Source organism: Cellulophaga geojensis KL-A, from assembly GCF_000568425.1.
Classification (GTDB): domain Bacteria; phylum Bacteroidota; class Bacteroidia; order Flavobacteriales; family Flavobacteriaceae; genus Cellulophaga; species Cellulophaga lytica.
Genome location: NZ_ARZX01000011.1, coordinates 57672 through 115342, shown reverse-complemented (window position 1 = coordinate 115342; position 57671 = coordinate 57672). Strand labels below are relative to the sequence as shown.

The 57671-nt window shown below is 31.4% G+C and carries 46 protein-coding genes and 1 tRNA gene (2 of these 47 cut by a window edge); 33 read left to right on the top strand and 14 right to left on the bottom strand.

What is annotated here, in order from left to right:
• Positions 1-286, top strand: part of the annotated coding region (locus KLA_RS18090; RefSeq protein ID WP_034645488.1) for a hypothetical protein (this coding region is incomplete at its 5' end). The annotated region extends 40 nt beyond the left edge of the window; 286 of its 326 annotated nt are in view.
• Positions 287-400: 114 nt separating this feature from the next.
• Here the strand turns inward: KLA_RS18090 and KLA_RS17600 are convergent.
• From KLA_RS17600 to KLA_RS17595, 3 genes are read right to left on the bottom strand one after another with little or no spacing between them, the layout of a single operon-like run.
• Positions 401-3139 carry a right-handed parallel beta-helix repeat-containing protein gene (locus tag KLA_RS17600; protein WP_051456086.1) on the bottom strand — a complete coding sequence of 913 codons (2739 nt, stop codon included), beginning with the start codon at positions 3137-3139 and terminating at the stop codon, positions 401-403.
• Positions 3140-3192: 53 nt separating this feature from the next.
• A complete protein-coding gene (locus KLA_RS09960; protein ID WP_152536841.1) occupies positions 3193-5130 on the bottom strand; it encodes a T9SS type A sorting domain-containing protein in 1938 nt (645 codons plus the stop codon).
• A gap of 58 nt (positions 5131-5188) precedes the next feature.
• A complete protein-coding gene (locus KLA_RS17595; protein ID WP_161633462.1) occupies positions 5189-8791 on the bottom strand; it encodes a carbohydrate-binding protein in 3603 nt (1200 codons plus the stop codon).
• 969 nt (positions 8792-9760) lie between these two features.
• On the opposite strand from KLA_RS17595, the gene KLA_RS17590 reads away from it, so the two are divergent.
• The 5 genes from KLA_RS17590 (at position 9761) to KLA_RS09930 (ending at position 16741) form a co-directional block, all read left to right on the top strand.
• On the top strand, positions 9761-11320 hold the full coding sequence (locus KLA_RS17590; protein WP_013622675.1) for a sensor histidine kinase: 1560 nt from the start codon (positions 9761-9763) through the stop codon (positions 11318-11320).
• Between the two features lie 3 nt (positions 11321-11323).
• Positions 11324-11704, top strand: a complete 381-nt coding sequence (locus KLA_RS09945) for a response regulator (RefSeq protein WP_013622676.1) — start codon at positions 11324-11326, stop codon at positions 11702-11704.
• Positions 11705-11842: 138 nt separating this feature from the next.
• Complete coding sequence (locus KLA_RS09940) at positions 11843-13060, top strand: PD40 domain-containing protein (protein ID WP_013622677.1); 1218 nt, start codon at positions 11843-11845, stop codon at positions 13058-13060.
• 109 nt (positions 13061-13169) lie between these two features.
• Positions 13170-15230: a PorP/SprF family type IX secretion system membrane protein gene (locus tag KLA_RS09935; RefSeq protein WP_034645483.1), complete on the top strand. Its 2061-nt coding sequence runs from the start codon at positions 13170-13172 to the stop codon at positions 15228-15230.
• Positions 15231-16111: 881 nt separating this feature from the next.
• Positions 16112-16741, top strand: coding sequence for a response regulator (locus KLA_RS09930; protein WP_013622679.1), 630 nt, complete (start codon positions 16112-16114; stop codon positions 16739-16741).
• A gap of 146 nt (positions 16742-16887) precedes the next feature.
• Here the strand turns inward: KLA_RS09930 and KLA_RS09925 are convergent, their stop codons facing one another.
• Genes KLA_RS09925 through KLA_RS09915 form a run of 3 tightly spaced genes read right to left on the bottom strand, consistent with a single transcriptional unit; the run spans position 16888 to position 18952 of the window.
• Positions 16888-17628 (bottom strand): hypothetical protein, encoded by a 741-nt coding sequence (locus KLA_RS09925; protein WP_013622680.1) that lies wholly within the window; start codon positions 17626-17628, stop codon positions 16888-16890.
• 11 nt (positions 17629-17639) lie between these two features.
• The gene (locus KLA_RS09920; RefSeq protein ID WP_034645480.1) at positions 17640-18356 is read right to left on the bottom strand and encodes a DUF3307 domain-containing protein; all 717 of its coding nucleotides are present in this window, start codon (positions 18354-18356) and stop codon (positions 17640-17642) included.
• On the bottom strand, positions 18350-18952 hold the full coding sequence (locus KLA_RS09915; RefSeq protein WP_013622682.1) for a SatD family protein: 603 nt from the start codon (positions 18950-18952) through the stop codon (positions 18350-18352). The genes KLA_RS09920 and KLA_RS09915 overlap by 7 nt, the downstream gene beginning before the upstream one ends.
• A 245-nt stretch (positions 18953-19197) precedes the next feature.
• On the opposite strand from KLA_RS09915, the gene KLA_RS09910 reads away from it, so the two are divergent.
• The gene (locus tag KLA_RS09910) at positions 19198-20754 is read left to right on the top strand and encodes an NAD(P)/FAD-dependent oxidoreductase (RefSeq protein ID WP_034645478.1); all 1557 of its coding nucleotides are present in this window, start codon (positions 19198-19200) and stop codon (positions 20752-20754) included.
• Between the two features lie 120 nt (positions 20755-20874).
• Here KLA_RS09910 and KLA_RS18245 read toward each other — a convergent pair whose 3' ends face one another.
• Positions 20875-21024 carry a hypothetical protein gene (locus tag KLA_RS18245; RefSeq protein WP_013622684.1) on the bottom strand — a complete coding sequence of 50 codons (150 nt, stop codon included), beginning with the start codon at positions 21022-21024 and terminating at the stop codon, positions 20875-20877.
• 188 nt (positions 21025-21212) lie between these two features.
• On the opposite strand from KLA_RS18245, the gene KLA_RS09905 reads away from it, so the two are divergent.
• From KLA_RS09905 to KLA_RS09845, 13 genes are all read left to right on the top strand, one after another.
• Complete coding sequence (locus KLA_RS09905; protein WP_034645476.1) at positions 21213-21647, top strand: hypothetical protein; 435 nt, start codon at positions 21213-21215, stop codon at positions 21645-21647.
• 167 nt (positions 21648-21814) lie between these two features.
• On the top strand, positions 21815-24046 hold the full coding sequence (locus KLA_RS09900) for a TonB-dependent receptor (protein ID WP_034645474.1): 2232 nt from the start codon (positions 21815-21817) through the stop codon (positions 24044-24046).
• A 111-nt stretch (positions 24047-24157) separates the two neighbouring features.
• Positions 24158-24583: a 3D domain-containing protein gene (locus KLA_RS09895; RefSeq protein ID WP_034645472.1), complete on the top strand. Its 426-nt coding sequence runs from the start codon at positions 24158-24160 to the stop codon at positions 24581-24583.
• Between the two features lie 162 nt (positions 24584-24745).
• On the top strand, positions 24746-25213 hold the full coding sequence (gene msrB / locus KLA_RS09890) for a peptide-methionine (R)-S-oxide reductase MsrB (RefSeq protein ID WP_034645470.1): 468 nt from the start codon (positions 24746-24748) through the stop codon (positions 25211-25213).
• Entirely contained in the window at positions 25203-25754 is a 552-nt protein-coding gene (msrA, locus tag KLA_RS09885; protein ID WP_013622689.1) for a peptide-methionine (S)-S-oxide reductase MsrA, read from the top strand. Before msrB ends, msrA begins: the two co-directional genes overlap by 11 nt.
• A 59-nt stretch (positions 25755-25813) precedes the next feature.
• Positions 25814-26089, top strand: coding sequence for a GNAT family N-acetyltransferase (locus KLA_RS09880; RefSeq protein WP_013622690.1), 276 nt, complete (start codon positions 25814-25816; stop codon positions 26087-26089).
• A 3-nt stretch (positions 26090-26092) separates the two neighbouring features.
• A complete protein-coding gene (locus tag KLA_RS09875) occupies positions 26093-27655 on the top strand; it encodes a protein adenylyltransferase SelO (protein ID WP_034645468.1) in 1563 nt (520 codons plus the stop codon).
• A 27-nt stretch (positions 27656-27682) separates the two neighbouring features.
• Positions 27683-28417 carry a flavodoxin family protein gene (locus KLA_RS09870; RefSeq protein WP_034645466.1) on the top strand — a complete coding sequence of 245 codons (735 nt, stop codon included), beginning with the start codon at positions 27683-27685 and terminating at the stop codon, positions 28415-28417.
• Between the two features lie 108 nt (positions 28418-28525).
• A complete protein-coding gene (locus tag KLA_RS09865) occupies positions 28526-28807 on the top strand; it encodes a DUF427 domain-containing protein (protein ID WP_013622693.1) in 282 nt (93 codons plus the stop codon).
• A 528-nt stretch (positions 28808-29335) separates the two neighbouring features.
• Positions 29336-30556: a bifunctional alpha/beta hydrolase/OsmC family protein gene (locus tag KLA_RS09860; protein ID WP_034645464.1), complete on the top strand. Its 1221-nt coding sequence runs from the start codon at positions 29336-29338 to the stop codon at positions 30554-30556.
• Positions 30549-31697 carry an ergothioneine biosynthesis protein EgtB gene (egtB, locus tag KLA_RS09855; RefSeq protein WP_034645462.1) on the top strand — a complete coding sequence of 383 codons (1149 nt, stop codon included), beginning with the start codon at positions 30549-30551 and terminating at the stop codon, positions 31695-31697. The genes KLA_RS09860 and egtB overlap by 8 nt, the downstream gene beginning before the upstream one ends.
• A 1-nt stretch (position 31698) precedes the next feature.
• The gene (locus KLA_RS09850; RefSeq protein WP_034645460.1) at positions 31699-32637 is read left to right on the top strand and encodes an L-histidine N(alpha)-methyltransferase; all 939 of its coding nucleotides are present in this window, start codon (positions 31699-31701) and stop codon (positions 32635-32637) included.
• A 13-nt stretch (positions 32638-32650) separates the two neighbouring features.
• Positions 32651-33604: an aldo/keto reductase gene (locus KLA_RS09845; RefSeq protein ID WP_034645458.1), complete on the top strand. Its 954-nt coding sequence runs from the start codon at positions 32651-32653 to the stop codon at positions 33602-33604.
• On the opposite strand, the gene KLA_RS09840 is transcribed toward KLA_RS09845, so the two are convergent.
• Positions 33601-34485 carry a sterol desaturase family protein gene (locus KLA_RS09840; protein ID WP_034645456.1) on the bottom strand — a complete coding sequence of 295 codons (885 nt, stop codon included), beginning with the start codon at positions 34483-34485 and terminating at the stop codon, positions 33601-33603. The two genes, KLA_RS09845 and KLA_RS09840, sit on opposite strands and share 4 nt — an antisense overlap.
• Positions 34486-34634: 149 nt before the next feature.
• Between KLA_RS09840 and KLA_RS09835 the strand changes: the two genes are divergently transcribed.
• Positions 34635-35774 (top strand): sodium:calcium antiporter, encoded by a 1140-nt coding sequence (locus KLA_RS09835; RefSeq protein ID WP_013622699.1) that lies wholly within the window; start codon positions 34635-34637, stop codon positions 35772-35774.
• A gap of 76 nt (positions 35775-35850) precedes the next feature.
• On the opposite strand, the gene KLA_RS09830 is transcribed toward KLA_RS09835, so the two are convergent.
• Complete coding sequence (locus tag KLA_RS09830) at positions 35851-37788, bottom strand: CASTOR/POLLUX-related putative ion channel (RefSeq protein WP_013622700.1); 1938 nt, start codon at positions 37786-37788, stop codon at positions 35851-35853.
• Positions 37789-38442: 654 nt separating this feature from the next.
• Between KLA_RS09830 and KLA_RS09825 the strand changes: the two genes are divergently transcribed.
• Positions 38443-40005 carry a M28 family peptidase gene (locus KLA_RS09825; protein WP_034645454.1) on the top strand — a complete coding sequence of 521 codons (1563 nt, stop codon included), beginning with the start codon at positions 38443-38445 and terminating at the stop codon, positions 40003-40005.
• Between the two features lie 118 nt (positions 40006-40123).
• On the opposite strand, the gene KLA_RS09820 is transcribed toward KLA_RS09825, so the two are convergent.
• Positions 40124-40199 (bottom strand) — tRNA-His (locus tag KLA_RS09820).
• A 275-nt stretch (positions 40200-40474) separates the two neighbouring features.
• Here KLA_RS09820 and KLA_RS09815 point away from each other — a divergent pair.
• Positions 40475-42541: an ATP-binding protein gene (locus KLA_RS09815; protein ID WP_051456084.1), complete on the top strand. Its 2067-nt coding sequence runs from the start codon at positions 40475-40477 to the stop codon at positions 42539-42541.
• 135 nt (positions 42542-42676) lie between these two features.
• Entirely contained in the window at positions 42677-44731 is a 2055-nt protein-coding gene (locus KLA_RS09810) for an ATP-binding protein (protein WP_034645451.1), read from the top strand.
• 3 nt (positions 44732-44734) lie between these two features.
• On the opposite strand, the gene bshB1 is transcribed toward KLA_RS09810, so the two are convergent.
• Positions 44735-45451 carry a bacillithiol biosynthesis deacetylase BshB1 gene (gene bshB1 / locus KLA_RS09805; protein WP_013622704.1) on the bottom strand — a complete coding sequence of 239 codons (717 nt, stop codon included), beginning with the start codon at positions 45449-45451 and terminating at the stop codon, positions 44735-44737.
• A 13-nt stretch (positions 45452-45464) separates the two neighbouring features.
• Positions 45465-46616: a trans-sulfuration enzyme family protein gene (locus KLA_RS09800; protein ID WP_034645450.1), complete on the bottom strand. Its 1152-nt coding sequence runs from the start codon at positions 46614-46616 to the stop codon at positions 45465-45467.
• 138 nt (positions 46617-46754) lie between these two features.
• Here KLA_RS09800 and KLA_RS09795 point away from each other — a divergent pair, with 138 nt between their 5' ends.
• The gene (locus KLA_RS09795) at positions 46755-47555 is read left to right on the top strand and encodes a hypothetical protein (RefSeq protein WP_013622706.1); all 801 of its coding nucleotides are present in this window, start codon (positions 46755-46757) and stop codon (positions 47553-47555) included.
• A 1-nt stretch (position 47556) separates the two neighbouring features.
• Here KLA_RS09795 and ccsA read toward each other — a convergent pair whose 3' ends face one another.
• Positions 47557-50754 (bottom strand): cytochrome c biogenesis protein CcsA, encoded by a 3198-nt coding sequence (gene ccsA, locus KLA_RS09790; RefSeq protein WP_034645447.1) that lies wholly within the window; start codon positions 50752-50754, stop codon positions 47557-47559.
• Positions 50755-50861: 107 nt separating this feature from the next.
• Positions 50862-51263, bottom strand: a complete 402-nt coding sequence (locus KLA_RS09785; protein WP_034645444.1) for a group III truncated hemoglobin — start codon at positions 51261-51263, stop codon at positions 50862-50864.
• Positions 51264-51360: 97 nt separating this feature from the next.
• Between KLA_RS09785 and KLA_RS09780 the strand changes: the two genes are divergently transcribed.
• The 8 genes from KLA_RS09780 to KLA_RS09745 all read left to right on the top strand — a co-directional run.
• Entirely contained in the window at positions 51361-51735 is a 375-nt protein-coding gene (locus KLA_RS09780; RefSeq protein WP_013622709.1) for a hypothetical protein, read from the top strand.
• A gap of 34 nt (positions 51736-51769) precedes the next feature.
• Positions 51770-52534, top strand: coding sequence for a Rossmann-like and DUF2520 domain-containing protein (locus tag KLA_RS09775; RefSeq protein WP_034645441.1), 765 nt, complete (start codon positions 51770-51772; stop codon positions 52532-52534).
• Positions 52518-53045 (top strand): KdsC family phosphatase, encoded by a 528-nt coding sequence (locus KLA_RS09770; protein WP_013622711.1) that lies wholly within the window; start codon positions 52518-52520, stop codon positions 53043-53045. The genes KLA_RS09775 and KLA_RS09770 overlap by 17 nt, the downstream gene beginning before the upstream one ends.
• Positions 53046-53636: a Maf-like protein gene (locus KLA_RS09765; RefSeq protein WP_034645438.1), complete on the top strand. Its 591-nt coding sequence runs from the start codon at positions 53046-53048 to the stop codon at positions 53634-53636.
• Positions 53637-53670: 34 nt separating this feature from the next.
• On the top strand, positions 53671-54606 hold the full coding sequence (locus tag KLA_RS09760; RefSeq protein WP_034645436.1) for a hypothetical protein: 936 nt from the start codon (positions 53671-53673) through the stop codon (positions 54604-54606).
• Entirely contained in the window at positions 54603-55145 is a 543-nt protein-coding gene (locus KLA_RS09755) for a mechanosensitive ion channel domain-containing protein (RefSeq protein ID WP_013622714.1), read from the top strand. The genes KLA_RS09760 and KLA_RS09755 overlap by 4 nt, the downstream gene beginning before the upstream one ends.
• 11 nt (positions 55146-55156) lie before the next feature.
• Positions 55157-56200: a magnesium and cobalt transport protein CorA gene (locus KLA_RS09750; RefSeq protein ID WP_051456083.1), complete on the top strand. Its 1044-nt coding sequence runs from the start codon at positions 55157-55159 to the stop codon at positions 56198-56200.
• Between the two features lie 121 nt (positions 56201-56321).
• Positions 56322-57671 carry the 5' portion of a PIG-L family deacetylase gene (locus tag KLA_RS09745; protein WP_034645432.1) on the top strand. It continues 1149 nt past the right edge of the window, so only the first 1350 of its 2499 coding nucleotides appear in the window; the start codon lies at positions 56322-56324; its stop codon lies off the right edge, out of view.

The window sequence follows — 57671 nt, the reverse complement described above, 5'->3', positions numbered from 1 at the left end:
TTATATTCTACCGTTTTTTGAAAAGTTTCCTAATGCCAAGTCTGTAAATGATGAAATATTTGAGAAGCTAGATTTTGAAGAATTCCCGAATTACATACCAGGTAACTGTACTCTTAAAACATTGATAATAATGAAAATGTATAATAACTCTAGGTATAAAGAATATAAAAATAAAAAAGATGAAGAATATAAATTCTATATAAATCAAAACTCTTCAATGTGGCAATCATCTTATGATAGCTTTCTTGCTTTAACATCATACTTAGATGAAAAATTTATTACATAATCCCTCGCTAGCGCAAGCATCTTGCTTGTTCCGTAAAGAGTAAGCAGAGCAACAGAAAATTAAAAAACCACCCAAATGTTACATTCAGGTGGCATTTTACTAATTTTTAAAGTATTACTGTTTATAAAACTGTTTACTTTCTGTTCCTGGTATAGAAATAATATACATTCCAGTTTTTAAATTATCTAAAATAATAACTGCTTCTTCTGCTGTTGCATTCATTTCTTTTACAACAACACCATTCATATTCCTAACTACAAGCTTATCTCCTACTTTTACTCCTGCTACTTTTATTAATTCACTTGCAGGATTAGGATATACTGTTAAAACAGCTTCACTGCTTCTTAAACTAGCTGTTGTTGGTACTATTTTCCATTTTTGGTTGCCATTTCCTTTTTCATAAGTATAAGTTATTGCATTGGTATTAAGTGTTCCGTTATTACGGTCTAAACCTTGTGTTTGGCAGTGGTTAGGCAATAAGCCGTATACATTAGTTCCGTTTTCTATAACTTTCCATTGTTGGTGTTTACCAGCAGCACTTGTATAAGTTGCTACTTGAATTCCGTTTTCACATTTAGCATAAGGCACTTCTAAAAATCTATTGTTTGCTTTGTTTTTTATAGTATATACATTATCACCTAAATGCGTAAAAATCCATTTTTGATCATCATAATTACCCGGATTTACCATTTTAGCGTTAAATGTCTCTAAGGCTCTAGACAATAATCTTTGGTTAGAAGTTACAGACTCTATAGTATACATTCCATTATCTATTAACTGAGAGGTTACTGGCGAACCTGCATCTGCTTTTCCTTTTAACAATACAATAGCAGAATAAGGAGCTACAGTTATATTTCCTGTGTAATTATTATGCTTTGCATCTACATAATCTGTAGATCCCAAACTTACAGATTTTGCCACACCTGTTGTATTTACTACAAATTTTATAAAAGTATTTGGATTTGCTGTTGCTGCAAAAGTAACCGGAGCACTCTTTCCTTTTTTCTCGTAATTAGGATATTTTGATTTAAATTCATTTAAGTTGTACTCTGTGTTTTGTCTGCCAGCTCTTATACTAATTTGTTTACTTCCATTAAAGGGCATACAATAATAATTACTATTTATATCTCCTAAAAAAGTATTAAAACCAGCATCTGTAATTTGGTTGGTATACCTTGCAGAAAACTGGTTTGGTTTTTTACAAAACAATATATTATTAGTAACTGTATTATTTGTTGATTTTGCTACACTACCACCAGCACCAAAACTATTATTATAGGTAGATAGTACTAACCCATTATCACAATTATAAACCGTATTGTCTTTAATTGTATTTTTACTAGACAGGTTTGCCATTAACCCCCAGCCTACAATGTTATATACCGTATTTTCATAAATTAACTGGTTTTGAGAGTCATTATCTATGTAAATACCAGCTGTTTTAACACCTCTTCCGGCAGGTATACCTCTAATGGCACCAGGAGAATCATGTACCATATTGTTATAAATACTGTTATTTCCGTTTTTATTACCTACAGAATATATACCTCCACCATCATCTTTGGTATAGCAATAATTACTAATATTGTTATACCTAATTTTTAAGTTACCACCACCAAAATTTAATGCATGATAGCCTATATCTTTAATTGTATTTTTTTCTATAATGTTAGTAGAAGATCCAGATTTACTAATAAACCTAACTCCTGTATACCCAATAAAACCTGGCGCACCCATACCAGTACGCATACCTATATTTTGCACCTTATTATTTGTAAAAGTTAGTCCATTTATACCCTCCCAACGTATAGCAACGTTATTACTTTCTTCAAAAACAGTATTTGTTACTTTTATATTGCTTAAGGTAAAACCTAAAGACAAGTAATTATTTCCATTGTAAAAATTACAGTTTGTAATAGTTAAGTTAGAAGCACCGCTTATAGCTAGAGTCTGACTTAAACCTCCTTCTACTCTTAAATCCTGAATTTTAATATAATTGGTATTATTTAAAGCCAATGTCTCATCCCCTGCTGGTATTTCTACATTTAAATTGTTAGGGTTGCTATTGCTATACAAATACAAAACACCAGCGTTTGTATCATGTGCCCACTCACCATTTTGGTCTAGTGTATTAACGTGATTCTGAAAAAAGTATCCAAAATTGTTTTCGATATTGTTTTCAAAACCTGCACTAGGGTCTGATAAACTAAAATTTACCGTTGTACCTCCATGAGATGTCACAGTTTCTACCTTAACATTATCATCTGTAGTTCTAATGGTAATTTCACCACCTTTAAACCTATTTGATGCATAAGGTAAACTTGATGCTTCTGAAATAGATTTATTATTTCCTGCATGAGATTTTATTGTTCTGTAACCACCATTTGCAGCACTAATATTTGGCTCTCTACCTATTTGTTGTGCTTGGTTGTTTAAAAATAACGATGGTATTCTGCCATTATTAACCTTAGCTAAATTTGTTTTCCAAATGTTGCCATTATGGCGTGTCCAGTTATTTATTTTTTTTGCTGCCCTAAGTATTGGTTTATTACCAGAACCATATGCTTTTAAAACTATTGCTTTACCAGACGAGCCTTTTTTACCCTTTAAATCTAAAGAGCCATAAAACACATCTCCTTTATTAAAATTAATAACATCACCAGCATTAATTTTGCTTTTTTGACTGTTTACTTTGTTTATAGTTTTCCAGGGCGTAGCGGCAGATATACCGTTATTAGAGTCGTTACCAGAGGCACTTACATAGTAGTTTTTTTGTGCTACTAAGGAGAGTCCGCTTAAAAGTAAAAAAGCGCACAGAATGTATGTATGTATTTTTTGTTTAGTAAATATCATAATAAGATGTTTAAAAAGCCGCCAAACTATAGTAGTCAGGCGGCATATGGTTGTTATTTTTTTATAAATTTATGACTGCTTTTTCCTTGAATTGAAATAATGTAATTCCCCTTCTTTAAATTTGAAATATTTATAGTTTCATTATTATTTTTAGCCGCTTTTTTTAATATTATTTTACCTGAAAAATTATACACAATAAGCTCATCACCTTTACTTATATTAGAAACAGTTATGTAATTTTGTGCAGGATTAGGGTATGCTACAATACTTGACTTGTTCTCCGCAATCAATAACCTTTGTATTGTAGTTGGTTCTACTCCGCTACAATCTAAACTTAGGGTTAGTTTTGGTGGATTTGTACCTTCTTTAGACCAAAAGGACACATCATTACCATTAATTTGATTCACTAATAATGTTATAGTTTCTCCTGCTTTTACATCTCTAAGTGTCCATGTATAGGTTTTACCCACAACAAATGAGCTTATCTGTGTCCCTATAATACTAGATACTTGCGGCTTATTAGTATCAGACAAGTTATCTTCTGTCCAGTTATTAGAAGTTCCTTTGTTAATATCTACACGCCCATTACCACTATCTGTAGAAACAGTTAAGCTTAATGTAGCACTTTTAATTGCTGGCAAATTAGATGGTATGCCAAACTTAAGATAAGTAACTCTTTTACCAGTTTCCACCCTTAACTGACTAGTGTTGTACGTTTGTGATCCTTGTATGTATGCATCTTCAGACAATAATACAATTTCCTCTTCACTACAATTAGTTGCTCCACCCGTGTTTTCTCCTAAAATAATAGGATACAGTGTTCCTCCCTTTGGAGTTAAACTTGTTGCTAATGCCGGAAAATTTGTGGCAGGATTAGATGGTTTAACTTGCCTAGGACCTTTGTATAGTAAATTTTGATTAGACCAAGGTGTTGCATTATTATGGTTTTGCTCCAAACACTGATTTTTAAATATAAAATTTGGATTTTTAGAGTTTTGATGCTGACTAGACCAAGGTCCCATTATTGCATAATAATTAGGTTCTTTATTACTATTATAAACCGCATTAGGCGTATCTGCCTTAGAGTTAGGCATATCAAAAGGCAATGTAATTCTGTTATTTTCTATTAAGTTGTTGCCCTTATCTCCACTATGAAAACTTACTTCTTGCTTAAAGTCATTATCATAAACCACATTATACTCAACTTTACTACCCTGTAAAGATATATGCCTTAAATGTGTAACCTTACAACCAGTAATTAAGTTATATGCTCCTTGAATAAAAAAGTATCCCTGCGCACCACCTGCTTTTTTATGAGCACCATCTACACGCAAATCTCTTAACGTAATATGGTTTGCTGGTACCCTAACAGGATCTTTTGCAGAGTTTATAATATTTACTTTATCTAACCAACAATCTTCAGAATCATTAAATTTAACAGATATGTTATCGTTGTTTTTCAATTCATCATTTGCATCTAAACTATAATTCCAATCGTATTTAGGTTTTCCCCAACTACCTTGTATGGTTAATGTGTAAATACCACTTTTACGAACCTTATAAAAACTAAACGCATCACTACTTGTCATACTAATAATGCATTTTACACCATCTCTAGTCTCTCCAATTAATGAGACATTAGACTTCATTACAATTCGTTTATTAATATTGTAAGTACCGTTTTTTAGTAACACTGCTACCAATCCGCTACTTTTAGATGCATCTTTAATAGCATTATTAATAGCATCACTATTGGCGCCACTTGTAAGAGTTTTAACAACTTTTACATCTTTTAAAAACGGAATACCGCCTCTAACGCCAGCTTTTTGCCATTCTTTCATTTGCGGGTACCTACTGTCATACTTATTAGAATTAAAACGTACACCTGGGTCTCCTACCTTTAATTGTGCCCTTACTTTTAAACCTATACATAATAGAAAAATAAGACTGCAAACAATTACTTTTTTATATTTAAAAAGATTAAAATTCATAGCATTTAAAATTAAAAGGCTACTTGGAATATAATATTCCAAATAGCCCTTAGATTTGTTATTTTTTTATAAAATGAATACCTTTTTCTCCTTCTACACCAATAATATATTTACCAGCTTTTAAACCAGATACAATTAGTGTTTCTGAATCATTTGTTGCTCTTTTTTTAAGAATTACATTCCCTGAAAAATCATACAAAATAATTTGCTTACCTACACTAACACCAGATACTGTTACGTATTCTTGTGCCGGATTAGGAAAAACAACAACTTTACTTTCATTGATTTTTAAAGCCACACTTGCGCTTTCAGAATTAGAACAACCCTCTAATACTTCTTCTGGTCCAGATCCTACAGGTTTAGTGTACGTCTTAGAAAGTACAAACTTATCCATCTCAAATCCATCCTCTCTCATTGAAAAAGAAATTGTATGCACTCCTGCTGTTGGTACATCAATAAAGATTTTTTGCGCTTCGCCACAATGATTTGCATTTGTACGTTGCTTACTCTCCCAAGTCCATTGTTGCTTACCAGTACACCATTGCATTTTTTGCCCAGAAGCTGGCCAAGTTCCATTAATACCAACGTGTACACCGTTATCTTCAGATCCTGTAGAATGTGCTCTTACCCAAACAAAATATTTTCCTGGACTAGTAAACTTAACTTTATAATTTACTATTGCTATTTTTCCTGGTTCATTAGAAAAATTTTGAGCATTAAGAGGGTCGCTATGAGTTACTCTTGTATCTGGTAAAATTTCTAAATACCCATTACCACTTGCTTCGCTATAGTGATTTGAATCTGGATCTGGAGTTGGAGTACCTGTTGTGGTTTCATTAAAAGTATACCATTTTCTATCGTCATCTTTAGATTGACTGAAAAAATGTTCTGCTTCTACAGCTACTACTCCATTTTTTTCTACAGCAATACAATCATTACCAGGTTCTTCAGTAGTAACATCTTCTTCAAAAATTAGTTTGTTTACATTAAATAAATAACCAGAATCACCTGTAAAGTTCAATTGAAGTGTTTGCTTCCCCGCTTCTAAATTAACAGTTGCAGTTACCGTTTTCCAAGTTTGCCAACCTCCAGTATTTACTACAGTAAGTTCACCAATATTAGTACCATCTGCATCAATTTTAATTGTACCTCCTGTTGTATTTGTTGCTACTTTTGCCTGTATTTTGTAAGTACCTGCTTGCGCTACATTTACTTTATAATTGGTATAATCTCCATCTTCTATATAGCCTATGTTTTTTCCTCCACCAACATCAGATGTGTTTTCTACTTGTGTACCCAATTGATCTGTAAAGTTTTCTGCTTCTAAAGTTCCAGGCAATAAAATATTGTTATTTACTGCTCCGTTAGCTTCATCGCATTCAACCTCTAAAATTAATTTAGGAGATGTAGCCCCTTCTTTTGATGAAAAAGACACATCATTACCCGCAGTTTGCTTTAGTATTAAAGTAATGGTTTCCCCAGGTGTTACATCAGTTAAGTTCCAATCATAAGTACTACCTACACTATAAGTAGTGTTTAATTGCCCTAATTTTGTGCCTTCTGCAGGTTTGTTTGTGTTAGACAAATTAGCCTCTGTCCAGTTAGTAGAGCTTCCTTTAAAAACCTCTATTAAACCATTGCCAGAATCACTAGAAACTGTAAGTTGTAACTTTACACTTGTAACTGTTTTAGAGGTTGTAGGTACTGTAAACTTTAGGTAAGCTAGTCTTCTACCACTTTCTACTCTTAATTCTGCGTTGTTAAACCTAGTTGTTCCTTGCAAATAAGCATCGTTTGTTAAGGTAGATGTTAATACATTATCACAAACAGTATTGCCATCATCATTTTTACTTGTAATTAACGCAACCCAGTCATTAGTATCTGGTGCTACCAAATTATTACCTAAGGTTGTTTTTGCTGATAAATTACCTCCTGCTCTAGGGTTAAACCACTGTACATTATACTTGTTATTACCACTTGGCAAACTTAAAGATGTACTACCGCCATTGGGTCTGTAAATAGCATATATTTTACCTTCTTTAGTAAATACATAGTCATTATTATCTGCCGTAACATTATCTGCAGAAATCATTTCTGTTAAGTATGGCTGTAAATGTGTATTAAAAAAAGAGAGCGCATAACTACCTTCTTTATACTTAGCACCTCTTTTTCTATGGTCTTGGCCATTAAGGTCACCATCATTACTAGTATAACCACTGTAATATTCTACACCGGCACCACCAGCTAAAAAAGTTGCCCAAAGTACTTTTTCTCTAACTTGTTTGTCCGAGACCATTATACCTTGTGATGCAGTACCTTGCTCATCATTTGCTACCACCCATTTTTTACCTGTATTTCTTGAGTTTATTACCCATCTACGTATATCTTTATGTACATTATTTTGACTTGTTTGTACAGACACACCTGTTAAGTTAGACTTGTTACCTATTAATGGGTTATACCTTTGGTCTTGCTGACCTGGGTATGTATGTAAAACAATATGGTTGTTATATGCATCTAAATTTTTAATATAATTTATAGTAGATTTTACCACATCATCTTTAATGGTAGATTCTTCAGATAGGTTCCAGTTTAATGCTAAATGGTGTGCAAACCTGGCAATTAACTCGCGGTAGTATAACTTACGTTCCCTACCAAAAGTATGACCATCCATTTTTTCACAATTTTCTGTTTCCATTGTTTTAAAATGTAAGTACATACCTTTTTTATCTGCATACTCCATTACTTTCTCCCATTGGGCAAGTTTAGATACATCAAACCTATCTTTATGTAGCTTATTCCACTGTTCAGATTTGCTTGCGCTAGAGTAATCTGATGATGACCCTTTTAATATGTGTGGAAAAACAGCACCATCATCACCACCAGCTGCCCATGTTAAAAAAGAGATTACGTTGGCACCTTGCCCGTGCAAATAGTTTATAGATCCTAAAATACCTTTACCTTTACCACTGTTCCAAGTATACGCACTTGCATCTGTAGCATTATAGTCTGTAACATGTGCTTGCCAGGTTTTACTTTTATTACCACCAGCTGTATTGCCAGGTGTACCATCAAAATCTACATAATGGAAACGGTTTTCAGGAGAATCTGCCCCAACTTTTAAAAACCAAGCTCCGTTAGGGTTATTTGGGTTTGTACCAGTATGCTTAAGATAGTGTTCTCCCACATATTGTAGTCTACCCAAATCTTTATTTCTAAAGTCTCTGCCTGTTTTATTAGATTCACTAATGGTAAAACTACCTGTTGTACCATCCATAAAACCACCACTGCTACCGCCACTATTAATTGCAACGTTAGTACCAGATTTAAAAACTGCTGTCCAGTTCCAAAGTCCTATATCATCTGGTGTAAAATGTACTCTCCATTTATTACCAGAATTACAACCCGTATTTTCTGCGTTACCACAAGCTGCATAGTACCCAGGTACAGTAAAACTTCTGTTGCTGTTTTTGTGTGTAAAAGTTACGTCTAATCTGTAATCTGAAAAAGGATTAGGATTAGCGGTTTCTGATGTACTTGGTCCGTTAAAAGTTATTGATAATTTGTGCCACCGTTTTAGCTCTCCTTCTGGAGTTTGAGCACTTAAAAACATACCAAAAAGTATGAATACCGTTAATAGATGAGGTTTAAAAAATTTCATAGTAGTAAAATTTAAATTAAGAATTAAACAATTAGTAACAAACGACTTATGACTGTAAAAAAAGTTTAAGACTTTGTTTTTTACATTACTAAAAGACATATAAATAATAGCTTAGCTATGGCTTAAGTGTACAAACAACTATGCATAAGAAATTATTTAAGGCTTATGTAGTTTTGTTAAAAAACTGAACAGTAGAGTCACAAGATTCATTATTTTTTTATGTATCAACAAAAAGAATATTCAGTTAAAACATAGGTTATCCGTTATGTAGCTAATAGTATTAGCCCATTTTGCGCATTTAGCCTTATGAACAGACTAAATAGATACGCCCTATATTTTACCAAACAGTACTTTTTTAACTAGTACTAAAAGATGAAAAATGATAAAATGTTAAATAATGAGTGATTAAAGAATAACAAGCCCAAAGCTCGTTTTTAGCAATGTAGTAGAACTTAAGTACAATTGTTTTCATTTTGTAAATAATTAAGTTGATAAAAAAATTCTTTGGGGATACAGCAAAGGTAAGTTATTTCTTACTTAATAATAAAAAATAATTCATATAAATAAAAAAAATTAACAATAATTCAGAATTATAGAAATACAGTAGCTTAATAAATAATTAAATTGGGATTTAACCACTAATTTAACAAGAATTAACTTCTTTTTTACGTGTGCTTTTAGAGCTTAAAATAGTGTGCTAAAACTAACTTTAAAATTAACAATTGTACACTAAATAGTTAATTTACAAAATATTAACATTTTTAAGTCATAACTTTTAATGTACTGTAAGCTACCATCTATACAATAAATACTACTAATTACCATTAAATCTCTGCTTTTTATACTATTATAACAAAGTTTACAGTTTTCTGTACTTAATAAATCTTATTATAATTAGAAGTATTTTCGTAAATTCATGAGTACCATTTACCTTAGTTACATACTAACCCCTTTTTTTAACCTTACTTTATGGGAAAAAAACTAATTATAGTTTCCGTAATATTATTCTTACTAATAACAGTAATTATATGGAATGTTTCATATAATCAAGTACAAACGTACACTAATAACATAATATTAGTAGAAAACATAAAATCTAACAATAAACTAGTAGAAACAGAGTCTAAATTAAATGAGCTCTATAGTATTAGTAAAAAAAATGTGCTTTATATAAGTAAACTAATACAGTTAGATTTAAAAAGTAATACTTCTGCTGTAGAAATAGAAAAAAAGCTAAAAACTTTTATAGATATAGATCCCAATTACTTTCAGGCAAGGCTAATAAATAAAGAAGGTATAGAGGTTATACGCGTAGATATAGATTCTTTAGCTTCTTCTAATAAATACCAAGACAAGTCTAATAGGTATTATTTTAAAGAATCTATTAAAGCTAAAAAAAATGAAGTATACATTTCTCATTTAGATCTTAATATAGAGAAACAAAAGATAGAAAAACCTTACAGACCAACAATTCGCTTTTTTACTCCTGTATATGTAGATAATAAATTACAAGGAATTGTTGGGTTAAACTTGAATGCTAAAAATTGGTTTAAAAATTTAGACACTTACAACTTAACATTACTAAACTCTAAAGGAGAAGTTTTTTATGGTGACCATAACAATTTATACAAGCCCTCTAAGGTAGACTTAACAACAAAAGACGCTAAAGGAAACAATATATATATGTCTAAAACTGTAAGTTTAGAGGGCAACCACCCTTGGACTATATATACCAGTACTAAATTAGAAGATACAGAAAAAAACTTGGCTAGATTTAAATTTGAGACCTATAAAAATGCAGGATTACTAAATTTAGGATTACTCATTTTTTTAATTATTGTATATTCTTTATATATTAAGAATGAAAATATATCTAACCTTAACCAAACTGTAGAAAACAGATTATCTGAAAGAGATACACTACTTAAAGAAATACACCACAGAGTTAAAAACAACTTACAAGTAATTACAAGCCTACTAAGTTTACAGTCTAGCTTTATTAAAGATGAAGAAACAAAAGCTCTTTTTAGGTACAGCCAGTATAGAATAAACTCTATGGCCATAATTCATGAAATGCTTTACAGGTCTAATGACTTAAGCAGAATTAATTATGGAGAGTATATGGAGCAATTAGCAAATACTATGCTAATATCTATGAAAGGTAATGATACTAACATTAAACTAGATATTAAAGCTACAGATTTGTATTTAAACTTAGACACCTCTGTACCATTGGGTTTAATGATTAACGAGATAATTACAAACTCCTTAAAGTATGGATTTAAAGATGAAGAAGGAGGAACTTTAAGCATTGAGATTAAAAAATTAGTGTATCCTAATTTTTTATTACTAATAGGAGATAACGGAATAGGATTTCCTAAAAGCATCAATTTTAGAAACACTAAATCACTAGGATTAAAATTGATACACAAACTAGCCCTACAACTTAGAGGTAATATTGAAAAAGATAACTCTAAGAAAGGAACAAATTACATCATCACATTTCAAGAAATTGAACAAACATCATAAATTATGGCATTAAAAGTACTCATTGTAGAAGATAATATGATTATACAAATGTTTATAGAGAGCATAATAGAATCTATAGACGAAAATATTGTAAGAACCGCAAGCAATAGTAACGAAGCTATTTCTGCTTTGCGTTTTTTTTCACCAGACATTATATTATTAGATATAGGTTTAAGCGGAGATAAAGATGGTATTGAAGTTGCAGAGATAATAAATAAGGATTATAAGATACCTTTTGTATTTATAACAGGCAATTCTGATGCTTCTACTATAAAACGTGCAGAAAAAACAAAACCAATGCACATAATTCGTAAACCAATAGATGAAAATCAGCTTAAAGCAGAGTTTGAAATTATATGCAGTAAATTGACCGAAAAACCATAGAAAAGTGCATTTCAACTCAAAAAAGCGTTATTTAATCGATGAAATGACCTTTTTTAGCAAAAACCTATGAATATTTACTAGTACAGGTAACGGGTTAATTCTAGATCTTTGATGTAGTGATAATTTAACCCCTATCTTATGAAAAATTTTATAACCCACAAAGCAGCTATAGTATGTATTTCTACATTCTTCTGCTATTCGTTATCTGCACAAAATACAGTTGCAAGTAACGCTTCTAAAACAACTACTGTTGAAGTAAAAAAGAGAGTAGACAACTACAAAAAACTTAAAAGTTTAGGTTACACAGACAAAGAAATTTACGAAGATCTAGGTAATGCTAACTTTTTAGTAAAAAAGTATGAAACTGCCGCTTTTTGGTACAAAAAGCTAAAAGATGTTAGTAAAGACAAAATGCTAAACAAAAGCTACCAAGAGCGTTACCAATTTGCACTAAAAAAAGTTGGTGTTAGTACAACTAAAGATGCTCACAACACCAATAAAGATTGGATGGCTGCTGTAGCTAATGATTACAAAACTACTAAGCAAAAAAACAATACTACTTATACGGGTAAGTATGGTGAGTATAGTTTTAACCCAAAAGGAAACTCTTCTTTAGAGACTGTAACACAGCAAAACAATTATTTAGAAGAAATTACAGACAAGCACAACGCTTATAAAACACCTGTAGCAGTTACTGCAGATGGTAAAACAGCTTACTTTAGTAAAGGTGTTTATGTAAAGCCAGCAACTGGCATTTTCTCTAAAAAAGAATTGGTACATAAAATATATAGAGCAGAAAATGTAAACGGACAATGGAAAAACGTTAAAGAAATTGCTTTAGCTCCAAAAAATTACTCTGCAATGCACCCAACAGTTTCTGCAGACGGAAAACGTTTATTTTTTGCATCTAATATGCCTGGTACTTTTGGTAAGTTTGATATTTATGTTGCTTCAATTAAAGCAAACGGTGACTTTGGAGTTGCAAAAAACTTAGGTCAAAAAGTAAACACAGAAAAAAACGATTTATATCCTAAAATTGTAAACGGAAACTCATTATTTTTTGCTTCAAACGGTCACAAAGGCTACGGAGGATTAGATATTTACATGGTAGAAGTTGGTCAGCGTAAAGTTGGTATTGCTGCAAATTTAGGTAGCAGAATTAATAGTGATAAAGACGATTTCTCTTTGGATTTACAATCTAAAAACGGAATGGGCTACGTAATGTCTAACCGTGGACAAGGAAATGTAGAAAGAGTAGCATTTACATACACTAACAAAAACAGAGATTTTAACTCTCTAGAAGCTGTTAATGATGAATCTTCAATAAACTATTCAACATCTGTTTTTGAAGATTAAGACCCAAGTTATATAAACAACCTACCCCCTTAGTTTATATTTCTTTACTGTACTTAGGCAAAAAAGTACTTACATTTTTCACCCCAAAATAACCGTAATTTTTACTACTATGAAAAGTCAAGTTTCATTTACTCACAAAATCTGTTTACTAGTTTTAGTATCTATTTTACTAAGCATACAAACATTAACAGCACAAGAGGCTACAGTTTCAGAAAATAGTTCAAACAATTCTTATCACAATCAATTGTTTTTTAATAGATTTTTAATAAATCCTACCTTTTCTTTGGTAAGAGAAAACAAATCTTACTTAAACATTTTACACAGAAACCAGTACGCTACTTTTGATGATAATGTACAAAACTATTTTGTAGGTTTTAGTAGTAAAATTAATGACAATGCCGCTTTTGGTATTGGTATTTACAGCCAGTGGGCTGGTGTTGTACAAGAGTTTGGTTTTAATGCAAACTATGCTACAGCAGTACAGTTAAGTGAAAAAAGTAAACTTACTTTTGGTGCTAACGTAACTTACTTTAACGAAGGTTTAGATAAAAACAGAGTTATTGCAGATGATAACGATTTACAGTTAATAGATGCAAAAAAGGAAAGTAAATTAGCTATACAACCAGCTATTACACTATCTGTTGGTAGGTTTGATGTTGGTATCTACGCTAAAGATTTGGTAAAATACAACCAAACAACAAATGCTTTTTCTATTAATTTTAATGACAGAAGTGTTAAAGCATCATTACAGTACACACAACCGTTTAGCGCTACTAGAGGTTTATTTGCAGAAGGTAGGTTTATGCCACTTGTACAGGTTGGTAAAAATGAAAACGGAGGAATATCTTATGTAGGTTCTATGTTATTGGATTTACCTAAGTACGGATGGTTACAATCTACTATAGATAATGAGCACGGTATTTCTATGGGACTTGGTTTTAACTTAAACAACAAAATGTCTTTAGGTTATTTGTTAGAAAAAGATGTAATGAACAAGGAAACAGACTTAGGCTGGAACCACGAGTTATCTTTAGCATATACATTTAAAAATAACGGTCCTGCTTTTGCTACAAATGATAAGCAAGAGTCTTATGATAGTAAAGTAGATAATATTATTAAAAACTATGAGGAGCAAATTTTAGCCCTTATGGAAGATCAAAAAAGAGATAAAGAAAGAATTGTTGCTTTAGAAAGCGGAAAAGATGCTACTAAAATGGCTATTTCTAACAAAAAAAGAGAAAATGAGATTTTAGCACTAATTACAAAACAAAATAGTTTAAAAAGAAATAAAAAAAATACACCAGAAGCTAAAAACACAACTAGTACAGTTAATAACAGTACACCTACAACAAAAAGCACGCAAAATGCATATGCTGGTACTGTAAAAACTGTTGGTCCTAAAAACGCAGTGCAAGACAAGTTTAACACAATGGTTAAAAACTTTGAGTCTCAAAGCGTAACATTAAACAGTAAAAAAAGAAAAAACAACCGTAAAAACAAAAAAGCTGCTAAATCTAAAGCTGTTACAGAAACAACAGTACAAGAAGATGAAAACTCTTTAGCTTACCAAAACAGATTAATATTAGATGAGCTTATTTTAAGACAAGATTCTATTGAAAATGCACGTAGCGCAGAATTAGAAAAAAAGTTTGAAACTATTGTACGTATTTTAAGAAACGATATTAAGCAAAACATACAAACTACAGCACAACAGGTTAATACTATACCAAACAATGCTGTAGCTGCTAAAACAACTAAAAAGGTTACTTATAAGTTAGATGCAGATAAAACAACTACAACTAACACAGTTGCTGCTAAAACTGATAACAAAAAATTTAAAGAAATTCCTTTAAAAGTAGTAAACCAGTCTGATATGGATGGTGTTAAGTCTGGATACTACGTAATTGCAAATGTTTACAAAACTAAAAAGTATTTAGATGCTTTTATGACAAAACTTAAAAAGCAAAACATTGATGCAAAACAATTTTACAATAAAGAAAATGATCTTTACTATGTATACATAGCAGATTACAACTATATGGAAGAAGCAGAAGACGCTTACGCATCTAACCTTAACGGTAAATACCAAGATGAAAAATGGATTTTAAAAGTAGACAAACCTACTTATTCTGCATCTACAGCAACAGCTGCAAATATATATGAAGATTAATACAATATAAGTTGACTCTCCCTAGAGTATAAATTGGGTTATTTTATAAGTGAAAATTACGCATCGGGGGTTGCGGGTAGTCCTAAAAGACAAAGTATATAACGTTCTTATACTTGTCTTTTGGACTATTTTTTTTTACAAAAAAGTGTAGTTCATCTAAAAAATTACTTTAGAACCATTCTAAATAATAAGTTAAAATTTTAACACTTTATCGATTAGGCCTTTTATAATATACGGTTAAAAGCATTAAAGTAACGACGAAATGCACACTAACCCATTTTAAACCAGAAATTACCTACTTTTTAAATTTTGTCAAATAACGCAAAAGTCATATCTTTAGTATAGAGAAACAAATAAATAGTATAGAACCTATTTAATTACGTAAATCTTTTCTATTAAAATGAACGTTAAGAAAAGAGTTACATTTTTAAAATATAGTATTTATTTACTCTAAAAAATAGATTTTAGAAACTTGTAAAAAGGTTTCTTTCACCCCCAAAAACCCAAATTATATGAAGCTTTTTTACATTACAAAAAGTAACCAAAAACAAACCTACAAAACCTGCGATCAGCAGTCATTTTTTCACCTACAAAAAAATGATAATCTACGCTGTAAACGGTATAATAATCTCTGTATTTAATTTTTTGATAGTACTAGAAAGCTATAGTTTATAGTAGGTATTATAACTAAAATTAAAATAAAGAGTACCCCTACCCTTTTAATTTTAATTATAATTTCTGACTAATAAATTGCACTTAATTATTGTAAAAAATAAGTTAAGACTGGATTTCTATTTTCTATTTTAAAATTAAATACAACCCCAAATTTCACTTATAAACTTAACCTGTATGCTATTATAGTATGCAAAAACCCCCAACTTATGCAAACAAAAAATTTAAATGTTATTGTAATAGATAACGATCCGCTGTTTAAAAAAACGTACAAACATTATTTTAGTCTATACTCAGACTACAACTTAATTGGTATTTATGGTTCTGCAAAAGAAGCCCTAAGGTCTTCTACTACAGTAGCACCAGATATTATTATCACAGATATTCCAGAAGAAGAATTTGGTGGTATAGATGTATTAATTAAATTTAAAAAGAAAGCTGTAAACGCAAAAATTATTATTGTTAGTGAACAAAATGATTTTACACTAATTAAAAAAGCATTTAAAAACGGTGCAAACGGTTATTTAACCAAACCTTTAACAGAAATGAGACTGTATGATGCACTAAACTCTATTAAAATTGATGGTGCAGCAATTAGTAATGATATTGCTAAGCAAGTTATATCAATGTTTCAAAGAAAGTCTTTTAATGAGTTTTCTAAAAGAGAAAATGAAATTATTGATCTTTTATTTGAAGGAGAAACCTACAAAACTATTGCAGAAAAACTATTTGTTACTGCAAGTGCTGTTAACTTTCATATACAAAATATATATTTAAAACTTAACGTAAACTCTAAGTCTGAAGCACTGGACAAGCTTAGACAGTTAGATTGTGCTTAAAGCAAAACAGTATAGCAAAAACAAACAAAACCTACTTATGCTTTTGCTTATACTAAAATTTAAATAGTGCAAACTATTTATGTAGATTGTCCATATTTTACCATAAGACCCTTGAAATTGTTGATTTTTTCAGGGGTTTTATATTTTTAGTCTGTAAAAATTGTTTCTCCTTTTACCAACCAGGCAATTCCAAAGCACTCTATTGCTATGGTTTCCATCCAAAAGGTAATGTGGTTTTGGTAATATACATCTTCTGGTATTACTTTTAGTAAGCCAAGCATTATTACAAGCAAAGCACAAAACATAATTGCACCTGTTATTTTATAAATTGTATTTCGCTGTTTTTTTTCTTTTGTTCGTTCTGCTTTTGGCTTATCTGACCTTGTAAAAACAAAAAGCGACATATAATTTAGGCTCAATAAAAATATAGCAGCAGCTATGTAATGAAAACGTACCCGCCAAGTATTATCTTGTATATAAGTTACACTATAGGCTGCATCTGCATCACAACAGGTAATAGCTATATTATCTGTAGGGAATAATAATAGTAGAATAGCAAAAACACCTGCAACAAAAGAAATGTAAAAATCTATAGGCTCTCTGCCCTTATACACCATTAAAAATATTGCCATTATACTCACAACTATAATAAATATGGGGTTTGCGCGTGTGTAGTAATAATGGCTAATAGACTCTAAAGTACTTGTGTGTTCTGCTGTTACCCATAAAAAAGCAAACAATAAAATAGGCAAAGCTATACCTAAAACTCCTATTAATCTTCGCAGAGTTTGCGTGTTTGTTAACCAAATATCATCATCTCTCCTATAATCTAAATGTAACATTTTCTGCATTTTAGAAGTAGACTCTTGCTTGTTTTTTTGCTTCATAACAAATTTAATTATGGCAATTGTTGTAACATAAACTTATAGCCTAAGGCTATTAAAATGGCTAAACCAAAACTTATTAAGGTACCAATAAGTATGTATTCTGTTAATTTACGGTCGTTTGCTTTAGATAAATCTCCAAACCTAAAAACAGATTTTGCTGTTAATAAAAAGCCAATACCACTCCACTGCCCTAGTACTATAAACATAAAAATAAACAAGCGCTCTAAAACACCTATATATGCACCTGCGTTTTTAAGTGATTTTTTAGATTCGTCTTCTAATTTCCATTTAGATATTATTACTTTCATAAGAATAGCAGATACATTTGTTAGTAAAAAAATTGCTATTAAAAATAATATTACATTAGGAGCTGTTAGGTAAGCTAAGTTTAAACTATAATCTGTATAAGTAGTAGCTACAATTACTAACACTAATAAATGTAGCAATTGATCTAGAAAAAATAAGACTCTAGCATTACCATCATTTTGCAATATTAATTTTGCTAAGTCTATTAAATAATGTGTAATTACAATAGTAGCAATACCAATAAAGTAATTTGTATTAAATTCTAAAACTACCATTAAGGCTAGTAAGTGTATAACTATATGCCAGTACAAGTAAGCCGACTTTTGTTTTTTCTCTAGCTTGTCTTTTATCCATTTATTTGGTTGCAACACAAAATCACCCAAAATATGAGCTAAAAGCAACTTTAATGTAAGTACTAACATAGTTTTTTTATTTGTGTGTTATAGTAATCTAATATTTTTAAAATTTCATCAAAACCAGCTTTTTTTAAACTAGTACTAATATTGCTTTGCTTTTTGTCTAACCTATCTGCTAACTCTTTTTGCGTTACACTGGTATCTTTTAAGCTTTCTTTTATTAAAAGTGCATAATTAGGTGTCCAATTATTTATAGTAAGCTCCAATACATCTAACACTAAATTTAAAACGATATTAAACTCTTGCCAAGGTGTTTTAATTGCCAAAGTTTGTTTTTTTAGGTCTTCAAAACACTCACCAGAATTTATGTAAGCACTACCATTTGCCTCTGTTACCTTTTCTGATGTATAACTTTCTTCTCCTATACCAATTGCCATTCTAACATCTAAAGTCTTAAATTGCTTTAAAACAGTTTTTAATACTAAAGCTATTTTTAAAGCTTGTTCTGGTGTTGTTTTTAGCTGAAAACTATCTCCTCTATATATTTCCCAATCTTTTGGATCTGAGCCTATTTTTTTCAACTCAGACTTAAGCTCTGGTAACCAAACACCTACATCTTCTGCTCTAGAATTAATAATGTCTCCTGTTATAACTGCTATCATTTTTATTTTTCATCAAATATATGCTATTTAACATATAATTGCAATTATATGCCATATAACATATAATTTAAAATATATGTGTTTAAACATATAAAAGAGTGTATCAATTTAAAAATAGATTTTTTTAACAATATTATATTTACAAAAATAGTAATTAATATAAATGATGAGTCAAATTATAGCATCAACCTAAAATAATTAACTAACAAAAAAGAGATACTCTTTTAAAATAGTACTTTTGCGGTATGGTAAGAAACATTCAGCTTAGAACTACATTAAAAGAAGAACCAATACAAGGTATTCTAACAAAAAAAGCTGCTAAATATTTAGGTATTCCTGAAACAGAAATTACGGCTCTAAAAATAGACCGTAAGTCTATAGATGCACGTAAAGCTACCATTTATTTTAATTATAAAGTTACAGTATACATACAAGAACCTGCACCAGAAAATAGCAACTATACTTTTAACTATAAAGATGTTTCTAATGCTAAAGAAGTGCATATTATAGGCTTTGGTCCCGCAGGTATGTACGCTGCATTACGTTGTATAGAATTAGGGTATAAACCTATTGTTTTAGAACGTGGTAATAATGTACAAAACAGACGTAGAGATTTAAAAGCCATTAACCAAGAGCACATTGTAAACCAAGACTCTAATTATTGTTTTGGCGAAGGTGGTGCCGGTACATACTCTGATGGTAAACTATACACCCGTAGTCTTAAGCGTGGCGATGTACGTAGAATTTTTGAAAACCTAGTATACCACGGTGCAACAGACCAAATTTTAATAGATGCACACCCACACATAGGCACAAATAAACTTCCAAAGCTGGTACAAAATATTAGAGAAAATATTATAAAGTATGGTGGTGAAGTACATTTTAATACTAAAGTGGTAGATTTTGATATAAAAAATAACACTTTAAAAGCTATTATTTTAGAAAATGGAAATGAAATGGCGGTAAATAGTGTAATACTAGCTACCGGACATTCTGCTAGAGATATTTATTATTTACTACATAAAAAAGAAATTGCATTACAAGCTAAATCTTTTGCTATGGGTGTACGTGTAGAACATCCGCAACATATAATAGACAGCATACAATACCATTGCAGCGGACAAAGAGATGAGTTACTACCCGCAGCTGCATACAGCCTTGTAGAACAAGTAAAAGGCAGAGGTGTATACTCATTTTGTATGTGCCCAGGCGGATTTATAGTACCTGCTGCAACAGCTCCAGGAGAGGTTGTGGTAAATGGTATGTCTCCATCTAAACGAAATAATTTATATGCAAACTCTGGTATTGTTGTAGAAATTAATGTTGATGAAGATATTCCTAAATACAATAAGTTTGGGGTTTTAAAAGGGTTAGAATACCAGAAAGACCTAGAAAAACTAGCTTTTACCGCAGGCGGAAGAAGTCAAGTTGCACCTGCACAACGATTAACAGATTTTGTAGAAGGAAGATTATCTACAACACTAAATGAAACATCATACCAACCAGGATTAAAATCTGCTCCACTACACTCTTTATTTCCTAAACTAATTGGAAGTCGTTTACGAGGCGGATTTAAAGCATTTGGAGATAAAATGAATGGGTATTACACCTCTGAAGCTAATATTATTGGGGTAGAATCTAGAACCTCATCTCCTGTTAATATTCCAAGAACAGAAAAATTAGAACACCCAGAAATTAAAGGTTTATTTCCTTGTGGTGAAGGCGGTGGCTATGCAGGTGGTATAATTTCTGCTGCTATGGATGGCGAAAGGTGTGCAGAAGCAGCAGTTGCAAAAATATAATTTATAATGACTAAAACTAGCCTTTAGCAATAAGCTTTAGGCTATTGTAATATTACATTGTTTTAAATAAACAATACCACAACACAAGACTTAATGCATTTTACTTAGTAGTTCCTAACTTTAGTTGTTCTGTTGCGCTTTTTTTATAATAGCTTTTAAGCGTTCTTTACGTAAAGCTTCTTCTTTTTTCTTCTTATTTATTTTTCTGGCCATTAACTTAGAGTGTTTAGCCTTATTTAATGTATTTTTTTCTTTTCCTGTTTTACCCATAACTAGCTCTTTTTTAAACACTTTTATATCAACCTAAAACAAAAACTTATCTTTTTTTTACTTTTTTTAAAACCCTACTTCAAATTATCTCGTTAGTATGGCAAGAGTGTATAAGTTTTTATAGCTTTGGTAGCTGCAAAAATAACACTTAAAAATACAATAGTAACAAAGTTGTTTTAAAGCATATAATGATACGTAGCAAACAATATATATTAAAAATTATAGCAATAAGTATAAGCTTATTGTATGTGCTACATCCATTGCAACATCAAATTAAAGATGGTTTACACGCTATTTCTCACGCTATAGACTCCCATACAGTTGCTGTACATACACATAGTCATACCTCAACAGCTGGGCATAACCATAGTCATACACACGCTCAAGACCACGAGCATCAAATAATTACATTTATAAACAATCTTTTTAGTGAAGCAGAAAACAATTCTAATGATGGTCTTGTACAGCAAGTTAAAATAGATAAACATATTGTAGACACAACTACTTACACTATTAAAAATTATAGTATACTACCCACTAATTATATATATACTAGCCCATATAAAACTGCAAAAGGCTACATATTAGCAGCAAAAAAACCACCCAAAAGCCCACTTGCTTAACACTGCTTATAAACAGCAGACAAATTCATAATTATTTTATAAAAGTACTAGTTACTACAGGCTGTTTTATGCCTATAAGTTAGCTATGTATACACATTACTGGTATCCTAAATTTAGAACAATATTACAGTTTTAAACAGGGTACTTTTTACAACAAACTACAACAAATGAAAAATTTTATAGCAATACTACTGCTCTTAACAGGTATTGGCAGTATACAAGCACACGAGTTAAAAGGTACAATAGTATCTAACAACAACACACCTATAGAAGGTGTTAGTGTGTACAACCAAACAACAGGTAATTACACCTACTCTAATACATCTGGTTATTTTAAATTAAATAATGTTTCTTTAAATGACGTTGTTTTCTTTTACAATCTAGGGTACGCAACAAAAGAAATTACAATTACAGAAAAACACTTAAACACTAGTGTAAAAATTAGTTTAACAGAAAGTGCTGTGTCTTTAGACCAAGTAGTTTTGGTTTCTAATGTTAATACCTTAAGTACATTTTTAAATGTAGATGTTAAAACAAATCCTGTAAAGTCATCACAAGAAATTTTACGTAAAGTTCCTGGACTAATTATTGGTCAGCATGCTGGTGGTGGTAAAGCAGAACAAATATTTTTACGCGGGTTTGATATTGACCACGGTACAGACGTTGCCATAAGCGTAGATGGCTTACCTGTAAATATGGTATCTCATGCACACGGACAAGGTTATGCAGATATGCACTTTATTATACCAGAAACTATAGATAACATAGATTTTGGCAAAGGCCCTTATTACGCAAATGTTGGTAATTTTAACACTGCAGGTTATGTTAACTTAAAAACCAAAAAAAAATTAGACAACAATTTACTATCTGTAGAAGCCGGACAATTTAACAGCTTACGTGCAGTAAGTATGCTTAAGTTGTTAGATGAAGAACAAAATAATATGTATTTAGCTTCTGAGCTTGTACTTACAGATGGTGTTTTTGATTCTCCTCAGAATTTTAATAGAATTAATCTAATGGGCCGTTATAACTTTAATAATTATGACGATCAAGAGTTTACTATTACAGCTAATCATTTTCAAAGTAAATGGGATGCTTCTGGTCAAATACCTCAGCGTGCGGTAGACCAAGGTTTAATTGGTAGGTTTGGCGCTATAGATGATACTGAAGGTGGTAAAACTAGCAGGTCTAACCTATGGTTTAATCACACCAAACAATTTAATGAGCACGAGTCTCTTACTTCAAAGGCATTTGTATCTAAGTACGACTTTGAGTTGTTCTCTAACTTTACCTTCTTTCTAGAAGACCCTGTAAATGGAGATCAAATAAAACAAAAAGAGTCTCGTAGTATTTTTGGAGCAGAATCTGTTTACGCTCATAATTATCACCTTAATAAAGATAACTCACAGTTAAAATTAGAAGCTGGTGTTGGTTTTAGGTATGATGATGTTAATGACGTGGAGCTATCTCACACAGCTAATAGGCAAACTACTTTAGAAACTTACGCTTTAGGTGATATTGATGAAGTTAATATGTATAGTTTTGTAAACGCTACGTACAAGAAAAACAGATGGACAATTAATCCTGGTTTGCGTTTAGATTATTTTAAAAACGACTATATAGATAAACTACAAGCTACATACACCAGTTTAAGTGAAGACAAGGTTTTTGTTAGTCCTAAGTTAAACTTTATTTATGCTGCTTCTCCTAGCGTGCAGTTATTTTTAAAATCGGGTATTGGTTTTCATTCTAATGACACACGCGTGGTTACTGCTAACAATGGTAAAGAGATATTACCTGCTGCTTATGGTAACGATTTGGGTGTTATTCTTAAACCATCATCTAAATTAGTTATTAATGCTGCTTTATGGAGCTTATTTTTAGAACAAGAATTTGTATATGTTGGTGATGCTGGAGTTGTAGAACCTAGTGGAAAAACACAACGTTATGGTGTAGATTTAGGTTTTAGATACAACATAAACCCTAATTTGTATTTGTATAGTGATGCAAACTACGCTTACGCCAGAAGCACAGAAGAAGCAGATGGTGAAGATTACATACCATTAGCTCCTTCATTAACCGCTGCTGGTGGTGTAACTTTTAAAAACTTAGGTAAGTTTTCTGGCGGATTAAATTACAGATACGTAAAAGACAGACCTGCTAATGAAGATAACTCTATTGTTGCAGACGGTTACTTTGTATCAGATTTTAATATTAGTTACAATACTAAAAACTGGACATACGGAGTTATTATAGAGAATTTGTTTGACACAGAGTGGAACGAGAGTCAGTTTGCTACAGAAACAAGGTTATTTAATGAAGATAATCCTATAGATGAAATTCATTTTACACCAGGTACTCCGTTCTTTTTAAAAGCTAAAGTTTCCGTAACTTTTTAAAAACGGTATTTTTATTGCACCTAGTAAACCCACAGCATTTGTTGTGGGTTTATTTTTTATCTGTCCAAACACAAACACCATTTTTTATAAAATTATAGTATATTTAGTTTAATGATTAGGAACTTTTTCTTTGTTTTATGCTGTACAACACTCTTTTCTTGTGCTAACAAAAGTGTAGAAAAGAAAGAAAACCCATATGTTTGGAAAACACTTACCGTTAAAGCAACTGCATACAACTCTTTGGCATACCAAACCTCTTCTACCCCAACTATTGCTGCTTGGGGAGACAGTCTTAAACCCGGAGACAAATACATAGCTGTTTCTAAAGATCTTTTAAAATTAGGTTTAAACAGAAATACTGAAGTAAAACTAGAAGGGTTTAGTGGCACTTATTTGGTAAAAGATAAAATGCACTCTAAATGGCGTAACCGAATAGATATTTATATGGGAACAGATGTAAAAAAAGCTATAGAGTACGGTGTTAAAAAAATTAATTTACAGTACAAAATTCTTAAAGATAGCTTAAAAACACCTTAATTTTAAAGCGTTCTTCTTATCTTTAAAAAAACCTATTATACTAGTATTTAGTTAATATTTGCATTAGCTTGTAAATGATAGGAAAGTAATTTTAATACGACAAAATATTACAAATAAGATAACACTAGTATAACAATTATAATGTAGAAAGGAAATTGATTTATGTTAACTTGGAAAAATGTAATTCACTTTACCGTTAAAGGCAATTTAGAGCCCGATTTTAAAGTTGAAAAGTCAGATATTGAGTGGAAACAATTGCTAACACCAGAACAATACAGAATTACACGTAAAAAAGGTACAGAGCCAGCGCATAGTGGTGCTTTGTGTAGTTCTTTTACAAACGGACAATACAATTGTGTTTGCTGTAACACACCTTTATTTAACTCTAGCATAAAATTTAAGTCCAATTCTGGCTGGCCTAGTTTTACACAGCCTATTAAGGAAAATGCTATTAAGTACATAAAAGATACAAGTTTTGGTATGATAAGGGTAGAAGTTTTATGTAATACATGTAACGCACATTTAGGACATATTTTTCCAGACGGACCTGAACCTAGTGGCCTACGTTATTGTATAAATTCTGAAGCATTACAATTACAAAAAGAGAAAGAAAAGAATAATGATGAATAGAAAATTAGAAACATTAACTGTTGGTGGAGGATGCTTTTGGTGTACAGAAGCAGTTTTTAATGAGGTTAAAGGTGTAGAAAAGGTAGTTTCTGGTTACACGGGTGGTATTGCACCTGGCAGACCAACATACAGAGAAATATGCTCTGGTTTAACTGGTCATGCAGAGGTGGTACAAGTTACCTACAATGCCGCAGAAATAGCGTACCAAGATTTACTAGTTATTTTTATGACTACCCACAACCCTACTACGCTAAACAGACAAGGTGCAGATGCTGGCACACAATACAGATCTGTAATTTATTATCATAATCCTAAACAAAAAGAACTTGCTGAGGTTGTTTTAGCAGAAATGGCTCCGTATTACACAGATCCTATTGTTACAGAACTTAGCCCTATTGGTGTTTTTTATGATGCAGAAGAAGAACATCAACGTTTTTACCAAAATAATAAAACAATGGGGTACTGTACTGTAGTCATAGACCCTAAACTAGCTAAACTACGACAAATGCACGCAGATAAATTAAAAAGCATAACAGCTTAATACAACATATAATACCTGTAATTCTTTATGACTTACAGGTATTTTAAATTTTAGAAAGAATGAAAGTTATACACGATAAAGAAAATCAAAAATTTACTATGAATGTTGAGGGTGATACAGCATTTGTAGATTACAAGCTTAAAGATGGAAAAATGTACTTAGTATATTCTGAAGTACCTACCAGCTTAAGAGGTAAAGGCATAGGCAAAGTTTTAGTAGAACAAACTTTTGAGCTGCTTACCACACAAGGGTACAAAGCTGTAGCTGTTTGTGGATACGTTAAGGCTATTGCTAAAAGAAGTGACAAGTGGAGTACTATAATTGAACAAGCCTAAATAATGAAGTTTAACCTAAAAGATAGATTTACATCGCAATTACCCGCAGATCCTATTTTAGAAAATTCTAGAAGGCAGGTTTCTAATGCGTGTTTTTCTTATGTTACACCTAAAAAAACTGCAAACCCAGAAATAATTCACGTTTCTGATGATATGCTACGCACGCTTGGATTAACAAAAAAAGACAGTGCTACCAAAGAGTTTTTAAACGTTTTTACAGGAAACAGCGTTATGCCAAATACCAAACCATATGCTATGTGTTATGGCGGACATCAATTTGGTAATTGGGCCGGACAATTAGGCGATGGTAGAGCTATAAATTTAGCTGAGGTAGAACACAATAACAAAATATGGGCTTTACAGCTTAAAGGTGCAGGAGAAACTCCGTACTCTAGATCAGCAGATGGTTTAGCTGTTTTACGTTCTTCTGTTAGAGAGTACTTGTGTAGCGAAGCTATGTACCACTTAGGCGTACCAACAACAAGAGCCCTCTCTTTAGCGCTTACAGGAGATAATGTGCTAAGAGATATGTTATACAATGGCAATGCAGCTTATGAAAAAGGTGCCGTTGTTACTAGGGTTGCTCCTAGTTTTCTACGTTTTGGAAGTTTTCAGTTATTAGCAGCCAAAGAAGATATTTCTACCTTAACTACGCTAGTAAATTACACTATAAAAAATCATTATTCTCATTTAGGCAATCCGTCTAAAGAAACTTATATAGCTTTTTTTAAAGAAGTTGCAGAACGTACTTTAGAAATGATTGTACATTGGCAACGTGTAGGTTTTGTACACGGTGTTATGAATACCGATAATATGTCTATTCTAGGACTAACTATAGATTATGGTCCATATGGCTGGTTAGACGATTATAATCCGGACTGGACACCAAATACTACAGACGCAGAAAACAGACGTTACCGCTACAACAACCAACCTAATGTTGGTTTGTGGAATCTTTTTCAATTGGCAAATGCTTTATTTCCATTGGTTAATGAAGCTGCTCCCCTAGAAGCTATTTTAGATGATTACAAACTAGGTTATGATAAGGCTTCTTTAAAAATGATGCGTTCTAAAATTGGTTTGTTTACAGAATTTGACACAGATTATAAACTTATAGAACAGCTTGAAGAGAATTTACAGCGCGTAGAAACCGATATGACTATCTTCTATAGGAACTTATCCACTTTTAACAAAAACGCTCCTAAAGAAGCTCTAAACAGCATTAAAGAGGCTTTTTATAATACAAACACACTAACAGATGATGTAAAAACACATTGGAACAATTGGTTTACTTCTTATGCTAGCAGATTAAAGTTAGAAAAAACAACAGATGATGAGCGTAAAGTAAAGATGAACCTAACTAACCCTAAATACGTATTACGCAACTATATGGCGCAACTTGCAATTGACGCTGCGGACAATGGTAACTATGCTGTATTAGATGAGTTATATCAACTTTTAAAAAATCCTTATAAAGAACAACCAGAACATCAAAAATGGTTCGCCAAAAGACCAGATTGGGCAAAACATAAGGTTGGTTGTTCTATGTTATCCTGTAGCTCATAACTTCTGGTCTAAATTAAAAATAACACTATGAATAAAACAGATTTCAGCAACTTAAAAGCAATGTACATTAATTGTACGCTAAAAAAATCACCATCAATAAGTCATACTTCTAAACTTATGGAGGTTTCTAAGCAAATAATGCGCAAAGAGAATGTTACTGTAGAACAATTACGACTTGTAGATCACGATGTTGCTACTGGTGTTTACCCAGATATGACAGAACACGGCTGGGATAAAGATGAATGGCCAGAGCTGTTTAAAAAAATTATAGATGCTGATATACTTATCATTGGCACCCCAATTTGGTTAGGAGAAAAGTCTTCTGTAGCGCAAAAACTTATTGAAAGACTGTATGCTATGAGTGGTATGACTAATGATAAAGGACAATATTTGTTTTACGGAAAAGTAGGTGGTACCATTATTACAGGTAATGAAGACGGTGTAAAGCACTGTGCTATGGGTATTTTATATGCTATGCAACATATTGGATATTCTATACCACCACAGGCTGATGCTGGTTGGATAGGTGAAGTTGGACCAGGCCCTAGCTATGGTGACACCGAGTGGAAAGGAGAAAAATTAGACACTCCTGTTGGCTTGCAATCTGACTTTACAAATAGAAATACAACATTTATGACCTACAACCTTATGCACTTAGCTAAAATGCTAAAAGAACAAGGAGGTTACCCTAGTTACGGAAACTCTAGAGAAGGCTGGGATAATGGTAAAAAATGGAACTTTGAAAATCCTGAATACCGCTAATAAAACAGCTAATAAACTGCATAGCAACGCTATAGTTGCACTGTAATTTTAAGCTACTATTTCCGACAAAATCACCAACAACAATAAAAACATTTAAAAACCACATTTATGAAAGCAATTTGGAACAATACCATAATAGCAGAGAGCAATGACACTGTAGTTATAGAAAACAATCATTATTTCCCTAAAGAGAGCATTAAGCAAGAGTTTTTTACACCAACAAATACACACACTACTTGCCCCTGGAAAGGCAAAGCTCATTATTATACCGTTACTGTAAACGGTAATGAAAATAAAGATGCTGCTTGGCACTATCCAGAAGTTTCTAAAATGGCAAAACCAATAGAAGGTTATGTAGCTTTTTGGAAAGGTGTAGAAGTAGTAGAATAGTATTTTTTTTTGCTTAAAATAGCAGAAGATTCACTTTATAAGATAACCTCAAGCAAAGGTTACCATTAGTAAGCAAATACTATTTTAAAATAGTTATTAGGATGTAAAATATAACGAAAGGTTTTGTTTTTCTATTCAGATATAGCGTCAATAAAATTGATATTTAAAAAGTTAAATGATAAGTTCAGTTAAAAATTAATAAAAACCTGGATAACAATAATTTAATGTGTATTTAAAATATTAAAATAATGCATTTTACAAAAAAAATACCAATAAGTATATAAGGTATTTTTAAACAGAAAAAAAGCATAAAAAACAGATAGCATCAAAAAAACTTTTCAAGTTTAAATTATAAAAAATTACAACACAGATTTATCAGTTTTTAGCACTTAAACCATTACAAAAAGAATATAAAAATTACCTTAACACAAATCTTAAAAAAACCATTTTACAAAACCTTGATTCTATCAAAATCACAATTGCTTTTATTACAATTTTCTAAGCACATAAACACTAAAAAATTAATGAATGAAGAGCACTAGATTACACATAAAAAATAAAAATGGTTTACAGCTACAAGCCTACTTAGAGCTACCTGCCAACCAAAAACCAAACTACTTTGCCATTTTTGCACATTGTTTTACTTGTAGCAGTACATTAACAGCTGTAAAAAACATTAGCAGATCTCTTACAACGCACGGTTTTGGGGTTCTTAGGTTTGATTTTACAGGACTTGGGCGCAGTGAAGGAGAATTTGCAGATAGTCATTTTTCAGCAAATGTAGATGACTTAATTGCGGTAAACAATTACCTAACTAAAAACTATAGCGCTCCTTCCCTATTAGTAGGGCATTCTCTTGGTGGTGCAGCAGTTATTGTTGCAGCATCTAAACTAGCAAATATTAAAGCTGTTGCTACTATTGGCGCACCTTCTACTGCTAGTCACGTAACACATTTATTTACCCACGATATTAGCAGTATTCCAGAAAAAGGAAACGTAGAAGTTAACATTGGTGGCAGACCTTTTAAAATAAACAAGGAGTTTGCAGAGGACTTTAGCAAAACAGACTTACCAAAAATAACAAAAGAACTCCGTAAGCCCATTTTAATTCTACATTCACCTATAGACACCATTGTTGGTGTAGACAATGCACAAGAGCTTTATTTAAACGCACACCACCCTAAAAGCTTTGTTAGTTTGGATCAAGCAGATCACCTACTAACAAACCCAACCGACAGTATTTATGCTGGTAATGTTATTGGTACTTGGGTACAACGTTATTTTGAGCCAAAAGAAAATGAAATGCTATCTACAGAAGGAGAACAACTAGTAGGACATTTAAATTTATTAGAAGATAATTTCACAACAACTATACAGACTAAAAAACACACCTTAATTGCAGATGAACCAGAGGATATTGGTGATGATTTTGGCCCGTCTCCTTATGATTTTTTAAGCGCTGGTTTAGCCGCCTGTACTGTAATGACTTTAAAAATGTACGCGCAGCGCAAAAAATGGGATTTGCAAGAAGTTTTTGTTTATATTACGTATGCAAAAAAACACAGTGCAGATTTAATGCTTGATGTAGACAAACCAACCAAATATGATCATCTTTCTAAGAAATTAAAGTTTGTTGGAAACCTAGATGATAAACAAAAACAAAGACTTAAAGAGATAGCGTCTAAATGCCCTGTTCACAGAACATTACAAAGTGATATTATAATAGATACCGTACTCGTAAATGATTAACATAAAAAGTGCTTACTTAAACACTCGCAACCAATTTTTAACACTCTGTTCTAATTTAGAAACCGAAGATTATTCCGTACAACCAACAGAATTTGTGTCGCCTCCTAAATGGCATTTAGCACATACCACTTGGTTTTTTGAGCAATTTGTTTTAAAAGAATTTAGCTCAGAATATACCGTTTACAATGACGATTTTGCTTATCTTTTTAATAGCTATTACAACAATGCAGGCGAACGTGTTTTACGTCCTAACAGAGGATTAATGACACGCCCAACTGTAAAGGAAGTGTATGCATACAGGAATTATGTAGACAGTAAAATGGTTGTTTTTTTAGATAGCAATCCTTCTAAAAAAGCTCTAGAAATTATAGAACTTGGTATAAACCATGAACAACAACACCAAGAGTTATTTTACTATGATATAAAATACATTTTTGGCAATCAGCCTACATTTCCTACCCTTAAAAATAGTATCGCATTAAATGACATAACACAAAAGCAAGAGTTTATTACTATTAAAGAGGGCGTATACCAAATTGGACATAACACAGCTGGTTTTAGTTTTGATAATGAACTAGGCGTACACAAAACATATCTTCATCAATTTAAAATTAGCAACAATTTAACCACTAATGCAGAATACATTGCATTTATAGAAGCTGGCGGTTACTCCAACTTTAACCTATGGCACGCAGAAGGCTGGGATTTTATTACCAAAAACAACATTACTGCTCCTTTATACTGGCACAAAGTTAAAGACACCTGGCACTACTATACATTAAATGGTTTTAAGCCTGTAGAGCCAAATAAGCCAGTTACACACATTAGTATGTATGAAGCCTATGCCTATGCAGAATGGAAGCAAATGCGCCTACCTACAGAGTTTGAGTGGGAAGTTGCCTCAGAATACCTAAATTACGGTCAGCTTTGGGAATGGACCAATAGTGCATATTTACCTTACCCAAGTTTCTCTAAAGCTCCTGGTGCTTTAGGTGAATACAATGGTAAGTTTATGATTAACCAACACGTGCTTAGAGGAGCCTCTATAGCAACACCAGAAAACCACAGTAGAAAAACATACAGAAACTTTTTTCAGGCAGATATGCGCTGGTTATTTTCTGGAATAAGACTTGCACAATAATATGGATTATACCTTTGACAAAGATATATTAGATGGCCTTACTGCGCCAAAAAAACACCTATCTTCCAAATACTTTTATGACGATGCTGGAAGCAGAATTTTTCAGGAAATTATGCATATGCAATCATATTATTTAACAGATAGTGAATTTGAGATTTTATCACTTCAAGCCAAACAAATTGTAGAAGCATTACAATTTAACGTACCGTTTAACATTATAGAATTTGGTGCTGGTGACGGATTTAAAACCTTTAAACTATTAGAATATTTAGAGCAAAACAATATTGCTTTTCATTACATTCCTATAGACATTAGTAAAGAAGCTATAGATATGCTTACAGATAAGTTAAAAGAACGCTTACCAAATGTATCCATTAAACCTAAAATTGGCGACTACTTTAAAATGCTTAAAGAGCTTAAACAGGACACTACACCCAGTCTACTGCTGTTTTTAGGTAGTAACATAGGTAATTATACTTATGATGAAGCAACAGAACTACTACAGCTTTTTAATAACAATATGAAACCTAAAGATAAGTTGCTAATTGGTATAGACCTAAAAAAGAATCCTATTACTATACACAATGCATATTTTGATAAAGACGGAATAACAAAACGTTTTAACCTTAACCTTTTGCTACGAATTAACAGAGAGCTAGAAGCAGATTTTAAAATTGATGATTTTGACTTTTATTGCCATTACAACCCTACTAACGGAGAAGTTAAAAGCTATATAGTAAGCTTAAAAAAGCAACAAGTTTACTTAAAAAAACTAGACAAAGTAATCAGTTTTAATCAGAATGAGCTTATTTGGACAGAATTATCTAAAAAATATGATCTTACTGAAATTGAAGAGTTAGCACTAAAAACAAACTACACTGTTGCAACCAACTTTTTAGATTGCAAACATTACTTTACTGACAGTCTATGGGTTAAATAAAAGTATATAAAAATTGAAAAACACAAAACTTGGATTAGGTCTAGCAGCATTAGGAAGACCAGATTATATAAACATTAGAACAACTAATGTAAATAAGTCTGTTGCAGCATTTAAAGAAAACGCCTTTACAATGCTAGACCACGCCTACGAGTTAGGAATACGGTATTTTGACACTGCACCATCATACGGTAAAGGAGAACAATTTTTACTAGACTGGAAAAATCAAAGAGAATACAAAGACCTTGTTTTAGGCACTAAATGGGGTTACACCTATGTTGCCAATTGGGAAATAGGTTTTAATGGCAAGCATGAAATTAAAGAGCACTCTTTAGCTAAACTAAAAGAGCAATGGCAAACATCAAAAAACTTATTACCAGAATTAGGCATATACCAAGTACACTCGGCTACCTTAGAAAGTGGAATTTTAGACAACACTAATGTCTTAGAAGAGCTGTACACTATAAAAAAAGAAACAGGATTAACTATTGGTATATCTACTAGCGGAACACAACAAAGCAATGTAATAGAAAAAGCTTTAGGCATAAAAGTTAACGGAGAAGATTTATTTACAAGTTTCCAAGTAACGTACAACGTTTTAGAGCAGTCTACCTACCCTATTTTAAATCAATTATTAAAAGAAAACAAAACAGTAATTATAAAAGAGTCTTTGGCTAACGGTAGAGTTTTTAAGAGTGATGCTTTTAAAAACTATCAAAAAAATTATAAAACGCTGGAAGCGCTAGCTAACAACCATAATGTAAGTGTAGATGCAATTGCATTACGTTTTATTATTGATGCATTAGAGCCAACCTATTTGCTAAGTGGTGCATCAAACACAGTACAATTAGACAGTAATTACAAAGCTCTAGATATTGTTTTAAGTAAAAGCGATTTAGAAAAATTAAAACAACTAAAAACTAACCCTAATAATTACTGGGAAGAACGTAGCTCTCTAGAATGGAACTAAGATGTATGTTTTTTATCTTTTGTAAAACCGTATAAATTTTGCTTTATAAATCCTTTAGGAAAATGCTCATCACCCTCAAAACCTAAACGTACAGTACCACTATCTTCAGGAATATAATTTGTTTTAAAAATATAATCCCACAAACTTAAACTAATTCCAAAATTAACCCCGTAAGACCCCTTTGGCAATGTATATGCATGGTGATACAAATGCATTACAGGATTATTAAATATATATTTTAACGGTCCCCACGTTATTTTAATATTAGAATGGTTAAAGTGCCCTATTGTTATAGCAAAAAAGTGAACCACAAAAGCTTGCTCAGGTTCAAAACCTCCTAAAATTAGAACACCAAAGGTTTTTAACGGTTTATACAATACGTTTTCCATCCAATGGTAACGCAAGTGAGCTGCAAAACCCATTTCTTTTACACTATGGTGTACTTTGTGAAAATTCCACAATACTGGCAACTTATGCAACAATACGTGTGTAAACCACTGTACAAAGTCTAAAACAATAAAAAACACCAAAAGTTGCAAGCCCATACTCCACTTAGATATATCTACAACAGCCAAGCTTTTTACCGTAATACCAAAAGAACCAAAAAACAACTCTAAAATTTTATAAAAACCACTTATTATTATTGAAAAAACAAAGAAGTTAAAAAACATATAAAAAAAATCTAACCAAAAATCTTTTCTAAATATTGATTGGTTTTTACGCCAAGGAAACATAATTTCTAATCCCCAAACAAGTAAAGATATAAGCAGTAAACCCCAAAAGTAATTGGTATACCAAGGCACATCAAAAACAATAGATTTCCAGGTCCAACTTAATGATCCTGAAAACGCATTTGTAAAAGCTTCTAAATAATTATTCATAACAAAAATAAGAGTCGTAAATATCTGCATTTTCTAACAAACAGAATGCAACATTAGTTACATATTAACTGCATTTAACGTCTGCTAAAAACATTTTTTAACATTTTACCTTTTATTTATTTAAATTTACCCAAAACCAAAAACTATTTATGGCAATCTTAACTTCACTTGGATTAATTTTAATTACTTGTATAATAATTTGGAGAGCCTGTGATGGTTTTGAAATGGCTTCTAATTACTTAGGCAGAAATATGAAGGAAGGCATTAAAGGTGCCACTATAAACGCCATAGGAAGTAGTTTGCCAGAATTGTTTACAACACTATTTTTTTTATTTGTATTAAAAGATAAAGATGGCTTTTCTGGAGGAATAGGTACAACAGCTGGTAGTGCTGTTTTTAATGCCATGATTATACCTGCAGTAGTAATATTAGTTGTTATAGGAAAAAAAATAACCTCTAAAATTGAGGTTTCTAAAAAAGTAATATATAGAGACGGTATTTCTTTAATTTTAGCAGAACTTGCCTTAATTTTTGTAATAAGCGGTACATCTTTAAATTGGATTCATGGCTTAATTTTAATGGCGCTTTATTTTGTTTATGTTGGCTATATGCTGCTCAGTCAAGGGCCAGGCGAAGTAGAAAACGATTACGAAGAAGAAGCCGATGGCGGCAACAGAGCAGTTGCTTTATTTAAAGGAGATTTAGCCACAGTGGTTCTTGGAAATTCTAAAATTAACCAACTAAAAGCCATATTACTATTACTAATATCTGTTTTATTTATTGGTTTAGCTTGTTTTTGGTTGGTAGAAGCTTGCCAAGAGTTTGGTGCCGCTACTGGTATGCCTATTTATTTTGTATCTGTTGTTTTAGCATCTGCAGCTACAAGTGTGCCAGATACTATTATATCTTACAAAGACGCTATGAAAGGAAATTATGATGATGCTGTTGCAAATGCGCTAGGCAGTAATATTTTTGATGTTTGCTTTGCGCTAGGTTTTCCGTTGTTTTTATTTACGTTAATATACGGACCAATAGAAATGAGTGCAGATACTATTGAAAACATTGGTCAGTTACGCGTGTTACTCCTTATTTTAACTATTATAGTATTTTTTATATTTATTTTTTCTAAAAAAGGAATAAAAGGCATACACGCAAAACTATTACTACTACTTTATGTATTATTTGTAGTGTACTCTGTTGGTAAAGGATTAAGTTATGACATACCATTAATTAGTGAAGTTTCTAATGGATTATCACAAATATCTCATTGGTTTACAGCATTATTATAATAAAGTATATTACAAAGAAAGGTGCTTATTACAATATAATAAGCACCTTTCTTTTGTTACAAAACAAAATTAAGTATTACAATTCGTCTTCAGACAAAACAATTAAAAAATCATTTTCTAACAATTCTATTTCTGCGTTTTTAGATAAATTTAAAGTGATACCAAAATTATCATTTAAACTCTTACTTAAGTTACCTTTTCGTATTCCTAAACAAATTTCATCTCTTTGTTGTGCGCAAAAAATAGCATCAGCAAAACTTATTTTCTGCGGAAAAGTATCAAAATAAAGTGTTGCTGGTTTTACATAAATTTCACTTCCGTCTTCAGAAAAAATATCGTCATAAAAAGTTTTCATTAGAGCTTCTTCACTTAATTGCGCTAAAATCATTGTAATTAGCTTATTACTAATTATAAAATCATCTACATTAGTTTGCGTAATAATTTCTTGATTTTCTGAGTTTAAAACTTGTGTTATAATATGTAAACCATCTGCGGTTTCTACTAGTTTACGTAGTAAAAGCAAAATAATTAAAGTATCAGAATCAATTTTATCTGCAGATTGCTCCTCCATACTCTGAGACAATATTACAACGGTATCATAACTGGCAGGTTTAATTTCTTCAAGCTTATGTAAATCTAAAGGATTAGAGTTATGTAAATTGATATTAAAATCTGGATACAAACCTTTTATTTCTGTTACAACTTCTGTTAACTCATCTGTAGGATTATCAAATAAAATATCAAAATCAGAACCTTCTAACAAATAATCTGTAGCCTCTTCTATAAAAACTTCTGCTACTTTATGCCATCCTAAAATTAAAATTCTTTTTTTCTTTTGCTCTAAACGAACATCTATAATTTTTTTATCTCTATTAGGAAAAAAATGTTGTTTTCCTTCAAAAGAAATAGTAGAATCATCTTCTGCTAAAATTACCACAGAATCTCCATTAGCAAGTACGGTATTTAACGGTGGCCTTAAAACCAAACCTTCCTCTTGGGTATAAATACCAAGCGGAATACCATCTTTTAAATAATAACTTAACTCACCAAAAGGAACATTATTCCATTCATCTTCATAAAAATATATTTCACAACCATCAAAAGACAAAATTTCTTTATAAACAGAGTCTAAACCACTGGTTAAAGAAGTTTGTATTAAAAGTTTACCCATAATATTCCAGCTATCAATAGCAATAATATTATCGTCTTCAAAAAAGCTTATAATATCTCTTTTTTCTTTTGTAAAAATCTCTGCAATAATTGGCAGTTCATTTTTACCATTTTGGCAAGCAGTTATTGCCAAAATAGATTTAACAGATTGTACATCACTAGCTTTCTTTTTACTTAACGTAGCACTTTCAGAACAACTAGCAAGTATAATTATAGACCTGGCAGACTCTAAATTTATACGCTTAAGCTCATTAATATTGGCATAATCTCCTTGTGTAGTAATTACCTCTGTTGTCATCATATCTGGCAAACGTTTGGTAATTAAATTATCCATTTCTTCCTTATCTGTATTAGATAAAATAACTACAGAAGCTTTAGACTCGCTCTCATTTGCTAAAATTAACTCTCTAATTACATCTACAACACGCTCATTCCATCCTAAAATAATAGTGTGGTTGTTTTCTATAACTTTACCTCTACCCTTTCTAAAATCATACAACATAGTATCTAAAGCCGTAGTAATAAAACCAATTAGCATAGACAGTAAAATAACACCTGTTAAACCAGACAAAACCGTTAGTACTTTTAAAAATGTAGGTGCTTCATTATCCTGGTTCATATTTCCAGGGTCTGTCATTTCTAAAAAAGTAACCCAAATATCTCTAAAAACATTTCCAGTATAATCTAAACTTGGAAAAAGATTTATGAGCAATAAACGCAGTCCAACAAGAAATATAAATACAATAATAAAAATAATTAAAAGACTCTTAAATATTGATGAGCCTCCTTTGCTTAAAAAACGTTCTGCTTTATAATTTAAGCGTTCAGAAAAAGAGTTTTTCATAAATAAAGGTTGGTTTGTTTAGTTTTAAAATTTTGATGTATTTTTTTCTCAGCTATTAACTTTTTATTCTTTTTGCTGTAAAAACCTCATAATCCTCTTCATCTAAAACAACAACCTATTATCATCAAATATTAACAAGTTAAAGTTTACGTTTGTAGCTTTTTAAAACTACAAAAACCTACACTAACACTAAGTACCTACATATCAAAACATTACATCTTAAAGACTAGATTTTAAGACTGATTGTAAGAGTAAAATGTTTGTATAAACTTCTGTAAATCAAATTACTATTTAAGTTAAAATAACAGATTTATTAAAAAGATATTGCACTAAAGGTAAATTTCTTAACTAAATGTTAATACAAAAGTTAAAAAGAAGAATTATTGATGAATAAAACATAGTGTTTATGTTAATAAAAGAAATGAAGTATCAAAATCTAACCTAAAACAGCAATTAATCAAGATTTTACACATTATTTAATTCACACAACTTTAATAATAAATATGAAAATACTCTTAAAAAAGAATATAATTTAAATTTAATTTATAATTATTAAGCGCTAAAAATGGTTTTTTAACAAACAATAATATCTGTATAGTTATATCCTCTTTTTTTAGTACTTTTCAGATTACAAGAACAATTAAAAATCCAAATATGAAAAAACTAGCATTTATAGCCTTAGCTCTGGCTATAAGCTGTAATTCTACTCAGAAAACTACAGGAGAAAAGAAAACGGAAAAAGCTGTAGAGGCCAATCCAGAAACTTATGGTAAAACTATTACTGAAGCCGAATTAAAAGCTCACTTATACACGTATGCATCTGACGAGTTTGAAGGACGTGAAACAGGTAAACCAGGACAAAAGAAAGCTATAGAGTACATAAAAAAAGAATACGTAGGCTTAGGTATTAAACCAGCAAAAGCAGATGGTAACTATTTTCAGGATGTTCCCTTAGAAATTTCTAAGCTTCCTACAGGTTCACTTAGCGTTAACGGTAAAGAATATAAATTAGGAGAGGATTATGTTGCTACAAGTGCTGCTACTGCCGACTACACTAATGTTGTATATGTTGGTTACGGTATAGATGAAGAAAACTACTCTGATTACAAAAACTTAGACGTTGCAGATAAAATTGTTGTAGCTAAAGTTGGTGAGCCTAAAAATGAAGACGGTACATATGTAGTATCTGGCTCTACAAAAAAATCTTCATGGAGTAATGCTTCTGAAGCTTTAGCAAAACGTGCAGAAGTTGCTAAAGAAAAAGGTGCCACAGGTATTATTTTTTATGATGAAAGTAACTACCCAAGATACCAACAATATTTTGCTCAAATGCAAAAAAGTGGTAGAGAAAGAATTTCTCCTAAACCAGCTACACCTAACAAATTTGCCACTATTTTAGTTAATAGTTCTTTAGCAAATGCTATTGTTGCAAACATTGCTACAGACAACACTCCTAAGGTTGTTAGCACTACTTTAAATGTAGATTTAAAAAGTGGAAACAAAGATGTTAAGTCTGAGAATGTTGTAGCTTACATTGAAGGTTCTGAAAAACCAAATGAATACCTTGTAATATCTTCTCATTTAGACCATATTGGTGTATCTGCAGACGGACAAATTAATAATGGTGCTGATGATGATGGTTCTGGAACTGTTGCTTTATTAGAAATTGCTGAAGCATTTAAAAAAGCAGAATTAGATGGTAATGGCCCTAAACGTTCTGTTGTATTTTTACATGTAACTGGTGAAGAAAAAGGTTTACTAGGATCTCAACACTATACAGATGTAGACCCAATTTTTCCTTTAGAAAACACTGTTGCCAACCTTAATATTGATATGGTTGGTAGAATAGATCCTAAGCGTGAAGGAGACAGAAACTACATTTACCTTATTGGTTCTGATAAATTAAGTACTGAATTACATAACTTATCTGAAGAAGTAAACAAAAAATACACAAACGTTGTTTTAGACTATACTTATAATGATGAGAACGACCCTAACCGTTTTTACTACAGAAGTGACCACTACAACTTTGCAAAAAATAATATTCCAATTATTTTTTATTTTAATGGTACTCATGACGATTACCACCAACCGTCTGATACGCCAGATAAAATTAACTATGACTTGTTAGAAAACAGAACTAGATTGGTTTTTTATACAGCATGGGAAATTGCAAACAGAGCAAACAGATTAGTTGTAGACAAAGCTACAGAATAAGGCAAACAACTTAAACACAAATAAAAACCTCTGCTTATTTAGCAGAGGTTTTTTTATAGATTAAAATTAAGTTTTTAAAACAAAAAAGCCTCATCAAAATTGATAAGGCTTTGCTTTTGGGTGGAAGACCGGGTTCGAACCGGCGACCCTCGGTACCACAAACCGATACTCTAACCAGCTGAGCTACATCCACCATTTGTAAGCGGATGCAAAGATAATTTTTTTTATTTTATCTATCAAACAATTTTGCATCATATTTTCACTAATTTAAAAAATAGATTGTAATGTGCTAATTATCAATATTTATCGTAATTTTACCCCTGTGCTTTATTTTTTTAAAGTCGATGATAGGTTAAAAAAAACAGTTCAAACACACAAAAAATGACATTTCACAACATAAATTAGTCAAAGCATAAGCTTACTTATAAATTCACGTTTAAGTTATACCATAAGAATATTAAAAAAATTAATGCCTTCAGAAATTAAAAACAAAGTGTATTTTTTAACTAACAAAAAGCTGTTTTTTAAGTTAGTTTTTACGTGTATACTACTTTTTAGCTGTACAATAAATGCTAGCGAGGGCAAAACTCCCAAAGTTAGTAATGATATAGTGCCTAAAGACACTATATATGTAAACACTCTAAATAATAGAGCCAAAAGGTTACGTTTTTACAATTCAGACAGTTTATTAAGTTTAGCTAATGAGGCTTTAAAACTTAGTGAACAGTTAGAATATAGCTACGGAATAAGCAATGCCTTGCTACACACCGCAAATTATTACTCTGATGCCGGAAATAGTAAAAAGGCTAATAAATTATACAACCAAGCATTAGAAGAAAGTAAAAAAATAAATGATAGCCATTTACAGCTATCTATTATGAATAATTTTGCACAGTCTTATTATTACTTTGGAGATTATGCAAATTCTTTAGCCATCTATTTAGAAGGTGTAGAACTGGCAGAAAAAAGCAACAACAACAGAATGCTTTCTGTTATGAATGAGAACATTGCTAACCTCTACTCTGCCCAAAAAAATTATGACCAAGCCTTACTATTTTTAGAAAAGTCTTTAAAACTTAATTTAACTCTAAAAAACGATTTTAATTCTGCAAAAACATTATGTAACTATGCTTATCTACAAAGTGAAATAGGAAACATTAATAACGCAATGTTTAATATCAATAAAAGTATAAGCATTTTTGAAGAATATAATAACATAAGATGGATAGCCAAATCATACAGAGTTAAAGGAGATATTTATTTAAAGCAAAAGAAATATGAATGGGCCATTCGTTGGTATGATCAGAGTTTTCATTTATATGACCAAATTAAAAACAACAGAGATAAATTAACCTTATTGAGCGGATTGGCGTATGCCCATTTTGGCAACAACAATACAGATACAGCAGAATTATATGCACTTACAGCTTATAACAATGCTAAAGAACTTAATTCTATAAAAAACTTAGAAAGTGCTGCAGATATTTTATACAAAATAAATAAACATAAAAAAGATTTTGAAAAATCACTTTTCTTTCATGAATTATATGAAAAAGTAACCGACTCATTATCCAGGAACGAAAACAAGCGCAGCTTGTTAATGCTACAGACAAAAATAGAAAGAGATAAACAAAAAGAAACTAAAGAAGTAGTAGACAAGTTAGAAAACGCTAAACTAAGGAGTGCTATATACATAGGTTCATCTATTTTAATAATATGGGCTATTATTACATTTATGATGTCTAGAAGTAGAAAAGCGCATAAAAAGCTTAACACTGAGTTACAGCTAAAACAGGTTGTTTTAGAAAACAGAGAGGAAGAATTACAAGAAATTAATGAAACCAAAGACAAGTTATTTTCTATAATTGCACATGACCTAAGAGGACCAATTGGCGCCTTGTTAGATGTATTAAAAATGATGAAATCTGGTGACTTAGCCATAACTGAATTTAGAGATTTTGTACCTAAATTAATTAAAGACGTAGACCATATTTCCTTTACCCTAAATAACCTATTATCTTGGGGGCAAACACAAATGAATGGTGCTACTACCAATACAACCCTAGCAGAATTAAATACACTAGCAGAAAACAATATAAATTTATTAGCAGAAACCGCTAAAAAGAAAAACATTACATTAATTAATGAAATCCCAGAAAATACTATAATTTTTTCTGACCCCAACCAAATAGATATTGTTATTAGAAACATAATTAGTAATGCGCTTAAGTTTACACCAAAAGGAGGCAAAATAACAATAGACGCCCAAGAAAAATACCAATTTATTGAAGTTACTATTAAAGATACAGGTATTGGTATGAGTGAAGAGGATTTAAGCAAAGTATTTGCTTCAAATCAAAGTCACACTACTTTTGGTACTGATAATGAAAAAGGTACTGGTTTAGGAATTTCTTTAAGTAAAGAAATGGTAGAAAATAATGGTGGAAATTTATGGGCAAAAAGTAAATTAGGAAAAGGAACTATTTTTTATTTTACCGTTCCTAAAGGAGAAGACAATTATCAATACACCCTATAATTTGATGATTTATTTTAGTATTCATAATCTAGCTCTACAAATAATATACAAATTATATTTTTAGATTAAAATACTTGTTAAACTCATTCGTTATCAATATATTGCTAGGCATTTTTACCCATTTTTTACCAGAATATGAACGCAGGTTTACATAATTATTTACACAAAAAAATTCTTCTGTTTACTCTTGTATCTTTTTTAGTGCTAACTGGTAATTCGCAGACTAAAATTGACAGTATTACAGATTTAGTTGAAAAGGCTTCAAAAAACATAAAATCAAAGGAAGACAAAAAACACTACATAGATTTACTCACATCTTTATCAAGCCACTACACTTATGATAATATTGATAGCTTAAAATCTATTTCTGAAAGGGTTTACAAACTAAGTAATACCATAAATTATAAAAAAGGAAAAGCAGATGCAATAGCTCATTTAGCATATTACAATTCTTATCAAGGAAACTCAGAATTAGCACTACAGCAATTAAATGAAGCTTTAAAACTTGCAAGAGAAGTAGACTACATTAGAGGACAAATAAATATTTTAAACCAAATAGGATCTGAAAACGCTTACATAGGTAAAAATAGTGATGCGCTAAAAGCATACTTAGAAGGTTCTGACATAGCATTGGCCAATAACAACAAAGTACTACTTTCCTTTATAAAAGACAACACTGCAAGCTTATATGCAACTCAAAAAGATTACAAACAAAGTATAGCTCTTTACAAAGAGGTTGACAAGTTGAATAAAGAAATTGGAAACCCAATATATATAGCAGAAACACATGCTAATATGTCTGATATATATATTAGAACCAATCAATTAGATTTAGCTACAAAATACATAGACAATAGCATAGCTACTTTTGAAAAACATAATGATAAAGAATGGCTATCCTACTGCTACATTAACAAAGCAAGAATTTTAATACAGCAAAATCAACCCAAATTTGCTTTAAAATGGCTAGATATTAGTGAAAATATTTTAAATGACTTAACAGATGACCGAACTGTAGTGTCTTTAGAAAATGCAAAAGCCAAAGCTTATTTAGGTTTAAAACAAACAGACAAGGCTGAAGAATCTGTTAATAAAGCTATAGAAATTGGATCTAGGTTTAACTTACTTGAAGAACTTGAAGAAGCGTACGAAACTCTATACCTAATACACAAACAAAATAATGATACTGATTTAGCTTTAGAGAGCTTAGAGATGTTTAAAAAAACATCTGACTCTATCTTAAGAAGAGAAAATAGCAACAGTTTAGGCGCTTTTAAAACAAGAACTGAATACGAAAGACAAAAAAGAGATACAGAAGCTGATGCTAAAAAAGAGATAGATAAGCACCAGAACTATCTTTACATAGCAATTGCTGCCTTGGTAGTATTAAGCTTTATTTTATTACTTATAAAAATTCAGGCTAATACTAGAAAAAAACTGTATAACCAATTAATAGAGCAAACTAAGGTTTTAAAAAAGAGAGAAAATGAACTAGAAAATATAAACAAGACTAAGGATAAACTCTTCTCTATTATTGGACACGATTTAAGAAATCCAATTGCAGCATTACAAAGCCTGTTAGATATGTTTGTTGCTAAAGATGTAGAAGCTGAAGATTTTATGCGGTTTATACCCAAATTGAAGAGTGATGTAGATGCATTATTTTTTACACTAACAAACCTACTTTCATGGAGTAGAACACAAATGAACGGAGGCTCTACCACGCCAAGCAATGCAAAAATGTACAACTTAGCACATAACAATATTAATTTACTTGCTGAACTAGCAGAAAATAAAAATATAAAAATAACCAATACAATACCAGAAAATGCCATTATTTGGGCAGATAAAAACCAGATGAGCGTTGTGGTGCGTAACTTGCTTAGTAATGCAATAAAGTTTACCAAAACAGGTGGTAATATTATAATTAACGCAAAAGAAACTACAAATAGTTGGATTATTAGTATACAGGACTCTGGTATAGGTATAAAACCAGAGTTAATTGAAGAATTGTTCTCAAATGATAATGCCATTGCTGTATCTTATGGTACAAACAATGAAAAAGGAACCGGTTTAGGACTTCCTTTATGCAAAGAAATGATTACAAACAACCAAGGTACTATCTGGGTAGAAAGTACCTTGGGAGAAGGTAGTACTTTTTATTTTGAACTACCAAAAAAAGAGATTTAACTCTTAAATTAAATCACTTAAGCTATTTACACCCGGGTAACGTTCTACAGTAAAACCCTCTGCGTGATCTACCCCTATTAACCGGCCTAAATCTTGAGCTCTATAAGTTACACTTTGTAAAAAATTCTGACTGGTAATAGGTGTTTGTGGCGCCTTACTATTAGTGTCATAAAACTGTGTTTTGTAAGCTAACACAGACTTTACCTTAGTATCTATAAAACCTGTAACATCTACAACAAAATCTGGCTCAATATTTTTCCATTGTATATAATGATAAACGTGCTTAGGTCTCCATTTTTGTTGCGACTCACCATTTAAGTCTGTTTCAATTTTTAATAATCCACTTAAAAAACAAGCATCGCTAACTAACTTACTACCTTTACCGTGGTCTATATGCCTATCATCAATAGCATTACACAACACAATATCTGGTTGGTATTTACGTACCATTTTTATTATTTGTAATTGATGTGCTTTATCATTTACAAAAAAACCATCCTCAAATGCTAAATTTTCTCGTACACTAACCCCTAAAATCTTAGCTGCTTCCGCTGCCTCTTCATCTCTAGTTTCTGCCGTACCTCTAGTACCTAACTCACCCCTTGTTAAGTCTACAATACCAACTTTTTTACCGTTGGCTATTTCTTTTGCTATTGTTGCTCCTGCTCCTAGCTCTGCATCATCTGGGTGTGCCCCAAAAACTAATATATCTAATTTCATTTTATAGTATAATCTATTTTACTTTAGCTAATGCTTGTTCTATATCAGCTATTAAATCTTCTACTTCTTCAATACCCACAGAAAAACGAATTAAACCATCTTTAATTCCTTGCTTTTCTCTTTCCTCTGCACTTAATAATGAATGGGATGTTAAGGTTGGAGATAACACTGTACTCTCTACACCCGCTAAACTCATAGATGGCTTTATAAGTTGTAATGCATTTTGGAAATCCATAGCATCTATGTCGTTCTTAAGCTCAAAAGATAACATACCTCCAAAACCTTTCATTTGAGACTTTGCTAACTCATGATCTGGATGCGACTGTAAACCTGGATAATACACCTTTTCTACATTTTTATTTTGATGTAGATATTCTGCCATTTTTTGTGCATTTTCATTTTGGGCTTTTACTCGTATTCCCATAGTTTTCATACTACGCTCTAACAACCATACTGTATAATCACTTAAACTACCTCCAAAATTTTTAGCTAGCTGAAAAATCTTATCTATATTTTTAGCTGATGATGCTACAGCACCTGCACATATGTCTGAATGTCCGCCCATATATTTAGTAGCACTGTGTATTACAACGTCAATACCAAAATCTATTGGATTTTGATTAACAGGACTAGCAAATGTATTATCTATCATAGAAACCAAATTATGCTTTTTAGCCAATAAAGCAACAGCTTTTAAATCTGTAATAGTTAGTAAAGGGTTAGATGGTGTTTCTATATAAATAACCTTGGTATTTTTTTTAATTTTAGCTTCAAAATCTTCAGGTTTTAAGCCATCTGTTAAAGAGTATTCTATTCCAAACTTAGCAAACTCTTCTTCAATTAAATTATAAGTACCTCCATATAATGTTTTTTGCAAAACAATATGATCTCCAGCGTGTAAAAAAGCCATTAATGATGTGCTTACCGCTGCCATTCCGCTTCCAAAAATTAATCCTGCTTCTGTATGTTCTAATGCTGCAACTTTTTTACATAAGGCTTCTTGGTTTGGAGTATTAAAATACCTTGGATATCTTTTTACATCTACACCTTCAAAAGCGTAAGAAGAACTCATATATAATGGAGACACTGCTCCTTTAAACTGCTTATCCTCTACCTCTCCTGTGTGTGTACAAATTGTATTTAAACCTGCCTTAGATTGCTTCATTTTTATTGTTTTAGTTCTATTTTAGTTGGTCTATCAAAGTTACAAATTTAGAACCTAAACAACCTAACAAATCTATTTTGCATTACACACCGTATATAAATGTAACAACAGTATAAAAAATTGAATAAATACCAACAAATGACATTTAAAACTATAGTTTACAGCATTTTAATATGCAGTTCTTTTATTGCTTGCTCTACAGATAGCGAATCTACTCCTTCTTTTACAGATGGTAATAATGATATTATAACAGAAGAAATTAAAGAAAGAAACAGAAAAAACGTTGGTTCCTCTGCTAATGATTTACTTTCTAACTCCACTTACAAATCTACTGTTTTTGAAATATTCTACGTAAAAGATTACAAACCTACAGATGAAACTATAGAGAACTTTAAAAAATTTGTTACAGAACGATTAAATAAATCTAAAGGATGGGAATTACGTCTTGAAGAAATAACGGTTCCGGCAAAAACATCCTACACTGTAGATGATATTATTGCTATGGAAAACAACCTGCGTACCCAATACAATACAGATGATAAAATAGCCGTTTTTGGTATTTATTTAGATGCGGAATATGCTAATAACACAGAAAACGGATCGGTTTTAGGTATTGCTTACCAAAACACATCTTTTGCTATTTTTGAAAACACCGTTAAATCGTTTAGCAACAAACCCTTGGCTCCTAGCAGGACAGTACTATCTTCTACTGTGCTTAATCATGAATTTGGGCATTTACTTGGTTTAGTTAATGTTGGTTCTAACATGCAAACAGATCACCAAGACACTGCACACGGCAAACATTGTAATGTAGAAGATTGTTTAATGTTTTGGACAGCAGAAACAGGTGAGGGACTTTTAAATTCCATTACTGGAGGTCAAATACCAACGTTAGATCCACAATGTATAGCTGACTTGCAAGCTAATGGCGGAAAGTAAACTACTTAGAATAGTTTACTTTATACCTCCAGTAACTTATTGCGCCAAGTATTGCTACACCTGCTGCTGTATACCATATAAACATTGGGGTAATTACCTGTGCACCACTAGCATAACTATGCAAACCTGCTAAGTAAAAGTTCACCCCAAAATATGTCATCATAATACTTGCAAAAGCTACTATACTAGCAAAATTAAATAACCATCTGCCGCGCAAGCCAGGTACAATTCTCATATGCACAACAAACGCATAAATCATAATAGATATTAAGGCCCAAGTTTCTTTAGGATCCCAGCCCCAATAACGTCCCCAACTTTCATTTGCCCACATACCGCCTAAAAAGTTTCCTATAGTAAGCATAACAAGTCCTGTTGTTAAAACAAGCTCATTAATTATAGTTAACTCTTTTAAGTTAAGATCCATACGAGCTTTGTTCTTTTTATTTGTTAGTATTATTAAAATTAACGATGTAACACCTAGAATCATCCCCACAGTTAAAGGGCCGTAACTACCCACAATTACAGCAACGTGTATCATTAACCAATAACTATCTAATACAGGCACTAGGTTAGATATAGATGGATCTACCCAGTTTTGGTGTGCTATCCATAACAACATTGCGGTTACAAATGTAGCTGCGGCAATAGTTAAATTACTTTTACGCGCAAACAGTAAACCCATTCCTAAGGTTGCCCAAGCCACATAAATAATACTCTCATAAGCATCACTCCAAGGAGCGTGCCCAGAAATATACCAACGCAAAATTAAGCCTGCCGTATGCCATATAAACAATAAGTATATTGTTCCTTTAAAAAAGTACACAGCCACACGCCAAATACTACGGTCTTTAAAAATTTGAAAAACAAGAATAAAGAACAACAACAAGCCTACAACCGCATAAGACTTATATAGGACATTAAAAATATTAAGCTTATTGTACACTACCTCTATTTCTATTTTTCTGTCTGATGGTAATACTTCTTTTCCGTGGTTTATTTGATTTTGTTTTAAACCAGCTAACATTGTATCAGCTTTTGTATAATCTTCAGATTCTCTTGCTTTTTGCAATTCTAATAAATAATAAGGTATAGCATTTTTTATAAAATTATCGTACAATTCTTCTTGCACAGGAAACTGACCATTATTACTTCTATACTCTAAAGCAGATATCCATTTATTATTATCTACACCTAGTAACGGAAAAATCTTTAAAATTTCTCCACTTAAAGCTCTGTTTAAAAGCCCTAATCTAATATTAACATCTTTATAATCTTGCTGAAATTTATTAGGGTTATTAGTTGCAGTAGCTTCTACCAAAAACGGATCTAACTTGTAACTTTGCTTTTCATCAAAAAAGTCCATTAAAGTTGCATATCGTTGCCCAGCTGGCACACCTATAACTTTACGTATACTATCATTATATCCTTTTTTATCAATAGCAATAATGTGTGCATTAGCCCACAATTGTTGGTTAGACATCATTGATAAAAACACTTGATCTGATGTTAAGCCTAAATACTTATCTTTTAAACTTAGCTTACGTAATAGCTCTGATGTAAAAGTGTTTATAGGTTTCATACGCCCACCTTCATCTTGTATTACTAGCTTACCAAATTCTTCTGCGTGTTCTTTAGGTACCGCAGTTGCTAAAATAATAGAGTCTACAACCTCTGGACTTGGTACAGCTGAGTGATTATGGCCATCACCAGGACTATGATCTTGTGCATTTACACTTTGAGAAGTTAAACTTAATAAAGCACCTAAAATTAAAACAGATGTAAGTTTTGCTTTTTTAGCTTTAATTTTATTTAAAGAAGCTCCTAAATCTTTAAACCTTGTTTTTCCAAAAAACATAATCCCCATTAAACCTGCATATAACATAAAATAACCAATATAAGTAATCCAAGTTCCCCATTGGTCATGATTAACTGATAACCTTGTTCCTAACTCATCAGGATCAAAACTAGCTTGAAAAAAACGATAACCTCTATGGTCTAATATATGATTCATAAAAATATCATAGTCAAAAGGTTTTTCATCTTCAATAGTTACCTTACTCATAAAAGATGCATAACCTTTTTCTGTACCAGGATACTTTTCAGCTATAAAATCATTTAATTTAATAGCAAAAGGCAACTCATGAATTTTAGATCCGTAAGACATTCTAAATTCTAAATCGCCAATTTTAAACGGATCAGAATACTGCATCATTCCTTTAGATCCTAATAGTTTTTTACGTACAGTATTGCCATTTACAGTAACATCTAAAATTAGCGCATCTGGCATATTTTCTGTACGCTCTTCGTCTGGAATACGTATAATTCCGTTTTTACCTTTAACCAAAGAATCTGGCATAACAAACTGCATATTTGCCATTTGGTATAAAGAACGCAATTGTAGTTTTTGTACTGTATCTTTTTTAACACCACCTTCTAACCTGTCTGCCATACGCATAAATGTCCCTTCAAAAGGAGATTGTATTGTATAACTAGAGTCTGTTGCAGTAATATTAATAGCTCCTTCTGTAGGCTTATTTAAAGCAAATAACACATTGTGTATACTTTGCACTACACCTTCTTCTAAATAATGATCATGGCGTCCACCACTACTAGATTCTACTATTTTTAAAAAGTTTTTTCCTTCATCTCCAATTATTAAACCTTCTTTAGCACCATCTATAAAACCAGCATATGCTATAGTATATTCCGTTTTATCAAAATTAGTGTGTATTGGCAAGTCAGATTTTAATGCTTCTGCTGTAACAAGAATAGGATATTCACTCTTTTTTTGCATTTTTACACCATCTTTTTCACCATACACAATTGTAGAGATGTATGTTTTATCTGAAAAGAATACGTTTTCTGTTTCACCTTCACGTATAGGCATCATTCCTTCATAACTAATATACCTAGTTACAAAAGCACCAATAATAATAAAAATCCAAGAAAGGTGTAATAATAATACTGCCCATTTTTCTTTACGTAACAAGTTGTATCTAGCTATGTTTCCTATAAAATTAATTACAAAAAAGACCATAATAGCCTCAAACCAAACTGTGTTGTAAATCCATATTCTTGCTGTATCAGTGCTATACCAGCTTTCAATAAATGTCCCAAAAGCCATTGCGGTTGCAAATGCTATGAATAAAAATGACATTAAACGTGTAGAAAAAAAGAACTTCTTAATTAAATTTATCATCTTGGATAATAGTAAATGAATTGGTTTGCAAAAATACGCCCTTTTTGTGTTTTTTTATACCTAAAACAACAATAAATGTGTTAATGAAAACCTAATGTTTAAACTGTTTATGAACTAGTGTTTTGTCTGGCGTTAAAAATATGAATGTGAATATTAGACCCCATATTACGAGCTCTGTTTTTAGCTATATTAACATTGTCTCCTTCAAAAAGTTCATCTAACGTTTCTAACCAATAATTTAACCAGATACCAAAATGCATTTCGTTAATTGTATTATTGGTGTAATTATCTACTTTATTGTGTACCGCTATAGGGTTACCTTTATAAGTACCACGCTCTATAAATAACTGATTGCTCCAAAAATTAGTAAGATGCTGTAAATGGTGGTCCCAATCTGTAATTATACCATTAAAAATAGGACCTAAAGTTTCATCTTTGCGTATTTTATCATAAAAAGATGAAACTAATAAAAATACATTCTCTTTGGTTGTGAGCTCAAGTTTTTTCATATTACAAATACTATTTAATACATTAGCAAATAATTAAGCCTGTATTAGTTACAAAACTAAACAACAAAGCCTTAATAACAGTTAAAAAAGTAGAATTATGTTTAATAGTATACCGCTTAAAAAGTATATTTATCACACCCTTTTTTTGGTGTTATTAACCTGTAATATTAGTTGTTCTAATGAAGACGACTCTAGCTCTACAGAGGAAAATGCAGCAAAAGGCAACTGTATAGAAAATGGTGCTAAAATTACCATTGCAGGCAATCATAGTCACACTCTAAACATTACAATACAAGACATTACAAATGGCACACAAAAAAATTATACATTAGATGGTGCTACAGGACATACACATATGCTTACCATAACCGCAGAACATTTTACAAACTTAAAGACTAATAATGCTGTTACACTTGCAACAAGTACCAATGCAGGACACACGCACGCTGTAACAATTGGCTGCAAAGAATAATTTTTTTTAAATAGATTAGCTGTACTTTTGTAGTATGATTAGCGTAGTAATTATAGGAATAGGGAATATTGGCACACATTTATATACTGCCTTTAACAAGTTAAGCAATGTTACCGTTACAATGCTATACAACCGCACAGAAAAAGCTTTGTTGCCTTTTAAAAATGAGGTAAATACAACTACTGATTTTACAAAATTACCAAACGCTAATGTATACATTATTGCAACTGCTGATGATAGTATTGCTAAAGTATCTACACAATTACAACTGCAAAACAAATTAGTTGTACACACTTCTGGCAGTGTACCAATAAGCGTTTTAAATGATAAAAACCGCAAAGGATCTTTTTACCCATTACAAACCTTTAGCAAAGGAGCTATTGTAGATTTTAAAAACATTCCTGTTTGTATAGAAGCAGAAAATAAGACTGATGAAGCCTTACTTCTTCAACTAGCAGAAAGTGTTTCTAACAGTGTACATAAAATATCATCGGAACAACGAAAATCCATACATTTGGCTGCGGTTTTTGTAAATAATTTTAGCAATCATATGTACCAAATTGGGCAAGAGATTTGTGAAGAAAACAAAGTTCCTTTCTCTATTTTATCACCTTTAATACAAGAAACCGTTGCAAAACTAAATACCTTATCTCCTTACAATGCACAAACAGGACCTGCAAAACGTAATGATATTGGTACAATGCAACGCCATATAACAGAACTAACTAACAATACGCATAAAGAAATTTACAGCGTTATAAGCAAATCTATTACCAATACTTATGGAAAAAAGTTATAAAGAATACCTACACAATATTACCACTTTTGTTTTTGATGTAGATGGCGTTTTTACAGACGGATCTGTACTTATTACAGAAAACGGAGAGTTATTACGTAAAATGAATGTTAAAGATGGTTACGCACTTAAAACTGCAATACAAAAAGGCTTTAATGTTTGTATAATTTCTGGCGGTACTAGCGAAGGTGTACGTACTAGATTTAAAGGTTTAGGCGTTAAAGATATTTACTTAGGCGCTCACCTAAAAATAGAACCTATAAAAGAGTACTTATCTACTAATAATATAGATCCTAAAAATGTTTTGTATATGGGTGATGATATGCCAGATGTTCCTCCTATGAAACTTGTTGGTATGCCTACTTGTCCGCAAGATGCTATACCTGAAATTAAAGCCGTAAGTAAGTATATTTCTCAAAAAAACGGAGGTAATGGTTGTGCCAGAGATGTTATTGAGCAGGTTTTAAAAGCACAAGGCAAGTGGAATGATAATTATAGCGCTAAAAACGACTAAATGCTTTCTGAAAAACTAAAAGATTACAACATTATATTGGCTTCTGGCTCTCCTAGAAGGCATCAGTTTTTTAAAGAATTAGATATTAACTTTAAGGTTGATGTTAGACCTATTGAAGAAGTTTTTCCTAATCATTTAAAAGCCGAAGAAATTACAAATTATTTAGCTGCACTAAAAGCTGAACCATTTAAGGCATCTCTCCAAGAAAAAGATATTTTAATAACATCAGACACCATTGTTTGGCATAATAATAAGCAATTAGGAAAACCAAAAGATGCTGCAGATGCTATTAAAATGCTTACAAAATTGTCTGACTCTTGGCACCAAGTAGCTACATCTGTCTGTTTCACATCAAAAAACAAACAAATTACAGAAAGTCATATTACTAAAGTAAAATTTAAAGCACTTAGCTTAGAAGAAATTACATATTACGTAGAAAACTATAAACCACTAGATAAGGCTGGTGCTTACGGTATACAAGAGTGGATTGGCCTAATTGCCATTGAAGAAATTATTGGCTCCTACCCTAACGTTGTTGGCCTACCTACGCATTTAGTTTATAAAACTTTGTTAACTATAGCAAATGCATAACATTTTAAGTAATTTTACTTAAAATGTATTTGTTATGAAAAAATTAGTTGAACTATGTATAATAGCCGCTACACTATTAATATCTAATGCGTGTAAAGAAAAAATACAAACCCAAGATGTTGCTGCTGTAACTCCTGAAAAGGTTATTGAAAAAAAAGAACCAAAACCACTGTCTAATCAATTTAAAAAGTATTGGTACAATGGTACTGCAGAAATAACATCATATAATTTAGAACAAGCTAGGTATGGCGAGTTAAGAAAAGGGTCTGCTGTTTTGGTTTTTGTAACAGAGCCTTTTAGCGCTAAAAAACAGGTGAAAGCAGATAACCCAGACAAAACAAGCGTTCCTGTTTTAAAATTAAACAGCACTAAAAAATTCTATACTGGTATTTATCCATACTCTGTTATGTCTAGCACCTTTTATCCTGTTGGCGATAATTCTGCCTCATTAAAAATCACAAACTCTGTACAGGAATGGTGCGGACAAGTTTTTTCTCAGTTAAATAACAAAGATAAATTTGAAGTTTCATCTTTTTCTTATTTTGAAAGTGAAGGAGATAAAAATTTTAGTTTAGATAAAAACATTTTAGAGAACGATTTATGGGCTAAAATTAGAATTAACCCAGATAGTTTACCAACAGGCAAATTACAAATTATACCTTCTTTTCAATATATAAGGTTTTCTCATAAAAAACTTAAGGCATACACCGCAAACATTACTAAAACTCAAAAAGACAACGTAACCGTTTATAGCATAGATTACCCTGACTTAAAACGTAACTTAACAATAACATACACTACTGCTTTTCCGCACACTATAGAAAGCTTTACAGAAACACATAAAAGTGGCTTTGGAACAGATATTAAAATGCTAACCACAAAAGCAACATTAAACAAAAGGATAAACACTGCTTATTGGCAACAAAACAGCAATAAGGACTTACATTTTAGAGATAGTTTAGGATTATGAATGAATTTATAGACACACACCAACAACAACTTATTAATAGCTTAATTTGCTTTATTGCCTTTTTTATTATTCGCTACCTAACTGCTAAAGCAATACATAAAATAGGAAGAATAAGCGACATTAACAGAGTGCGCACCAAGTTAATTATTAGATATATAACCATATTATTTATGGCTATAAGCTTTATAGTTATTGTTTACATTTGGCAAGTAAATTTTGAAGATCTTGGAATTATTTTTTCATCTGTATTTGCCGTATTAGGTGTTGCATTATTTGCATCATGGTCTATATTAAGTAATATTACTGCTGGCGTTATTTTATTTTTCTCTTTCCCTTTTAAAATAGGAGATCGTATAAAAATACTAGATGGAGATTTTGCTGAAGAAGTAGACATTTTAGACATTAAGGCTTACCATATTTACCTTAAAAAAGACAACGGGGAACTCCTTACCTACCCAAACAATTTACTTTTACAAAAAGGTGTTGTACTTATTAATAGAGATGATAATGACGATACTACAGAAGGAGATTACATTTAAAAAGTTGCTGTATGAAAAGAAAAAACAGGCGTAAAGTAAATCCGTATTCTGATAAAAAAAGTTTTAATATTGAAGAGTTTAAAGCAAATTCATCTTTAATAACCTACTCTAAAGAAAGTTATCATTTATTAAAAGGAGAAGAATTAAATGAAATATCTATAACAAAAGATACCTCTGTTATTTCTTGGTTAAACATCTATGGTTTTCAGCATTCGCAAGCTGTACGCAAAATAATTGCAGACAATAATATGGATGAATTTTTAATAAACCTTGTTATAGATAACAACCACAGAAATAAAGTAATAGAACTAGATGATTGCTTTTTTTTAACATTAAAATCTCCTTATTATTCTTCCGAAAGTAACGAAACAAAGTTTGAGCAAATGGTTTTTGTTGTTGGCGAAACCTACGTTTGGAGCATACAAGAGGTAGAAGGAGATCATTTTCAACATTTAAGAGAACGTATAGAAAAAAACCTAGGTATTATTAGAAAAAAAGGTGCAGACTACCTGTTTTACCTCCTAATGGAAGCTATAATAGACAATTATTACATTGCTTATGATAAACTTACCGAAGCTAATATTGGTCTAGACAATTTAAATGAAACCAAACCAACACCTGAGTTTGCTTTAAAAGTTGAAAACAACAAAAGACAACTTAACCAAATTAAAAGAATGACTATTAGCATTAAAGATGCTATAAATCAACTAGAAAATATTGATTGTTTTGAGTTTGACATAAAGTATTTTATAGAAATTAAAGAACAAATTGGTTTAATGAGTGATGAAATTGATTTTAACCTAAACCAATTAGATAGCACTTTAAACCTAATGTTTAGTATACAAAACCATAGGTTAAACGAGGTAATGAAAACCTTAACTATATTTTCTGTAATTTTTATTCCGCTTACTTTTTTAGCTGGCATTTACGGTATGAACTTTAAAAATATGCCAGAACTACAAACTGAATATGGCTATTTTATATTATTAGGTGTTATGGTTTTGGTGTCTATAGTATCTATAATATTCATCAAAAGAAAAAAATGGTTTTCATAATTTCTCATCAAAATTTAAAATTGTTAACAAACCTCTTAAAAACGGTGTTAAAGAACCTTTAAAATTCTCTTTGTAAAGCGTAGAACTTGTTATATTTGGACATCAACCAAAATTAACATTTATGCGCCAACTATTGGTATCCTGCGTAATTTCTCTATTATGCATTAACTTAGGATTTTCTCAAGCCCCAAAAAAAAATTCATCTACAGAAATTTATCACTCTTTACAAAAGCTAAACTTTTTAGGTTCTGCGTTATACATTGCTGCTCATCCAGATGATGAAAATACCAGATTAATATCATACCTATCTAACAACGTAAAAGCCAAAACAGCATATTTATCTTTAACTCGCGGAGATGGCGGACAAAACTTAATTGGACCAGAAATTAGAGAGCAATTAGGTGTTTTACGTACTCAAGAATTGCTTGGTGCACGTAGTAAAGATGGTGGAGAGCAATTTTTCTCTAGAGCAAATGATTTTGGTTACTCTAAACACCCAGATGAAACTTTAGCCATTTGGAATAAAGAAGAAGTTTTAGGAGATGTTGTACAAATTATTAGGCAATATAAGCCAGATGTTATTATAAACAGATTTAACCACAGAACTCCTGGTACTACACACGGTCACCACACTACTTCTGCAATGCTAAGCGTAGAGGCTTTTGATTTGGTAAATGATGCTAATGCATATCCAGAACAATTAAAACTAACTGAAACTTGGCAACCAAAACGTATGTTTTTTAATACTTCATGGTGGTTTTATGGTAGTGAAGAAGCTTTTAATAAAGCTGACAAAAGTAAATTAATGAAATTAGATGTTGGTGTCTTTTACCCAATACTAGGTGTTTCTAATAATGAAATTGCTGCACTTGCTAGCAGTCAACATTTATGCCAAGGTTTTGGTAGAATATCTACAAGAGGTAGCCAAGATGAGTATATTGAGCTTTTAAAAGGTGATATGCCTAAAGGCGATGATATTTTTGAAGGCATTAATACTACTTGGTCTAGAATAGATGGTGGTGATGCTATTGGAAAAATACTAAACAAGGTTGAAGAAAATTTTAATTTCAAAAATCCGTCTTCACATTTACCAGAGCTTATAGAGGCTTATAAATTACTACAAAAATCTACAGATAAACACTGGAAAAATATTAAATCTAAAGAACTAGAAAATATTATTACTGCTGTAGCTGGTTTGTATTTAGAAGCAAATGCTAATTATACCAATAGTACGCCTTCTGGTAATTTTAAAGTATCTATAGAAGCGTTAAATAGAAGCACTGCAAACATTGTTTTAAAATCTGTAAACGTTGGTGCTACTACCCTAACGCCTAATATTTTGTTAGAAAACAACACAAAGCAAAACCTAACTTTAGATGTTGCTGTACCTGCAGATACAAAATACACTAGCCCTTATTGGTTAATGGAAAAAGGTACACTAGGTATGTACACTGTAAAAGATAAAAAACTA

Excerpts from the sequence above, each read along its gene's own strand:
- KLA_RS17595 (WP_161633462.1), bottom strand. The coding sequence starts at position 8,791 with ATGAAATTTTTTAAACCTCATCTATTAACGGTATTCATACTTTTTGGT.
- KLA_RS09750 (WP_051456083.1), top strand. The coding sequence starts at position 55,157 with ATGAAAAGAAAAAACAGGCGTAAAGTAAATCCGTATTCTGATAAAAAA.
- KLA_RS09915 (WP_013622682.1), bottom strand. The coding sequence starts at position 18,952 with ATGATAGCAGTTATAACAGGAGACATTATTAATTCTAGAGCAGAAGAT.
- KLA_RS09930 (WP_013622679.1), top strand. The coding sequence starts at position 16,112 with ATGCAAACAAAAAATTTAAATGTTATTGTAATAGATAACGATCCGCTG.
- KLA_RS09900 (WP_034645474.1), top strand. The coding sequence starts at position 21,815 with ATGAAAAATTTTATAGCAATACTACTGCTCTTAACAGGTATTGGCAGT.
- KLA_RS09810 (WP_034645451.1), top strand. The coding sequence starts at position 42,677 with ATGAACGCAGGTTTACATAATTATTTACACAAAAAAATTCTTCTGTTT.
- msrB (WP_034645470.1), top strand. The coding sequence starts at position 24,746 with ATGTTAACTTGGAAAAATGTAATTCACTTTACCGTTAAAGGCAATTTA.
- KLA_RS09875 (WP_034645468.1), top strand. The coding sequence starts at position 26,093 with ATGAAGTTTAACCTAAAAGATAGATTTACATCGCAATTACCCGCAGAT.
- KLA_RS09865 (WP_013622693.1), top strand. The coding sequence starts at position 28,526 with ATGAAAGCAATTTGGAACAATACCATAATAGCAGAGAGCAATGACACT.
- KLA_RS09755 (WP_013622714.1), top strand. The coding sequence starts at position 54,603 with ATGAATGAATTTATAGACACACACCAACAACAACTTATTAATAGCTTA.
- KLA_RS09870 (WP_034645466.1), top strand. The coding sequence starts at position 27,683 with ATGAATAAAACAGATTTCAGCAACTTAAAAGCAATGTACATTAATTGT.
- KLA_RS09920 (WP_034645480.1), bottom strand. The coding sequence starts at position 18,356 with ATGTTAGTACTTACATTAAAGTTGCTTTTAGCTCATATTTTGGGTGAT.
- KLA_RS09880 (WP_013622690.1), top strand. The coding sequence starts at position 25,814 with ATGAAAGTTATACACGATAAAGAAAATCAAAAATTTACTATGAATGTT.
- KLA_RS09945 (WP_013622676.1), top strand. The coding sequence starts at position 11,324 with ATGGCATTAAAAGTACTCATTGTAGAAGATAATATGATTATACAAATG.
- KLA_RS17590 (WP_013622675.1), top strand. The coding sequence starts at position 9,761 with ATGGGAAAAAAACTAATTATAGTTTCCGTAATATTATTCTTACTAATA.
- KLA_RS09780 (WP_013622709.1), top strand. The coding sequence starts at position 51,361 with ATGTTTAATAGTATACCGCTTAAAAAGTATATTTATCACACCCTTTTT.
- KLA_RS17600 (WP_051456086.1), bottom strand. The coding sequence starts at position 3,139 with ATGATATTTACTAAACAAAAAATACATACATACATTCTGTGCGCTTTT.
- KLA_RS09835 (WP_013622699.1), top strand. The coding sequence starts at position 34,635 with ATGGCAATCTTAACTTCACTTGGATTAATTTTAATTACTTGTATAATA.
- KLA_RS09935 (WP_034645483.1), top strand. The coding sequence starts at position 13,170 with ATGAAAAGTCAAGTTTCATTTACTCACAAAATCTGTTTACTAGTTTTA.
- KLA_RS09785 (WP_034645444.1), bottom strand. The coding sequence starts at position 51,263 with ATGAAAAAACTTGAGCTCACAACCAAAGAGAATGTATTTTTATTAGTT.
- KLA_RS09895 (WP_034645472.1), top strand. The coding sequence starts at position 24,158 with ATGATTAGGAACTTTTTCTTTGTTTTATGCTGTACAACACTCTTTTCT.
- KLA_RS09815 (WP_051456084.1), top strand. The coding sequence starts at position 40,475 with ATGCCTTCAGAAATTAAAAACAAAGTGTATTTTTTAACTAACAAAAAG.
- ccsA (WP_034645447.1), bottom strand. The coding sequence starts at position 50,754 with ATGATAAATTTAATTAAGAAGTTCTTTTTTTCTACACGTTTAATGTCA.
- KLA_RS09850 (WP_034645460.1), top strand. The coding sequence starts at position 31,699 with ATGGATTATACCTTTGACAAAGATATATTAGATGGCCTTACTGCGCCA.
- KLA_RS09765 (WP_034645438.1), top strand. The coding sequence starts at position 53,046 with ATGCTTTCTGAAAAACTAAAAGATTACAACATTATATTGGCTTCTGGC.
- KLA_RS09925 (WP_013622680.1), bottom strand. The coding sequence starts at position 17,628 with ATGAAGCAAAAAAACAAGCAAGAGTCTACTTCTAAAATGCAGAAAATG.
- KLA_RS09960 (WP_152536841.1), bottom strand. The coding sequence starts at position 5,130 with ATGAATTTTAATCTTTTTAAATATAAAAAAGTAATTGTTTGCAGTCTT.
- KLA_RS09760 (WP_034645436.1), top strand. The coding sequence starts at position 53,671 with ATGAAAAAATTAGTTGAACTATGTATAATAGCCGCTACACTATTAATA.
- KLA_RS09770 (WP_013622711.1), top strand. The coding sequence starts at position 52,518 with ATGGAAAAAAGTTATAAAGAATACCTACACAATATTACCACTTTTGTT.
- KLA_RS09905 (WP_034645476.1), top strand. The coding sequence starts at position 21,213 with ATGATACGTAGCAAACAATATATATTAAAAATTATAGCAATAAGTATA.
- KLA_RS09825 (WP_034645454.1), top strand. The coding sequence starts at position 38,443 with ATGAAAAAACTAGCATTTATAGCCTTAGCTCTGGCTATAAGCTGTAAT.
- KLA_RS09775 (WP_034645441.1), top strand. The coding sequence starts at position 51,770 with ATGATTAGCGTAGTAATTATAGGAATAGGGAATATTGGCACACATTTA.
- KLA_RS09840 (WP_034645456.1), bottom strand. The coding sequence starts at position 34,485 with ATGAATAATTATTTAGAAGCTTTTACAAATGCGTTTTCAGGATCATTA.
- msrA (WP_013622689.1), top strand. The coding sequence starts at position 25,203 with ATGATGAATAGAAAATTAGAAACATTAACTGTTGGTGGAGGATGCTTT.
- egtB (WP_034645462.1), top strand. The coding sequence starts at position 30,549 with ATGATTAACATAAAAAGTGCTTACTTAAACACTCGCAACCAATTTTTA.
- KLA_RS09910 (WP_034645478.1), top strand. The coding sequence starts at position 19,198 with ATGGTAAGAAACATTCAGCTTAGAACTACATTAAAAGAAGAACCAATA.
- KLA_RS09860 (WP_034645464.1), top strand. The coding sequence starts at position 29,336 with ATGAAGAGCACTAGATTACACATAAAAAATAAAAATGGTTTACAGCTA.
- KLA_RS09800 (WP_034645450.1), bottom strand. The coding sequence starts at position 46,616 with ATGAAGCAATCTAAGGCAGGTTTAAATACAATTTGTACACACACAGGA.
- KLA_RS09940 (WP_013622677.1), top strand. The coding sequence starts at position 11,843 with ATGAAAAATTTTATAACCCACAAAGCAGCTATAGTATGTATTTCTACA.
- KLA_RS09830 (WP_013622700.1), bottom strand. The coding sequence starts at position 37,788 with ATGAAAAACTCTTTTTCTGAACGCTTAAATTATAAAGCAGAACGTTTT.
- KLA_RS18245 (WP_013622684.1), bottom strand. The coding sequence starts at position 21,024 with ATGGGTAAAACAGGAAAAGAAAAAAATACATTAAATAAGGCTAAACAC.
- bshB1 (WP_013622704.1), bottom strand. The coding sequence starts at position 45,451 with ATGAAATTAGATATATTAGTTTTTGGGGCACACCCAGATGATGCAGAG.
- KLA_RS09795 (WP_013622706.1), top strand. The coding sequence starts at position 46,755 with ATGACATTTAAAACTATAGTTTACAGCATTTTAATATGCAGTTCTTTT.